Here is a 46,599-nt window from a genome sequence, read left to right as displayed (position 1 = left end):
TACTGCACTCGAAGGGGTGTGGGAGAGTAGGTCGCCGCCGGAATTATCTTGAGTGAAAGGCCCCCGTCCTTATGGACGGGGGCCTTTTGCGTTTCTGGAAGTATTCCTATGCCTGGGGAAAAACGTACGCCGTCAATATGTTTTGATTTTCTTGCTCAATTTGATTTTCTTGCTCAACTGGCTCAACTGGCCTTTCGGCGGCTCACCCGCGCCCACACGCTCTTTTGGATCAGTAGAGTCAGCACTCCGGCCACCACGATCGCGGCGAGGTTCAGCACCAGTTGCACCAGGGAACCCGCGGCCTTGTCCAGGTCGCCGTATCCGATCGCCACCGCGGCATTGGCGGCGGCCGGCACCGTTGTCACCGAGATGAGTACGCCGATCAGCGCGCCCGACTTGGATGAGGTCAGTGACAGGATTCCGGCGACCCCGGCGAGGAACGCTACCCAGAAGGACATCCAGTCGGGCTGGTAGATGAACGACGTCAGTGGCCGGTCGGCTTCGAGCATCGCCTTGTCGAACAGGCCGAGGACGCTCATCAGTGCGCTGAAGCCCATGGTGAGCACCATTGCGACCGGGAATCCGACCAGGAGCGCCAGCGCGGACCGCACGGCCAGCCGGGGGTGCCGTTCCACCGTCGCCACGCACAAGCCGGCCAGCGGACCGAACTCGGGGCCGACCACCATCGAGCCGACGATGAGGATCGGGTTGTCGAGCATGACGCCGCAGGCGGCGATCATCGTGGCGATGGTCAGGAACGCCAGGAAGGTCACCGAGAGGGTCGACTCCTCGCTGGTCACCTCCGTGATCTGCTCCCACACGACGGCGTCCTGGCCGTCGCCGGGCGCGTCCCGTTCGGCCTTCTCCGCCGATTTGGACAGGGCGACGTCCACCGTTTCCAGGGCGATCGATCCGTCCTGGTCGATGCCGAGGTCGCGCAGTGCGTCGAGCACCTGGCTGGTGGCCTCGCGGGCGATGTCGCACGCGATGACGTCCCCGGCGGGGTCGACGGCGGCGCCGGGCCAGACCACCAGGTGGGTCGCGCCGGGCTCGGCGATCAGTAGTTTTTGTACGACGTCGGACCGGTCGGGAGGCACGATGGCCCGCAAGTGCAGCATGGGAGTGAAGTTAACCCGGACCAGGTGACCTGGCGACGGAGCGGGGTGGTCGTGGCGCGGGCGGAGCGGACATGTGGGGATGCTGATCTGCATAACTATGCATAGACATCCTGTGAATGCTATAAATATACAGTCGTCACTCTATCGGGTAGCGACGCAGTAGCGCGTGGCCCACCGATCCGGGCCCACGCCGTAGGCAAGGACCACAGAACCGCTATGCACGAAGGTCAGGGGCCGTCCGGCCCGTCGATGGGCTCCCGGATCCTCGCCACGAAGTCCATCGAGGCGATGGCCGCGCAGGCGGGCACGGGCACCGGTGGCAGCCTGAAGCGCACGATGGGGCTGTGGCAGCTGACCGCGTTCGGTCTCGCTGCGATCATCGGCACGGGCATCTTCGTGGGCCTGAGCGACAGCGTCGCCGACGCGGGGCCCGCTGTGATCGTGTCCTACATCCTGGCCGGTGTGGTCTCCCTGATCGGCGCGTTGGCGTATGCGGAACTGTCCGGTGCGATCCCGGCCTCCGGCAGCGCCTACTCGTACACCTACGCCACCCTCGGTCAGGGTGCGGCGTTCCTGATCGGGTGGTGCCTGTTCGCCGAGTACGGCATCTCGGTGTCCACGGTCGCCGTCGGCTGGGGTGAGTATCTGAACAAACTGCTCGACTCCGTGGTCGGCTGGCAGATCCCCCAGAGGTTTTCCGCGCCGCCCGGCGCTGACGGAGGCGTCGTCAACATCCCGGCGTTCCTCATCGTGTTGTTCGCCGCGGTGCTGCTGGTCCGCGGTATCCGGGAGAGCGCCCGGGTCAACGCGATCGTCGTGGCCGTCAAGATCGGCGTGCTGGTCCTGTTCATCGCCGTCGCGGCGACCGCGTTCGACGCGGGCAACCTGACACCGTTCACTCCGCACGGCTGGGGTGGCGTCGCCACCGCGACCACCGCCGCTTTCTTTGCCTTCATCGGCTTCGACGCCGTCTCCACAGCGAGCGAAGAGGTCAAGGACCCACAGCGGAACCTGCCGCGGGCGATCTTCATCTGCATGGGTGTCACCGCACTTCTCTACGTGCTGGTCGCGTTGGTGGCCATCGGCGCCATGGACTCGACCGCGCTCGGCGCGGCGAAGGCACCCCTGGCTGAGGTCATCGACCAGGTGGTCGGCGGGCACTGGGGCGGTGGCCTGATCGCCTTCGGCGCGGTCGTCGCGATCGCGAGTGTGGTGTTCGCGGTGCTGTACGGCCAGACCCGGATCTTCATGTCGATGTCCCGTGACCGGCTGCTGCCCGGTGTGTTCGCCAAGGTGTCGCCCAGGACACACACCCCCGTGGTGAACACCTGGATCACCGCGCTGGTCCTGGGCGCGGTGGCGGCCGTGGTGCCGTTGGAGAAAGTCATGGACCTCACCACCATCGGCACGTTCGCGATCCTGGCCGTGATCAACATTGCCGTCCTGGTCTTCCGGCACAAGCAGCCGGGGGCGGCCCGGGGCTTCAAGGTGCCGTTCTACCCGGTTACTCCGATTCTCGGCGTGGCCGCGTCGCTCTACCTGATGTGGCAGCACGACCGGGAGATCTGGTGGATCTTCGGCGGCTGGCTGCTCGCCGGTGCCGCGGTCTATTACTTCTACGTGCTGCGGAGGAAGCCCACCGACCCGGCCGGGGACGGGGCTCCCGGGCTGGTCGGCGCGGAGAACTGAGCTTCGGCCGCGGTCCGCGCGTCGACGGCGGTGAAGTCGGGCGCGCGGCGCTCCGCGAAGGCGGTCAGTGCCTCGCGGTTGGCGGGGCCGCCGAGGAGGACGCGGAAGGCGTCGTTCTCCCGGGCGCGGGCGTCGGTGAGCTGAGTGCCGAGCGCGTCGAGCAGGACGCGCTTGGACTCGACGAGCGAGGCGACGGACTTGGCCGCGAGGATCTTCGCGTGCCGCAGTGTCTGCGGCAGGAGGTCCGCGGGGGCGAAGGCCTTGAACGCCAGGCCGAGCTCGACGCACTCCTCGGCGTGGATCCACTCGGAACTGAGCAGCACCCAGGCCGCGCGTTGGCGGCCGATCAACTGTGGGAAGGTCACGCTGCTGGCCGCTTCGGGGGCGACGCCGAGCGAGGTGAACGGGCATTTGATCTTCGCGTCAGTGGACATGAAGACCAGGTCGGCGAAGCCGATCATCGTCGCGCCGATGCCCAGACCCAGTCCGTTGACCGCGAGGATCAGCGGCTTGGGGAAGGACTGGAGCTGGTCGACCATGCCGGGGAACCCGTGCTTGCCGTCGGTGAAGGACCCGGAGTTGCGCTGGGCCATCTCGATCAGGTCGGTGCCGGCGGAGAACGCGCGTCCGGAACCGGTGATCACCACGACGGCGACGGCGGGGTCCGCGGCCGCGTCGATCAGGGCCTCGCAGGTGGCGTCGTACAGGGCCTCGTTGAAGGCGTTGAGGGCCTCGGGGCGGTCCAGGGTCAGGACCCGGACGCGGTCGGTGTCCTCGATGCGGATCACGGAGGCCTTCTTTCCAGAGAGCTGACGGATTTTCAGATCGTGTCGGTAGACAGGAAACCTGACTTACTTGGCCGAGTCAAGCAATGGCGTCGGTCCGGGAGCGGGTAGCGGCCGGGAAGCAGTGAAACCTCCGGGCGGCGAGCCGAACCCCACAAAGCCGTCTTCGTTTACCCTCCGAGGATGCCGGTGGGCCCCGTTAGGCTCAGAGCGTGGCCAGTACCCCGACTCATGACGACATCCTCGACCGCTTCGCCGAGTGGCTGGACCGGCATCCCGGACCCGCCGACGCCCCGGCGTCGGTCGCGGTCGGTGACATCGATGTCCTCCTCGAGTTCCGTGAGCTCTACCTGGACGAACCGGACCCCACCCTGTGGAACCGGAGCACCCTCGGCTCGCTGCTGACCGAGCTGCTGCCGGCCCGGTACAGCGCGTTCCAGCCCGACGAGTTCGGCACGATGGTCCCCAGCCTGCGCCGCTTCCTGGAGTTCCTGGCCGGTCAGGGCCTGCTGAACCGGCGCAGCGAGGGACTGCGGCCGCTGACCGGCGAACTCGACCGGCTGGCGGACGGCTACGACGAGGCGATGGCCGACCCGGCCGCCTGGGGCATGGCGAAGCGGCTGTTCGCCGCCGCCGACTCAGAAGGGGTCGACCTGACCGACGCCCGTGCCGCGCAGGAGTGGATGGACGAGGTCAACCAGCGCCCGCACGACCAGCGCGCGGCCCTTACCGCACACAGTGGACCGGTCGGGATCCTGCCGGTCGATCCGCTGTCGGGCGCTGACATCAGCGAGCCGCCGCCGGGGCCGCTCGGCAGCGCTCCGCCGGTCTATCTGCCCGACCGCCGTGAACTGGCCGAAGCGGCGGCCAGGGCCCCGCTGTTCGCTGCGGCGGTACGCCTGGCGGCGTGGGTCGGCAGGCGTCGGCAGGTCACTTCCACCGGTGTGCTGCGGCTCGCACCGGCCCGCGACGCGATCCGCGACCTGGGCCCGGCCGCCGGGTGGCCGGCCGAGGGCCACCTTGAGTGGCTGGTCACCGCCCGGGACTTCGGGCCGCTGCACGAAGCCTGGCTGGTGGCGGAGCACACCGGGCTGATCGAGGTCGGCCGTACGGTGGCACGAGCCACCGACGACCTGGAGCTGGTCCTGGCCGGGGACACCGACGCGGTCCTGGCGGCGTGGGAAGCGCCGTGGGAGGCGGTCACCGAGGGAATCCTGGAGGACCGCGACCCGGAGCCGGTCGAGCAACTGGTGCTGCGCGACGGCAATCTGGTCCGGTCGTTGCTGCGGGAGCTGTACGAGCACGCTGACAGTTTCGTCCCGGTGGGTCTCGCGTTGGGGAAGCTGTTCCAGCCGGTGGACGGCACCGTCCAGCCGTTGCAGATGCACGCGCTGGCCCGGCTGGCGCCCGCGTACACCCAGCCGATCCTCGACGACCTTGAGGCGTACGGTCTGCTCGAACAGAACTTCCCCGACCCCCGGGAGCACCGCCCCGGGCACCGGCGGCGGCCCGTCACCGACGAGGCGGCCGACTGGCCGACCGTAGATTCCGGCGAGGTCCGGCTGACGGCGCTCGGGCTCTACGCGGTGCGGCGCAAACTGCGGGAGCACGGGGTGCTGGCACCGCTGGCGGCCGACCCGCAGGAGGCCGACCGGGCACGTGCCGACCTGACCCGCCGGGCGATCGAGGACGTGGCGGGCAGGGGTTCCTTCCCGCCGCTGCAACTGCCGCCGGAGAACGAGGCGGCGGACGCCGTACGGCGCTCTCCGCTGCTGGCCCAGACCGCGGCCCTGGCCATGTACGTCGCGCAGCACCCGGGCCTGAAGACCACGTCCAGTGAGGTGCTGACGCCCGCCGCGGCCCGCCAGGTCGTCGACGCGCTCGCGGTCCCTGAGGTCGCGGCGCGCCGGGGCGGGCGGATCAGGTCCGCTCGTGACGTCCACGCGCTGCACCGGCGCTGGACGCTCGCGCTCGGCACGGGGATGCTCTCCCTGACGTCAGGTCAGGTGGTCGCCGGGCCGGGTCTGCACACGTGGACAGCGGGCGACGACCAGTCCGTACTCGCCCTGGCCTACCGGGCGTTCGAGGTCCTGATGGAGGACGAGTCGACAGTCGGGGAGGAACACGGGGACCCCGAGGGCGGTGAAGAGTTCAGTGGCATGCTCATCGCCGCGCTCATCCAGGAGAGCGGGGTCGTCCCGCTCCCGGGGCTCGTCGCGGCGGTGCTGGGTGAGGACGTCGACGAGGTCGAGCAGATCCGGCCCCGGCCGCGGGAGCTGGGTGTGGCCGAGTTCCTGGACGCGCCCGACCTGGCGGAGGAGCGGCGCACGTTGTACGAACCGGGCTGGGCGGCCCGGTCGCTCGGCTCCACCGACGACGTGATGCTGCCGTTCCGGATCGCCGAGACCCAGGCCGCGTTGCTGTTCATCGCCGACCGCTTCGCCGCGCTCGGCGCGGTGCGCCGGACCGGTGAACTCCTCGAACTGACCGACCTGGGGATGTTCCTGGTGCACCGGTTCTACCAGGAGCTCGGCCTGCCGGTGCGGACGAGTGCGGAGATCGCCCGGGGGCCGGCGGCCGAGGTGCTGGCCGGGGCGGTCTACTGGCCGGAGGACACGGCACTGCGGGAGCTGGCCGCCTGGACGCTCGGCCGTCCGGTGTCCGAGGCGCTGGGCGACCTGCTCGGCGCGGCAGCTGCGGCCGGACCGCTCGAACGGATAACGCTGTTCGGCCTGCTGGACCGCTTCGGGCCGCCGGAGGGCGACATCGACCGGGCGCTCCAGACGGCATCGGCCGACCCGACGCTCGCCCCGCACATCTGGCACCGGCGGGCCGGGCGCGGCCAGGACGTCGGTCCACCGTCCTCACGGACGCTCGTGTGGCTAGCCGCCGAGGAGGCCGGGGCCGCGCTCGAGTACGACGGCGAAGAGGGGGTGCTTGAGGTATTCGGGCCGCTGGGCGAGGAGGACGGTCCGGAGGCCGAAGTGGTCCTCGACGAACTGGCGGTCAGCGGGCACCCGGTGGCCGAGGAGTTGCTGACCGTGGTCGCCCAGGCGCATCCCGTCGCAGCGGTCGCGGCGCGGGCGGCGCGGGCGCTGGCGAAACTACGGGCCGCCCACGCGGCCGACGACCAGTCGCATCCCGGCCGTGGACCTGGCGGCCGGAAGCGGAAACGCAAACGGTGAGAGACGTCCGGCGTACGGGTGAACCCGTACGCCGGACGTCTCTTGACGGTGTGTCGGAAGTCAATCGCGGCTCACCGGGCGGTGGCCTCAGCTGACGTTGACGTTGTCCACCGCCCAGAACCAGTTGTTGTCACCGGTCAGCCGGAACCGCACCTGCGCGGTTGTGGCGCCGGCCGGGACCTTAAGCTGCAACGACTCGACGGTGCTGGGCTGTCCGGCCGTGTAGGTCTTGAGGGTCTGTGGCGCTCCGCCGTCGAAGCTCACCGAGACCTCGCCGCGCTGTGCGCCGTGCTGCCGGTAGTAGGACGAGAAACTCAGCCTGGCACCTGCGGACACCGGGAACTTCGGGCTGACCAGGGTCGAGTCGAAGAGCCCGGAGGCGGGCTTGTCGAGCCACTCGTCCGGGTCGGCCACCGCGATCACGTTGCGTCCGGCGAGGAAGTTCTCCCGGCCCTGGTCCGGCTCGGCGCGCGCCCAGAACTCATCGGTCGTGAACGACCAGCCGCGCCATTCGGCGACTCCGCCGGTGCCCGTCGCGGAGTTGTCGACCGTCCAGCCGACGGGGGCGGTGTGGGTGAAGCCCTTCACCGAATCGGGCGTGCCCGTCTCGTCCATGGCGCTGCCGAGGACCGTGCGCAGCGAGTCGAACGCGTCCGGCTTGACGTCCTGGACCGGCTTGCCGTCCAGGGACGGGTCCGGGGTCACGCCGACCTGGGCGAGGGCTGTCGCTGCGATGTCGACCATCCGCAGGTCGTTGCGGGTCGAACCGGGCTCGATGCCCGCGCCGTTGGCGATGATGAACGTCTGCCGCTCCTCCGGGGTGGAGCCGCCGTGGCCGCCGCTGGGCTTGTGCCCGTGGTCGGCGGTCACCATGACCAGCCAGTTCTCCGCGTTGTAGGTGGTACGGCCGCGGATGGCGTCGAGCATCTGCCCGACGTAGCCGTCGACTTCGGCGATCGCGGCGAGGTACTGCGGGGAGGCGGAGCCGTTCGCGTGACCGGCGTGGTCGACGTTGTCCTCCTGGACGAACGTCGCGTCCGCCGCGTCGTTCTTCAGGTGCGCGGCGACCTGGGCGGCGGTGTTCTGGTCGTTGGCCCCGACCACCCGCTTGTCCACCGTGGGGGAGATGATGCCGCCGTTTCCGGTCTCCGAGGTGATCTGTCCCCAGGTCGCGGCACCGTACGTGTCCAACTGCGGCTTGGCGTTGTTGATCCGGGTCAGGAAGTCGGGGTAGGTGGTGTAGTTCTTGCCGGTGAAGCTGTTGTTCACCACGCCGTGCTTGGCGGGCCACACGCCGGTGAGGATCGTCGACCAGCCCGGTCCTGACGAGGTCTCCGAGACCGGGTTGCTGTAGAGGGTGCTCTGCGCGGACAGGCCGCCCATGATGAGTCTGTGCAGGTTGGGGGCCTGCGCCTGCTTGATCTTCTCCAGCATGGCCCCGTCCAGGCCGATGACCAGGACCTTGTTGGTCTTCTCAGCGGTGGCGGCACCTGCGGACGGGACGGCCAGTGCGGCCCCCGTCACCGACAGGGCGAGTATCGCGCCGGTGGCCGCGAGGGCGGCGAGGCGGCGGCGGGGACGTACGACTGCGGAAGTGCCGGTGGACAGCGGTGCCTTCACGGCGTGTCCTTTCCTTCAGACGTGGGGCCGCCGGGGAAGTCTCGGCCCGAGGTGTCGGATGTCGTGCGGTGACGCGGCACACTCTGTGGGGCCGAAGTGACCAGTGGTGTGCGGTGTCCTTACGCATCGATGAAGGACAGGACACAATTGGACCAGACCGGTTATGTATCTGTAACTGATCGGCATGAGACGTCGGCGCAGGCCGTTGATGCAGGCCGTTGATGCAGGCCGTAGACAGCAGGTCGACGATTCGCGTTCCGGAAGTGGGCGCGGGTGTGCTCCGGAGGCCTCGGCCACCGGTCTCCACGCGCCAGTGGATCTCAGCCGATCGCGGTGAACACCTTCTGCTGAACCAGGAGTTCACCGTCGTAGCGCAGCCCGGGGCTGACCACGAACCGCACCGACAGGTCGTCAGCGCACCCGGCCCACAGCGTCTGGACCGACGTGTCGATCCTTCCCTGCTGCACTCCGTACTCCCACTCGACACGTCCGCGCACGCTGTCCCGCAGCGCTGAGACCTGCCCGATGAGGCGGTCCGCCAGCATGGCGACCTCCTCCGTCGGGGCGAGCTGACACAGCGTCAGGAGTGCGTCGAGCGGCGGGACTCCGCCCGCGTCGAGCAGCATCGCGCAGGCCTGCACGGCGCAGCGGGCCTGCGCCTCGACCCGGACGGGGTGGGGAGCCCCGACTCCGGGACAGGCGGCCCAGGCGAACGCGGGCAGTAGTTGCTCGGCCAGGTCGCGGTACAGATCGGCGCACCGCGCGCGGGCGAAGGCCGGATCCTGCGGATCCGGGGCCGCGGCCGGGGGTGACGTGGGCACCGGGTAGGGCTGTCGCGCCACCCTGGGAACCCCCTGACCTGTGGTCAGTTCGTCGAGCCGGCGCTCCAGTTCGGCGATCCGTGCTTCGGCGGTGGCGAGCCGGGCGGCCGTGTCGGGGGCGTCGGCCCGCTGGGCGGGCGGGACCGTCGGAGGTGCCGGGGTCGCCGGGGGCGGCGGGAGCGTGGGACGCGGCGGCGGGGAACTGGGGCGCTGCGGGACCGTCACAGCGGGCTCGTCTTCGACTCCAACGCCTTCAACGCCTTCAACGACTTCAACGACTTCAACGACTTCAACGACTTCAACGACTTCAACGACGTCGAGGTCGGCAGTGGGTTCGAGGACTGTCACCAGGTTGACGGGTGCGACGGTGGCGGCGGTGCCTGCGTCAAAAGCCTCGCCGATCAGCGGGGGCCGCTGCGCCCGGTCCGGCTGTCCCTGGTCCGGTTCCGGATCGGTGTCGGCCGCGTCCCCGGCCCGCGGAAACCTGCTGTGCACAAATCCCATCGGCTTGACCGCTTCCCCGTTTGTCCAGCTGTCCGCGTGTTCCGGACACCTTCTCCGCCTGTCACAACCCGAAGGGTCGGAAAGCGAAGACTACTTCGAGTCCCGGTGACCCCGACAGGCGCATGGGGGACGGGCGGCGGCGGGAGGCGAATCCCGGCGATCGTGGACTCACCCGGACAGTCGGGTCGATCACGGCGTACGCTCCGGTGAGGACCCGCGTGAGATCGCGCCCCCGGATGAAGGAGGTGGCCGGATCGTGAGTGTCCCGGAGACTGGAGCCGGCCACGAAGGGCCGGGCTGTGCAGAGCTGCCGCACGGCCGCGTTTCGCGCGGTATCAAGAGCATCGAGGCGGCCCTGCCGCCCGGTCAGCGCCAGCGGTTCAACGACGAGGTCGCGGCGGCCGGCGACCTGGCCGAGCTGGCCCGGCTGATGGACGTGTGGCAACTGCGCGCCGAGTCCTGGACGCGGGAGAGATCCGCCCGGCACCCGGTCAAGGAACCGCCGGAGGGGCCCGCGGGGGGCGACTACGACGATGACCGTCAGTGGACTGACGCTGAGGACTTCCTGGCCGCGCTCCGGGCCGGACAGGACGGGTGAGCCGGCATGGCGGGAAGCCTCCGTACCGTGTCGTCGTCAATGCGGATCTGGCCTGGATCGCCGAACAGGGCCTCCCCGGCGAGGTCGTCGACGACCTGGAGAAAGTGCTGTTACGCCTGGCGTACGACCCTTACAACACGGCCACCGTGGTCCGTGAGCCCGGTGGGCCGCACCGGGTGCGGATCGCCGCGTACAGCCGCGGCTTCGTGCTCTACCGGGTTGACCCGGAGCAGGGCGTGGTGGCTGTTTACGACGTGGTCTACCGGCAGTGAGGCGCACCGCCGTCGGGTGCGCGTCAGGGCACAGGTGGCAGCGGAACGACCAGGACAATGCCGGGTGTACGGGAGATCCCGTACACCCGGCATTGTCGTCGACCTGGTGAACTGATGCGGAATCAGCCGCTGGTGACCGCGTTCAGGAACCGGTTCACCTGCTCGGCCGGAAGTGCCTTCGACAGGTTGGCGGCGGTGACGATTCCCACCAGTCTGCCCTCGTGCATCACCGGGAGCCGGCGGATGCGGTGTCGGGTCATCGAGTCGACGGCGACCACGGCGTCCGACTCGGCGTGCACAGTGTGCAGCTTGCCGAACGGCAGTTCACCGACGGTGACTCTGGCCGCGTCGTGGCCCTCGGCGATCGCCTTCACCACGATGTCGCGGTCGGTGACCATGCCGATGAGCTCACCGTCGGAGCTGATGACGGGGAGCGCGCCGGTGTCGTGGTCGCGCATCAGCTGCGCGGCGCGGTCGAGGGTCTCGTGCGCGGGGACGGTCTGGACGTCGGCGTTCATGATGTCGCGTACAAACGGCATGGGCACTCTCTCCATACGGGACTAACCGGACACGTGTCCTGGTCATCCTGCAACGGCGGGGAGTTGGCCGCGACCGGAGTGGGTGGCGCCTCCGGCGAGAGGGCGAGAGGGCGAGAGGGCGCGGATCGTGGTCGGCCGCGGACGGGTCCAGCAGGTGATACCGGGCGGGGGCGCGGGCTTCCGCGTGTGATGTTCGATACAAGGGCAAGGGCAGGCGGGCGGAATTCGCCCCCTGGGTGCCGCCTGCTGACGTACGGTGGCGTACCGTCATTCAGATTCTGTGGGAAAAACGTTCCCGCGCCATTGGGGCCGCGGTTGGCTGGGGGGCTGCCGCCGAGGTTTAAGTTACTGGTTGGTCACTTCTGTGGAAAGCCGGTCGGAGCGTCGATCGTGGTGTCGGAACAATATCCTCCAACGAGGAAATCGGTTATCCGATCCGCAAGTTTTTGTATTAATTGATTCGGCTCGGGGGAAACCGGAAATGGGAATCAAGGTCAGTGTAGTGATCCCGGTGTTCAACACCGGAGACCCGATCTTGAAGAATCTGGCCTCGCTGGTCGGGCAGAGCCTTCCGCCCTCGGAATTCGAAGTCCTGTACGTCGACGACGGTTCGACCGACGGCACAGCGGACCTGCTCGAGCACCGGATCGCCAAGCACTCGAACATCAGGCTGATCCGGATACCCGCCTCCGGCTGGCCGTCGCGGCCCCGGAACACCGGGATCCAGCTGGCCGCGGGCGAGTTCGTCTTCCTCGCGGACTCCGACGACTGGCTCGAACCCGAAGCCCTTGAGCGGATGTACGCCAAAGCGTTGTCGAGCGGTGCCGACATCGTCTACCCGATCATGATCGGGCACGGCCGCAACGCGCCCCGTGAGCCCACGGCACTGCCCCTCGAAGGGGCGCACCTGTTCACCCACCCCGTGCTCCTGCGGTCGATGACAGCGCTGAAGCTCTTCCGGCGCGCCATGCTCCTGGAAAACAACGTCTGGTTCCCGGACGGCAAGGTCTACCTCGAAGACCACAACTTCACGCTGCAGGCGCACTTTGCCGCGCGGTCGGTCGCGGTGCTGCACGACTACCCGGCCTACAACTGGCTCCGCGACGAGACCACTAACAACATCTCGCAGTACCGCATGGACCCGCACGAGTTCTACCCGGGCGTCCGCCGCATCCTCGATATCATCGAGTCGCGCACCACCCCCGGACCGCTGCGTGACCGGCTGTTCGCCCGCTGGTACCAGGTGAAGATGCTCGACCAGTTCGCGGAGAAGACCCTGCGCCGCAGGAACGACCACTACCTCGAGGTGTACGAGGTGGTTCACCGGCTGACAGCGGAACGCATCCCGCTGTCGGTCGACGAGTACCTGCCGGTCAACGACCGGGTGCGGTCCACGCTGATGCGGGCCGGCCGTCCCGATCTGCTGCGCGCGCTGGCCGCCCACGAGGCCGGCACCACTCACCAGCCCCGGCTCGAGCAAGTCTCCTGGGAGCAGGGAGCGTTCACCGCACGGATCGTCACCGACCTGGTCCGGGTAGACAAAGGCGACAATTCACAGCAGCCCGTCCGCTTCGTCCAGGACGGGGACCGGGTCCGCTGGGACCTGCCCCTGGAGATCCGGCGGGTCCCCGGCGTCGAGGCGGCGTCCGACGCCACCCGGGCACTGGAGGAAGCCTCGCTGCGGGTGTTCCTGCGCAACCGGAAGAAGGGTGGCGACCTGTACGCCCCGACCTGGCAGCAGTCCGAGCGCATCCCCCTGGGCCGCAACGTCGAAGGGCACGAGGTCTTCGCGCTGCGGGTGCGGTCGGTTTCCCGGATCGACCCGGAGACGCTGAACCACGGCGTCCCGGTGACCGGCACGCTCGACCCCTCGGTGCTCCTTGAGGTGTGCGGCTGGGGGAAGTCCAAGCGGCTGGGCTCCGGACGTGACCCGGTGACGGAGCACCAGCTGTGGCCCGCCCTCCTGGGACCGGCGGGCACGCTGGTCAATCCGTACTGGACGAAACCGCACGGCAACCTCAGCTTCACCGTCGGCGGCAGGGCGAATCCGGTCCTGGAGGCGATGACCGAACCCGAACGGATCCAGGTCCGGTCCGACGGCAGCACCGTCTTCGTGCGCATCCCGCTGGCACTGGGCCACGTCGAGGGACAGGTTCCTTACACCGTCCACCTGACCGCCGAAGTCACCGGGCCGAGGCATGTCGAAGGCATCGTCAGGCAGGGGCCGGCCCCCGGCACCGCGGTCCTCGACTTCGCCGTACCGATCGCCACGCTGGCCCCCGGCACCATCAACTGGGGCCCGTGGCGGATCTCCGTGGAGCGCCTGGGCACATCGCACTATCTCGGCCGCGTCCTGGCCATCGACCCGCAGCGCGGTCAATGGAGCTGCGTGCCGTCCCCGTGAGACGCACATCCGCAAGCTCGCCCGTACGCGATGTTCCGGTCCCGCCGACCAGGCCGGGGCCCCGCCCTACCCGGCGCCCGCTGAACCATGACGAGGAGCCCCGGCCCTGTGACCGCCCCCCTGGAACCAGACACGCTGACACCCGACGCCGAGCCCGTTCCCCCCGGCGGCCGACGCAGCCGGCGGGCCGGCGCCAAACCCCGCAGGCGCTGGAAGAAGCCACTGCTCATCATGCTGGCCCTGTTCGTCCTCCTGATAGGCGGGACGGCCGGCTACGCGTGGTGGCTCGTCAGTTCCCTGGACTCCAACATCACCCGCGAGAAGGACGTCTTCGCCCGGGACGGTCTTCCCGGCGCCGACCCCCGCCCCGAGAAGGACCCGGCGGCCGGCAAGGCGATGAACATCCTGCTCGTCGGCTCGGACTCGCGGGGCCCGGCGTCCACCGGCACCGAAGCCGACGTTGACTTCAACAAGCAGCGCGGCAACCGCACCGACACGATGATGCTGCTGCACATCCCGTCCGACCGCAGCAAGGTGCAGGCGGTCTCACTGCCCCGCGACTCCTGGGTGAACATCCCCGGCAAGGGCGGGGCGAAGCTCAACGCCGCGTACTCCTGGGGCGGTCCGGCACTGCTCACCGCCACGATCGAGGACCTGACCGGCATCCGAGTCGACCACTACATGGCGGTGGACTTCAACGGGTTCAAGAGCATGGTCGACGCGCTGGGCGGGGTCGACATCGACCTCAAGGAGGCCACCCACGACCCGTCCCAGATGGTCGACTTCGTCGCGGGCACCAACCACCTCACCGGAGAGCAGTCGCTCAAGTTCGTCCGGCAGCGGCACGGCCTGCCACGCGGCGACCTGGACCGGGTGGTCCGCCAGCAGAAGCTGCTCGGCGCCATCGCCGGGAAGGTCACCAAGGACGGCGTGCTCGGACATCCGCTGCGGACCAAGGCGCTGATGGAAAGCATGACCAAGTCGATGACCGTCGATGACGGGATGTCGTTCAGCGACCTGACCGGCCTGGCTGAGAGCCTGAAGGGCGTGTCGGACGGGGACATCGAGTTCCGCACCGTCCCGGTCACCGGCACCGGCTGGCGCGGTCAGCAGAGCGTGGTCGAACTTGACCGGGCCCGGGCGGCGGAACTCTTCGACGCCATCCGCAGGGGTGCCGCCTGGCCGGCCGCCCGCAAGGGGGAGACCGCCAAGCCGTAGTCGACGAGATAGCCCTGACGGGCCGTCAAGTGACAATGAAACTCCCGCTTCATCTGATGGGCTGTCAAGTGACAGTCGGTTTCCTGCCGAAACAGACCTCAAGGGCTGTCGCCCCGTCGGGTCAGGCCATCAACTCGTACGTGTCAACCAGCGACCCGGCCGCTCCGCCGGCCGCTACGCCCCCAGCGATCATCGAGGTCTCCGCGTGCCCACGACACAGCCCACCGAGCCCCTGCGCACCGTCGCCGTCATCCTCGCCGGAGGAACCGGACAGCGCATCGGGCTGCCCATCCCCAAGCAGTTCGTCAAAGTCGCGGGCAAGACCCTGCTCCAGCACACCCTGGAGGTCTTCGACTCGTCCCCCCAGGTGGACGAAATCCTGGTCATGATGGTTGCGGGCCACGCCGAAGCGACCCAGGCGATCATCGACCAGGCCGGGCTCGGCAAGGTCACCGGCATCCTCGAAGGTGGCGTGACCCGCAACGAGACCACCCGCAACGCCCTGGCCGCCATCGGCGACCGGGAGTGCAACGTCCTGTTCCACGACGCGGTCCGGCCCTTCGTCACCCACCGCATCATCGCCGACTGCGTCGACCTCCTGAGCCGGTACGAAGCCGTGGACGTGGTCATCCCGTCCGCGGACACAGTCATCGCCACGGACGGCGAAGTGCTCATCGGCATCCCCGAGCGCGCGAAGCTGCGCCGGGGCCAGACCCCGCAGGGCTTCCGTCTTTCCGTCATCCGCGAGGCCTACGAAATAGGCTCGGCCGACCCGGACTTCACCGCCACCGACGACTGTGGTGTGGTACTCCGCTACCTTCCGAATGTTCCCATAGCCCTGGTACCGGGACATGAATCGAACATGAAGGTTACGGAACCAGTGGACATCTTCATCGCCGACAAGCTCTTCCAGCTGTTCGCCCACGAGGCCCCCCGGCACGCCGACGACGACGCGTACGCCGAGGCGTTCACCGGCCGCACCATGGTGGTCTTCGGCGGCAGCTACGGCATCGGCGCCGACGTCGCCGCGATGGCCGCGCGCCACGGTGCGGACGTCCACTGCTTCAGCCGCAGCACCACCGGCACCCACGTCGAGCACGCCGACGAGGTCCGGGCGGCGCTCGGCAAAGTGCACGCCGAGACCGGCCGGATCGACTACGTGGTCAACACCGCGGGCATCCTGCACAAGGGCAGCCTGGCCGACGCCCCCGACCGGGTGATCGAAGAGGCCCTGCGGGTCAACTACCTGGCCCCCGTGCACATCGCCAGGGCCGCCCTGCCCTACCTGGCCGAAACCCGCGGGCAACTGCTGCTCTACACCTCCAGCTCGTACACCCGCGGCCGGGGCGACTACAGCCTCTACTCCTCGGCGAAGGCCGCGGTCGTCAACCTCACCCAGGCGCTGGCCGAGGAATGGTCCGACCTCGGCGTACGGATCAACTGCGTCAACCCGGAGCGCACCGGGACACCGATGCGGACCCGGGCCTTCGGCGACGAGCCGGTCGGCAGCCTGCTGGCCTCCAGCGAGGTGGCGCAGGTGTCCATCGATGTACTGATCTCCACGATGACCGGTCACATCGTCGACGTGCGCCGGGACATGACCCGGACCAGGCCGATGAAGCCGGTCCCGGACGCGGCACCGGACAGCGGGCTGATCCCCGCCCAGCTGGGCCGGCTCCTGGCCGACGACCTGACGCAGGTAGGAAGATGAAACGTCTCGCGAGGCTGCTGCTCCTGGACCGGCCGGTGGACGTCCTCCTGGTCGTGGCCTTCCTGGTGTCGTTCGCCGCGCTTCCGGTCACGGCGCTGCTGCCCTCCCTCTGGGGGTTCACTGCGGCAGTCGTCGTCAGCTACATCGCCGACGAGGCGCTGCACAGGCGCGCGCCGGAATTCGTCAAGACGCTCGCCTCGGTACGGCTCAACCGGGTGGTGCGCTTCCTGCTCCGGCAGGCTCTGGCGATCGTGCTCGCCGACCGCCTCGACGCCCCCACCTCCCTGGTGATCGCGGCGCTCTGCGCGTCCATCGGCCTGTTCTGCGTCCTGATGCTCTACACGGTCGCGCACCGTACCCTGCGTGTGCGGCGGACCCTGCCGATCGTCGTGCGCAACATCGACCTCAGCGTGCTGCGCATACCCGACACCCCGCCGTCGTTCCTGTACGACCGGTACCTGCGCAAGTTCCTCCACCTCGACCTGCCGCTCCTCGGCGGGCTCCTGGCGAGCCTGGCCACGCACCGGCGGATCGTGGCGGTGGGCGGCTACGCGGTGTCCCTGACCGCCGCGGCCCTGATGTTGGCCGTCCTGCTCCGGCAACTCCGCAACAACCGCCGGGCGCCGACCCGCCAGCGCATCCTCAACGCGGTGAACTGGCAGCTGACCGAGTACCGGCCGCAGGTGGCGCTGTACTTCACCTTCGCCGCGGTGTCGCAGGACTTCATGTACCAGGTCAACATGTGGCTGGAGACGCTGGAGAGCCTCGACCGGCGGCCGCTCATCATCCTGCGCGAACGGGCCACCTTCAGATTCCTCAGCCGCACCCGCATCCCGGTGGTGTGCGTGCCCAAGGCCGACGACCTCGCCGAGCTGGACCTGAACAGCCTGCAGGTGGTCCTGTATCCGGGCAACGCCGGGAAGAACGTGCACATGCTCCGGGTCGCCGAGGCCAAGCACGTCTTCATCGGCCACGGTGACAGCGACAAGCTCGCCAGCAGCAACCGGGTGAGCAAGATCTACGACGAGATCTGGGTGGCGGGCAAAGCCGGCCGGGACCGCTACCAGCGGATCAAGTACGCGGTCCGCGACGAGGCGATCGTCGAGGTGGGACGCCCCCAGCTGGCCGACATCAAGTCGGTCGCCGAGCACGTCCCGGGCCCGCAGCCGGTGATCCTGTACGCGCCGACGTGGGAGGGCTGGAGCGACGACGACTGCCACACCTCGGTGATCCCGATGGGTGAGCGGATCATCGAAACGCTCCTCGCGCAGAACCCACCGGTCCGCGTCATCTACAAACCGCACCCGCTGAACGGCAAGCGTTCGGCTGAGGCCGCCCGGATCAACGACCGCATCATCTCCCTGCTGCGCGAGGACAACCAGCGGCGGGACGCCAAGCGGACCGCTGTGAAGGTGGCCGAGGCCAACGTCCGGCTCCAGGAGATCAACAGCCGGCTCGACGACCTGGTGGGCCGTCAGGTCCGCGGTGACGACGCGGAGCAGAGCCGTGACGCGGGCCTGAACGCCGCCGGTCCTGGCGGCAACGATGAGTGGCTCGCGCTGCGGGACGAGTGGCACGAGTTGTTCTGGGCGAGCCGTGGCCCCGTCCGGCACAACGTGATCCTCAAGCAGTTGCCCCACTTGTACGAATGCTTCAACCAGGCCGACATACTGATCAGCGATGTATCCAGTGTGGTGGCGGACTTCGTGGCCAGCCTGAAGCCGTACGTCCTGACGAACGCCGCCGGGCTGACCGACGACGATTTCCGCGCAGCCTTCACCACCGCGGGCGGCGCGTACATCCTCGACGTGGAGTGCACGCGGCTGCCCGGCATCCTCGACTCGGTCCGCCCGCCATGGCGGGACCCGATGGTGGACGACCGCCGGGTCCTGAAGGACTACGTCCTCGGCCCGGACAAGCCCACCTCGATGGAGAGGTTCAACGAGGCGGTCAACACACTCGCCATGCGGGCCGAACGGCACGAGATGGAAAGGCTGCTGACCGAGCTCGACCCCACGCTCGGCGGGATGCCCGAGCCGCCCTCCGGCCAGGCTTCCTGGTTCCGCGATTCAAAGTGAGAGGTTGGACAACGTGAGCCAGGCCCCCGCCGACCGGCCTTCCCCGCAGGCGGGTGCCGAGCGCCCGTCCCCGGCGGACGCCGGGCCGCTTCCCCGGGCGGGCGCCAGCCGGGTCACCCGGCGCGGCCTCGTGAAACTGGCCGCGGGCCTCGGCGTCGCGACCGCCGCCGGGCTCATCGTCGCCCGTCGCACCGGGTCGTCGGACCACGGGCCTGCCGATCCCGGGCCGTCCGACGGCGCGTCAGCGAAGCCGGACACCGGGCCGCGGTTCGCCCTTGACGGTCCGTCGGCGCTACTCCTCGACCGGGTCGAGCTGGGTGGGACGGGCACAGTCATGCAGTCCTTCGCCTTCGACAGTGCCAACCGGTGGATCTTCACCGCACAGGTGAAGGACCGCAGCGCGGGGGATCTGCGGATCACCAGGCTCAGCCTCGACGGCAGGCAGCGCGGCCAGATGATCCTGACGGGGTTCGGCCACGGTGGGCAGATCGGCGTCGAACCGGTCGGCAGCGGAAGCCGGCTGTGGCTGGAAGGGGACTCCCTGCAGGAGGGTGACACCGGGTGGGGGACCCGGGTGGCGGCCGTCCCGTTCACCGACGGCACGACGGTCGACTACGGCGACCGGCAGGTCCAGGGATTCGCCCTGGTCTCCGGTGCGCGCCGGGTCACGTGCGCGCTGGATCCGCTCTTCGGTCAACTGGCCGTGCGCTACACGAAGAAGGGCCAGGTTCGGGTCCGCGTCCACCCGCTCCAGAGTGTGCTGCGCAAGGACCGTACCCCGCGCTATGACATCCCCGCGCCGCCGATGAACGTGTCCCGGGGGAACCCTAAGCCCAGCGCGCAGGGGATGGCCCTGCTCGGCCGCTACCTCTACACCCTGGAAGGCAACGCCTACGGAGCGCCCGGATCCGCCGAGGGCGTCGGCAACACCTATCTGACCTGCACGGACGTCGCAGTGCCCGGTGGGCAGCAGATGGAGCGCCGACTCCTCGGCGAGGGTGTGGACCTGCCGTTCCGCGAACCGGAGGGGGTGGCCGTGCACTTCCCCGACCCGCAGCGCCCGGACCGGGCCAGGCTCGCGATCGGTTTCGCGTCGAGCGCCGGAGCGGACGCGGAGCGCAGGCTGGCCAGCATTTTCGTCAAGGATCTGCCGACGGCCTGATCCCCTGCCGCGCCGATCATGTGTCGCAACGACTCCCAGAACCCGAGGGCTCGGAATTCCAGGGGTTCGATATACCGGGAAGCTTGATAAATCAGATGGAAGCGACCAGTACACCAGTTTGGGCCGGCGGGAGCTGACGAAAGTGCGGGTCCACCTCTGGCCATCGCGCGGCGGATGCCGCAATATCCATGATGGAATCAAGTATTGTTCCCGGCGATCCGGAGGTCCGGACGCCTGGAGCGCCGCAAAGCGCCCAGGACTCCCGGGAACTGCGAGGGGACTGCGCCATGACCAACCAGACCGGACCGCTGACGGCCGCGGATGAGGGTTTCACCCACCAGGTCGCCGAGACGTTCGCGTCCGTCGCCAGCACCGACCCGTCCTGGACGGAGAAGGTGTGCGCGATGGCGGCGGCCCGCGACGGCAGCCTCCAGATCGGCTTCGGCCTGGGGAAGTACACCAACCGCAACGTGATGGACGGCTACGCGGGCGTCTCGCGCGGCGTCGAGCAGTTGACCGTACGGGCGTCGCGCCGCCTGTCGTCGGCGCCGGGCCTGACCGCGACGGGGCCGATCCGGTACGAGGTCGTCGAACCGCTCAAGCTGGTCCGATTCGTCCTCGAGCCCAACGAAGTCCAGCCGGTCTCCTTCGACTTCACCTTCGAGGCCGCCGTACCGGCGTCCCTTGAGGAGCGCACCCACAACCGTCGCGGCTACCGGACCACGGCCGACCTGGTGCGCTACCACCAGACAGGGGTCGCCTCCGGCTGGGTCGAAATCGACGGCGAGCGTACGGAGGTGGACCCCGGCACGTGGGTGGCCACCAGGGACCACTCCTGGGGCACCCGCTACGACGTCGGCGCGCCGGCGGCCGACCTCGAACCGGCCGGGTCGCACCCGGCTGCGTCCTTCCGCATGATGTGGTCACCAGTCCTGATGGAACGTCAGGACGGCAGCCGCTACGCACTGTTCCTGCACTACCAGATCATCAGCGCGCCAGGCTTCGCGCAGAAGAAGGTGACCGGCGGCGTCGAGCACCCCGACGGTCGTGTCGAAGAGTGGGCGGATCTCGTACCCGACCTGTCCTTCGACCCGGTCAACCGGCGACTCCTCGGCGGCAAGGTGCACGCCACCATGGCTGACGGTTCGTCAAGACCTTTGCGGATCGAGGTCGTCAGCGACACCGGATTCCACCTCGGCGCCGGTCTCTACTTCGGCTTCGACGGCCGCCACCACGGCGAATGGCGTGGCGAGCTGAACGTCGAAGGTGAGCGCATCGAGGACTGCTCGACACCCGGACAGGCCCGCCGGCTGCACCAGATCCGCGACACCGTCATCCGCGTCACCGACCCGGTCGGCGGGGGAGTGGGCTGGGGCAACTGCCAGCCGATCATCACCGGCGCGGACGAGGGCCTGGGGCTGACCGCGGAGTCGTCCTTCATGTGATCAGCCGTCAGGGGAGCGTCCGGGCCGGACGCTCCCCTGAGCGTGTGTCCGGCCCGCGGAGTCAGACGCTCTCGCCCGTGAGCGGCTCAGGCCGGACGCCACCCGTACGGACGGCGTCGAACAGCTCGCGGCCGCGCGCCGCGTCGAGCCGGACGGCGTCCGGCGAGCGCTTCCCGGTCGGCGGGTGGGGCTTGTAGACCACCCGTACCCGCTGCGGTCCGGCGGCCATCGGAAAGAGCCGGCCCCCGCGGACTGCGGGGACCGGCTCTTCGCGACAGACACTCAACCGGGCGGAACGCCCGGCCTCAGCAGGATCAGACGGCCGGCACCGAAGCCACACCCGGCTCCAGGAAACGCTTGCCGCTGACCGCCTCGGACACACCGGCCCGGTCGAGGTAGGGGGTGATCCCGCCCAGGTGGAACGGCCAGCCGGCACCCGTGATCATGCACAGGTCGATGTCCTGCGCGGCCTGCACGACACCCTCGTCGAGCATGAGGCGGATCTCCTCGGCCAGCGCCTTGAGCGCGCGCTCGCGGACCTGCTCCTGCGTGGACGGCTTGTCACCGACCACCAGGAGCGCGGTGACCTCGGGGTCGACGACCGGCGCCCCTGTGTCCCACTTGTAGACCGCGCGCTTGCCGCCCTTGACGATGCGGGCCAGGTTCGAGGACACCCCGAACCGATCCGGGAACGCCGCGTTCAGCGTCTCCGCGACGTGCAGCGCGATGGCCGGACCGACCAGTTCGAGCAGCGTCAGAGGCGACATCGGCAGACCCAGCGGGGCCAGCGCGTTGTCCGCGACCTCGAACGGGGTCCCCTCGTCCACCGACGCGAGCACCTCACCCAGGAAGCGGGTCAGGACCCGGTTGACCACGAACGCCGGAGCATCCTTGACCAGCACCGACGTCTTCTTCAGCGTCTTCGACACCGCGAAGGCCGTGGCCAGGGTCGCGTCGTCGGTCTGCTCGGCGCGCACGATCTCAAGCAGCGGCAGGATCGCCACCGGATTGAAGAAGTGGAAGCCGACGACCCGCTCCGGGTGCTGGAGCTTCGACGCCATCTCGGTGATCGACAGCGACGAGGTGTTCGTCGCCAGGATGCAGGTGTCGGAGACGACCGCTTCCAGCTCGGCGAACACCTGCTGCTTGACGCCCATCTCCTCGAACACGGCCTCGATCACGAAGTCCGCGTCCGCGAAGGCGGTCGCCTTGTCCAGCGCGCCGGAGATCAGGCCCTTGAGCTTGTTCGCAGAATCCTGCGACGTACGGCCGCGCAGCAGCAGCTTGTCGATCTCGTCGTGGCAGTACGCCACGCCCTTGTCGATGCGCGCCTGGTCGATGTCGGTCAGCACGACCGGCACCTGGAGGCGACGCGCGAACAGGAGCGCCAGCTGCGAGGCCATCAGGCCCGCGCCGACCACACCCACCTTGGTGACCGGGCGCGCGAGCTTGCGGTCGGGGGCACCGGCCGGACGCTTGGCGCGCTTCTGCACCAGGTTGAACGAGTACAGGCCGCTGCGCAGCTCATCGCCCATGATGAGGTCCGCGAGAGCCTCGTCCTCGGCGGCGAAACCGGCTTCGAGGTCACCGTTGCGGGCCGCGTCGATGATGTCCAGGGCGCGGTACGGGGCCGGGGAGGCACCGTGCACCTTGGAGTCGGCGATGGCCCGGCCCTTGGCGACCGCGGCGTCCCACTCGGTGTCGGAGAAGGACTTGCGCTCGACCGTCACGTCACCGTTGACGACCCGCGCGGTCCAGCGCAGCGACTCGGCCAGGAAGTCGGCCGAGTCGAGCAGCACGTCGGCGATGCCGAGCTTGAACGCCCGGGGGCCGGACAACTGCTTGTTCTGGTTCAGCGAGTTCTCGATGATCACCGAGACGGCGTTGTCCGGGCCGATCAGGTTCGGCAGCAGGACGCAGCCGCCCCAGCCGGGGACCAGGCCGAGGAAGCACTCCGGCAGCGAGAACGCCGGGACCGCGGTGGAGATCGTGCGGTACGTGCAGTGCAGGCCGATCTCGACGCCGCCGCCCATCGCCGCGCCGTTGTAGAACGCGAACGTCGGGACGGGCAGGGCCGACAGACGCTTGAACGCGTCGTGCCCGGCCCGGCCGATGGCGAGCGCGTGCTCGCGCACCTTGATCGCTTCGATGCCCTTGAGGTCGGCGCCGACCGCGAAGATGAACGGCTTGCCGGTCACACCGGCGGCGACGATCTCACCGTCGACGGCCAGCGACTGCACCTTGTCGATGGCCGCGCCGAGCTCGGCCAGACCGCCCGGGCCGAACGTGCTCGGCTTCGTGTGGTCGAGGCCGTTGTCCATGCTGATGAGGGCGAACTTGCCCGCACCGTAGGGCAGATCGAGGACACGCACCGGGAAGTGCGTCACGACCTCGTCCGGGAAGATCTCCGCCGCGAGGGTCTGAAGGTCCGTCATGATTACTTGTTCCCCTCAGTGCCGTACGCAACATGGTTCGGGTTCTCCCAGACGACCGTGCCGCCCATGCCCAGACCGATGCACATGGTGGTCAGGCCGTAGCGCACCTCGGGGTGCTCCTCGAACTGCCGGGCCAGCTGGTTCATCAGCCGCACACCGGACGAGGCCAGCGGGTGGCCGAAGGCGATCGCGCCGCCGTACTTGTTCACCCGTACGTCGTCATCGGCGATGCCGTAGTTGTCGAGGAAGGCCAGCACCTGCACGGCGAAGGCTTCGTTGACCTCGAACAGGCCGATGTCGTCGATGGACAGGCCGGCCTGGGCCAGCGCCTTGTCCGTCGCCGGGACCGGACCGATGCCCATGACCTCGGGCTCGACGCCCGCGAAGGCGTACGACACCATGCGCATCTTGACCGGCAGACCCAGCTCGCGCGCCACGTCCTCGGCGGCGATCAGCGAGGCGGTCGCGCCGTCGGTCAGACCCGACGAGTTGCCCGCGGTCACGTTGCCGCGCACCCGGAACGGCGTCTTCAGCCCGGCCAGGGCCTCCAGCGACGTGCCCGGACGCATCAGCTCGTCCTGCGTGGCCAGACCCCAGCCCTGCTCGACGCTGCGCGTGGCGACCGGGACCATGTCCAGCTGGATCTTGCCGTCGGCGTACGCCTTGGCGGCCTTCTCCTGGCTGCGCACCGCGTACTCGTCGGCGCGCTGCTTGGTGATGTGCGGGAACCGGTCGTGCAGGTTCTCCGCGGTGTTGCCCATGCTCAGCGCGGACGGGTCGACGATCCGCTCGGAGAGGATCCGCGGGTTCGGGTCCATGCCCTCGCCCATCGGGTGGCGGCCCATGTGCTCGAGACCGCCGGCGACGGCGATGTCGAGCGAGCCGAAGGCGATACCGCCGGCGACCGAGGTCACCGAGGTCATCGCGCCGGCGCACATGCGGTCGATCGAGTAGCCGGGGACCGACTTGGGGAGGCCTGAGAGCAGGGCCGCGACACGGCCGATGGTCAGACCCTGGTCGCCGATCTGCGTGGTGGCGGCGAGGGCCACCTCGTCGATCCGCTCCGCGGGCAGCGACGGGTTGCGCCGCATCAGCTCGCGGATGCAGGCGATCACCAGGTCATCGCTACGGGTCTCGTGGTAGATGCCCTTGGCACCCGCCTTGCCGAAGGGGGTGCGGACGCCGTCGACGAAGACGACGTTCCTGACGTTTTGAGGCACGGGAGCATTCCTCCTGCGGTGGACTGCGCGCTGCACCGGTGAAGGGTCCTGCCGGACAGCTCTTTGGACCCATGCTACTCATGAGTAACCAATTCGCGAAGGGGGGCTCTCCGGTGCGCTGGATCACGTCGTGCGCGAAAGCACTCCGCGGCGCCGGAACTCAAGCCGCAGGTGGGCCCGCCCCGGTATGTGACTGTTCCCGCAGTCCTGTCACAATGCCGCTGAGGTATGGCTAACTTAGCTATGCCTAACCTTGCTTGATCTGATCTCTGCCGCCGCTTCCGTCCCCGGGGCGGGCTGAACCGTACTTGGAGTGTTGAATGTCCGCCGTCCGCCGTTCCCTCGCCACCGCCGCCGTCCTCGGCCTCGGGTTCCCCCTGCTCGCCGCCTGCGGAGGCGACTCAGGGAGCTCCGACGCGGTTAAGATCACCGCCTCCGACAAGAAGTGCGAGCTGAGCAGCAAGGACTGGAAGACCGGCAAGAACACGCTCAAGGTCGCCAACAAGGGCAGCCAGGTCACCGAGCTGTACGTGTACGCCGCCGGCGACCGCATCGTGACCGAGCGCGAGAACATCGGCCCCGGCACGTCGGTGGACATCAACTTCGAGATCAAGCCCGGCAAGTACCAGGTCGCCTGCAAACCCGGCATGAAGGGCGACGGCATCCGCCAGGACGTCACCGTCGCCGGCGCCGTCACTGAGAAGCAGATCGACCCGCGCCTGGCCAAGGCCGTCGTGGACTACCGGTCCTTCGTCCAGAAGACCGTCGACGACTCCGAGCCGCTCGTGCAGTCGTTCACCGACGCGGTCAAAGCCGGCGACGTCGCCAAGGCCAAGGACCTGTACGCCAAGTCCCGCCTCGGCTGGGAGACCATCGAGCCGGTCGCCGAGGCGTTCGGCGACCTCGACCCGAAGATGGACATCCGCGAGGCCGACCTCGAAGCGGGCCAGGAGTTCACCGGCTGGCACCGCCTTGAGAAGACCCTGTGGACCACGGGGCAGATCACCGGGGACGACAAGAAGTACGCCACCGCGCTGATGGCGGACTTCAAGGACCTCCAGGCCAAGGTCGGCGGTGCGGAAGTCACGCCCACCTCGATGGCCAACGGTGCCAAGGAACTGCTCGACGAGGTCGCCACCGGCAAGGTCACCGGCGAGGAAGAGGCGTTCAGCCACACCGACCTGGTCGACTTCGCGGGCAACGTCGACGGGGCGAAGAAGGCGTACGAGCTGCTCAAGCCGTACGTGGCGGAGAAGGACGCGGCCCTGGCCGGCACCCTGGACGCGGAGTTCACCAAGATCCAGGGCCTGCTCGCCAAGTACAAGCAGGGCGACACCTACGTCTCGTACGAGACCGTGGACGCGGCCAAGCGCAAGGAACTGTCGGACTCGGTCAACGCGCTCGCCGAGCCGCTGTCCAAGCTCGCCGGCGCCGTCTCCCAGTAAGCAGAGCCGAGTAAGCAGCCCCACCCGCTGGAACCTGGCAAAGGAGAGGCCGTCGATGACGGAAGAACACGACAACACCGCGCCGGCGGCCGTTCCTGATGGTCCGTCGGGAACCGTCTCCCGGCGGGCCCTGCTCGGCTGGACCGGCGGCGCCCTCGCCGTGGGAGCCGTCGGCGCCGGCTCGGTCACCGCCGTGGTCGCGCACGCGTCCGAAGCGGAGACGGACGACTCGCCCACCCACGCCGTCCCGTTCCACGGCGCGCACCAGGCCGGTATCACCACACCCGTACAGGACCGTCTGCACTTCGTCTCGTTCGACGTCGTCACCGACGACCGGGCGAAACTCGTGCGGATGCTCCAGGACTGGACGGCCGCCGCGACCGCCATGACCGCGGGTAGGGACGTCGGCCGCGGCGCCGTCGGCGGCATCCCCGAGTCCCCGCCGGACGACACCGGCGAGGCCCTCGGCCTGCCCGCGAACAACCTGACGCTGACGATCGGCTTCGGCCCGTCCCTGTTCCTCAAGGACGGCAAGGACCGCTTCGGCATCAACGGGAAGAAGCCCGAGGCGCTCGCCGACCTCCCGGCGTTCCCCGCGGACAAGCTCGACCCCGCCCGCTCGGGCGGCGACATCTGCGTCCAGGCCTGCGCCGACGACCCGCAGATCGCCGTGCACGCCATCCGCAACCTCGCCCGCCTGGGGTTCGGCACGGTCGCGGTCCGCTGGTCGCAGCTCGGCTTCGGCAAGACCTCCTCCACGACACCGAACGCGTTGACTCCGCGCAACATGTTCGGTTTCAAGGACGGCACCCGCAACATCGCCTCCGACGAGACCGCCCGGCATCGCGAGTTCGTGTGGACCAGCGAAGGACCGCAGTGGATGCGCGGTGGCTCCTACCTGGTGGCCCGCCGGATCCGGATGCACATCGAGACCTGGGACCGTACGCCGCTCCAGGAGCAGGAGGACATCTTCGGCCGGACGAAGGGCGAAGGCGCGCCGTACGGAGCGGTCAAGGAACACGACCCGGTGCCGCTGAAAGCCCTCCCCGTGGACTCGCACGTCCGGCTGTCCCACCCCGATTCGAACAACGGCGCGACCATCCTGCGCCGCGGCTACTCGTTCGTCGACGGCTCCGACGGCCTGGGCCGCCTGGAGGCGGGCCTGTTCTTCCTCGCCTACCAACGTGACCCGCGTACGGGGTTCATCCCCGTCCAGAAGCAACTGGCGGCGAAGGACAAGATGAACGAGTACGTCCAGCACGTCGGCAGCGCACTGTTCGCGTGCCCGCCCGGGGTCACCGGCCCGGACGACTACTGGGGCAAGGCGCTCTTCGCCTGACTGAGCTGCGTCGGCATGGACGGAAGTCCCCTCTGAAGATCTTTCAGAGGGGACTTCCGCACAAGATCGACGCGCCTCCGGCGCGGCGGCGGATCAGGCTGCGGTGACCGGCTCGCGCTGCGCCGCCGGGGACTTCTCCACCCTCGGCTTGTGGAAGCAGAACACCAACATCACCGGCACCAGGTAGGCCGCCCACACGCACACCTGGAACACCGTCGGGTCGGGCTGGAAGTTGAAGATGCCCTTGAGCAGCGTGCCGTACCAGCTGTCCGGCGGGATCGTGTCGGAGACGTCGAAGGCCTTGTTGTTCAGGCCGGGCAGGAAGTCCGCCTCCTGCAGGTCGTGGACTCCGTACGCGAGGACTCCCGCCGCCACGACGATCAGCGCGCCGCCGGTCCAGGTGAAGAACTTCGCCAGGTTGATCCGCACCGCGCCCCGGTAGAACAGGTAGCCGAGCACGATCGCGCTGGCCAGGCCGAGGACCACGCCGACCAGCGGGTCGGTGCTGTCACCGGTGGCCCGGACCGCCGTCCAGACGAACAGGGACGTCTCCAGGCCCTCGCGGCCCACCGCCAGGAAGGCGGTCAGCACCAGCGCGCCGGTGCCCATGGCGACGGCGGCGTCGAGCTTGCCGTGCAACTCGGTCTTCATGGAGCGCGCGGTGCGGCGCATCCAGAAGACCATCCAGGTGACCAGGACGACGGCGGCGACCGACAGGCTGCCGCCGAACAGCTCCTGCTGCTCGAACGTCATCTCCGCGGAGGTGTACGTCAGGACGGCGGCGAAGCCGAGGCTGAGGGCCACCGCCGCGCCGATGCCGGTCCAGACCGGCGGCAGCTTTTCCTTGCGGCCGGTCTTGACCAGGTACGCCACCAGAATGCTGACGACCAGGGACGCCTCCAGGCCCTCCCGCAGTCCGATCAAATAGTTGGCGAACACCGGCCCTACCTCTCACGATTATGTGTATTAGGTAAGGCTTACCAATATTTTGGGTGAAGTGTCCAGACCGCGCCCCGCGGGCTGTGCCACTGGACAGGACCAGCCCCGGGTGCCCGGAGCGCGCGAACGCGTCTCCGGTACACCCTGGACGGTGGTTCCGCGAGGTCAGACGGTGTCCGCGGGCACCGCTGGTTCTTCCGTACGGTGGGCCTCGATGCGCAGGAACGCACCCGCCAGGACCGGCGCGGTCAAGGTCACCTGCCACTCGCGGGCGCCGTACGCACGCAGCCGGGCGGAGACCGCGTCCTGCGCCGGGACCGCGGGCGGGTCCCAGGCCAGGCGACGCACGGAGTCCGGCGCGAGCAGGTTCTCAGTCGGCAGCCCGTGCTCGTCGGCGATCGCCGCGACCGCAGTCTTAGCGGCGACGAGCCGCTCGGCGGCCACCGGGTCCTTGTCCGTCCAGGCGCGGGCCGGCGGCGGGCCGTCCGGCGCGAGGGTGTTGGGCGGCAGCTCCGAGTTGGGCAGCCCCCGGGCGAGCTCGATCGCGGCCAGCCACGTCCTGGACTCACGGCGCGAATCACGCCCGGTGAAGCCCGGCAGCGCCATCAGCGCACCGACCGACGGCGGCAGCGCGAGCGCGGCCTCGACGATCGCGGCGTCCGGGATCACCTTGCCCGGTGTCACGTCCTTGGCCTGCGCGATCTCGTCACGGGCTTCCCACATCGCGCGGACCACGGCGAGCTGCCGGGGCCTGCGGACGCGGTGCATGCCCGACGTGCGCCGCCACGGGTCCACCCGGGGAGCCGAGGGCCCGGCCGCGACGATCGCGGCGAACTCCTCCAGCGCCCAGGCGAGCTTGCCCTGCTCACGCAGGGTCTCCTCGATGGCATCGCGCAGTTCCACCAGGACTTCGACGTCAAGCGCCGCGTAACGCAGCCAGGGCTCGGGCAGCGGACGGGTCGACCAGTCGACGGCCGAGTGGCCCTTCTCCAACTGGAAGCCGAGCACCGACTCGACCATCGCGCCCAGGCCGACCCGGGGGAAGGACGCCAGCCGCCCGGCCAGTTCGGTGTCGAAGATGCGCTGCGGGACCATACCGACCTCACGCAGGCACGGCAGGTCCTGGGTGGCTGCGTGCAGGACCCACTCGGCGTCGGCGATGGCCGAGTTCAGGGAGGTCAGATCAGGGAGTGCGGCAGGGTCTACGAGCGCGGTCCCCGCGCCGGCGCGGCGCAGCTGGATCAGATAGGCGCGCTGTCCGTAGCGGTACCCGGAGGCCCGCTCGGCGTCCACGGCCACCGGGCCGTGCCCGCCGGCGAACGCCTCGACGGTACGTGCCAGCGCGGCCGGATCGGCCACGACGGGGGGCACGCCCTCACGTGGGGCCAGCAAAGGAACCGGCGCCGGAGCTTCGGATGTGGATTCGAGAGAGGCGTCGGTCACCGGTTAAACATAACGCGGATCCCCGACCGGTGGGTTCGCCACCCGTCGGGGATCCGCGTCTCGCTTGCGCTTGTATGAAGCGCGGGGTTCCTGTGGTGAGGGGATCCCACAGGATGATCGTGTTGCTGGCAACCGTCGTTCAGCTGTTCCCGGCAGTCTGCCCGGGACGGCTTCCGGTCAGCTGATGATGCCCGCGCGCAGCGCGAGTGCCACCATGCCGGCCCGGTCCCCGGTGCCCATCTTGCGGGCGATCCGGGCCAGGTGGCTCTTGACCGTCAGCGCGGACAGGCCCATGGCCTGGCCGATCGCCTTGTTGGAACGGCCTTCGGCAACCAGGCGCAGGACCTCGATCTCACGGGCCGACAACTCTCGGACTCCGGAAGATGGGTCGGCTCCGTGTTCCGGCCGGAGCCGTGGAGCGTGTGACATGCCAACCATGCCGGCTTGCCTGTGCTGTCCAGGATTCGTTCCCGCCCGCGCACCCGTCACGACATAGCCCCGTACACCCGCGGCGAGCGCGGAACGTACAGCACCGATGTCGTCGGCTGCGGAGAGTGCCAGCCCGTTCGGCCAACCGGAAGCGCGCATCTCCTGGAGGAGAGCGAGCCCGGAGCCGTCAGGCAGATGCACGTCGGCGACACAGAGGTCGCGCGGCGTGCCGGCACGGGAGCGAGCCTCGGCGATGGTGGACGCCCCGACGACGTCACGCACACCGAGGGCCCACAGATGACGGATGACCGCGTCGCGGACCCGGGGGTCTGCGACGACAACCATCGCCGTGGGCTTGGAAGGACGGTAGGCAAGCAGGTTTGCTGGGTGGTCGAGAAGTACCGACACCGGGCCTCCTGCGCAGTGATCGCGATTCCCGGGAAGTTGGGGTGAACTACTCCCCGGGGTGGTCACATGATGCTTCGGCAGCTTTCCCGTCCGGCTTTAGAAGAAGATCCAGATCCGTTATGTGCCGTTGATATGGATAAGCGTGGATGCGGCTACTTTTCCGGGCCGTCCACAGCACCCCGGGGCCGGTGCGGTTCAGGGCGAGCGGCGCTGCGGGAGCTGGACGACATCCCGGTGCGTCTCCACTGGCGGCAGCCCCGCGCACGTGCACAACATCTCCGTCCACGCCCGGACATGCGCGCCGAAATCTTCACCCACCGGAGTCCACGACGCGCGGATCTCAATCTCCGTACGGGCGGACCGGCCCGCCAGCGAGCCGAAACTCTGCGACGTCGTACGGCTGACAGTGCCGCTCGGCGCGGTGAACAGCGCGCGCTGCGACTCCAGCGCCTCGGTCAGCCACGACCAGCCCACCTCGGGCAGCAGCGGGTCGATGGCCATCTCCGGTTCCAGCTCCGCCCGGGAGAACGTAACGATCCGGAACGGCCCTTCCCAGCCCTCCTGCCCGTCCGGGTCGTGCAGCAGCACAAGCCGGCCCGCGGCCGGTTCATCGTCCTCGCCCAGCACCACCTCGGCCACGAACGCCGCTGAGAACGGCGCCAGCTTCCGCGGACCCGCCATCTCATTGATCTCGATCTCCGGCCGCACTGCGGCACCACGCATCCCGGCTACCGCGCGGCGGAACGCCTCAGGCTCCCCGGCCCCCGCTGAACCGCCGCTCCCGGCCTCGCCCACTCCTGCCATGCGGTGAGCGTAGGGTCACCTCTCCGGTCCGCCCGGGAGGCGCGCTGTCCTGTCCCCGCGGCGGATCGAAACGTGACTTCCGGAGCGAAGCGGAGGAAGTCACGCTCCGATCCGTGACCTGGGTGTCCCCGCACTTCGCTCCAACGCCGGGCCGTGCTGCGACAGGGGTTTTTCGGCGTACCCAGGTACTCCCGACCGGGGCTCAGCGGTCGGAGACGGGGCATGAGTGCGAAGATGGCTCCGTGACTGCTTTGACTTCTTCGTCCGGCACCGCCCCCTCCACCGCTCCTGCCGCCGCGCGGGACTCCGCCTTCCTGAAGGCCTGCCGCCGGGAGGCGGTGCCGCACACACCGGTGTGGTTCATGCGCCAAGCCGGCCGATCGCTTCCCGAATACCGCAAGGTCCGTGAGGGCGTCGCCATGCTCGACTCGTGCATGCGCCCCGATCTGGTCACCGAGATCACGCTGCAGCCGGTCCGCCGGCACAACGTGGACGCGGCCGTCTTCTTCAGCGACATCGTGGTGCCGCTCAAGGCCATCGGCATCGACCTCGACATCAAGCCGGGCGTCGGCCCGGTCGTCGAGAACCCCATCACCACCCGGGCCGACCTCGCGCAGCTGCGCGACCTGACGCCCGACGACGTCCCGTACATCACCGAAGCGGTGAAGCAACTGGTCGGCGAGCTGGGAGCGACCCCGCTCATCGGCTTCGCGGGCGCTCCGTTCACCCTCGCCAGCTACCTCGTCGAGGGCGGGCCCTCGAAGAACCACGAGCGCACCAAAGCGATGATGTACGGCGACCCGCAGCTGTGGCGCGACCTCGTGGACCGGCTCGCGGTCATCACCGGGGCGTTCCTCAAGGTGCAGATCGAAGCGGGCGCCTCCGCCGTCCAGCTGTTCGACTCCTGGGCGGGCGCGCTGTCCGCGCAGGACTACCGCGACCTGGTCCTCCCGGCCAGCCGCAAGGTCCTCGCGGAAGTCGCCCCGTACGGCGTCCCGCGTATCCACTTCGGCGTCGGCACCGGCGAGATCCTCGGCGCGATGGGCGACGCCGGGGCTGAGGTCGTCGGCGTCGACTGGCGCATCCCGCTGTCCGAGGCCGCAGGCCGGGTCGGCCCCGGCAAGGCCCTGCAGGGCAACCTCGACTCGGCCGTACTGTTCGCCGGGTGGGACGCCGTCAAACAGAAGACCGACGAGGTGCTCGACAGCGCCAAGGGCCTCGAAGGCCACATCTTCAACCTCGGCCACGGCGTCCTGCCGGACACCGACCCGGAGATGCTGACCCGGCTGACCGAGTACGTCCACGAGCAGACCGCAGTGTGACCTGAGCTGAGAAGTGTGGGGCCGACCGCAGTAGTCGCGGTCGGCCCCACTTTTTCCGTCAGCTGCCCGCCGGGGGATTCTCCGGCGGCGCGGGCGGGGGCGGCGTGTGCGGGCGGTCCGCGTACGCCTGCCACTGGCCGGCCGGGGTGGGCTGCCGGCGCTGCTCCCGGCGTTGCCTCCACGCGGCGGCCCACCGCTGCGCCGGTCGCCCCGTGAACCGGTTGACCAGCCAGACCAGTACGGCGATCACCAGGAACGGCAGCAGCGTCAGCAGCACGATCAGGATCACCGACACCACGTCGACCAGCGCGTCCCAGCCGGTGCGCAGGGCGTCGCCGAGCCGGTCGGTGAATCCGTCGTCGTCCTTCTTTTTCTCCTTCTCCGCTACGGGCGGCGGGTTCGTGCCGGACACCGCGAGGGTGATCGTCGCCATGTCGGCCTGTGCAGTCAGCGACTGCTGACGCTTCAACAGTGCGTCCAAGTCCGCTTCGCGGCGCGTCAGTTCGCTCTCCAATGAGACGATGTCGGCGATCGACACCGCCTTCTCCATCAGCTGCCGTACCCGGGCCACGCTCGCCCGCTGACTGTCGATCCGCGAACTGACGTCCACCACCTCGTCGGTGACGTCCTTCGCGTTGCGCTGCCGGTTCAGGATCTCGCCGAGACGGCTGAGGTCGTCCAGCGTCTTGTCGAAGGCAGCCGGCGGCACCTTGAGCGTCAGCGTGCTGTCCTGCCGACCACTGTCCCGCCGGGTCTGCTCGTCGGCGACCAGGCCGCCCGCCCCGCGGATCAGGCTCTGCGCCTGTGCCACGGCCTCCTGCACGTCCTTGGCCCGGATTCGCACCTCGGCGGTCAGGACCACCTTGCGCTGCCCGGCCGCGGGGTCCGTCTTCCCGTTCGTCTGACCAGTCGGGGCCACGGCCTTCCCCGGTGCCGGCGCACCGGCCGGCGTGGGCGCCTGGGGTGCCGCCGCACCTGTTCCGGGCCGGTTGTCCGACGTGTTCTTGTCCCCCGGTGAATCACTGCTGCACCCGGTCAGCAGCAGTCCCGCCCCGAGCACTGTCGCGACTGCGACTCTGACTCGCTTCATCCGCATGTTTACCCCCCGATTGCAGCCATGGTGTGCCGCTGTGACGGGCCTGGTCCCTGTTAGGTTCCGGACGTTGTGAAACAGTGACCACATGCGATCAGCGGGCACCCAGGCCATCTCGGAAACCAGGCACATCGCCGTGGTCGGCGGTGGGATCTCCGGCCTGGCCGCCGCCTGGCACCTGCTGCGGAACACCGGGCCCGGCGTACGGGTGACCATCCTCGAAGGTGCCGCACGGATCGGGGGGAAACTCACGTCAGCCGAAGTCGGCGGCATCACCGTGGACGTCGGCGCGGAGTCGATGCTTGCCCGCCGCCCTGAAGCGGTCGCTCTCGCCCACGAGGTCGGACTCGCCGACCTGACGACCCCCCCTGAGCCGGTCGGCGCGTCGGTCTGGACCCGCGGCGCGCTGCGCCCCATGCCGCGCGGCCACGTCATGGGAGTGCCCGGCGACCTCGGCCCGATCACCGCCAGCGGAGTGTTGTCCCCGGCAGGTCTCGCCCGCCTTGCCGAGGACCGGACGCTGCCGGTCCGTCCGTACGACGGCGATGTGACCGTCGGGGACTATGTGGCCTCCCGCCTCGGCCGCGAGGTGGTCGACCGGCTGGTCGAACCGCTGCTCGGCGGCGTCTACGCGGGAGACGCGTACAAGATCTCCCTGGCCGCCGCGGTGCCGCAACTGCTGCCTACGGTCCGGAGTGGCGGTTCGCTGCTCGACGGCGTCCAGGCGCTGCTCGCCAAGGCCCCGCCGGACACCACGCCGGTCTTCCAGGGCATCCGCGGCGGCGTCGGCACCCTGCCGACCGCGGTCGCGGACGCCGTCCGGGCGACAGGACGTGGCACAGTGCGGACGGACACGACGGTGCGGGTCCTCGACCGCACCCCGACGGGGTGGCGCCTGACGCTCGGCCCCGCTCATGCGACAGAGACCCGTACGCCCGAATTCTTCGAAGCCGACGCTGTGGTCCTCGCGCTTCCGGCGGCACCCGCGGCGCGGCTCCTGCGCCCGCACGTGCCCGCCGCCGCCGATGTGCTCGCCGGAATCGAGTACGCGAGCATGGCGATCACGACGTTCGCGTTCCGCCGTACGGACGTCTCCCTGGCCGGCAGCGGCTTCCTCGTCCCGGCGGTCGACGGGCGGAGGATCAAAGCCAGCACCTTCTCCAGCAACAAGTGGGCCTGGGTCGCCGCAGCCGACCCGGACACCTTCATCCTGCGCACCTCGGCGGGCCGCGCCGGGGACGTCACCGCACTCCAGCGGGACGACGCCGACCTGATCGACGACGCCCGCGCCGAACTGGGCGAAGCCGTCGGTCTCGACGCGAAGCCGCTCGACGCGGTGGTCACCCGCTGGGGCGGCGGCCTCCCGCAGTACGCCGTCGGCCACGTCGACCGCGTCGCGGGCGTCAGGGCGGCGGTGGCCGGGCTGCGGGGCCTCGCGGTCTGCGGCGCCGCGTACGACGGTGTGGGCATCCCCGCCTGTATCGCCGGTGCCCGGCGTGCGGCGGACGGGCTGCTCGCCGGTCTGCCGGTGCCCCCCGGGCTGAAAACCGCCACCGACCGTGGACAATCGGACGTATGAGTGAGCCCACCACCACCGCAGCGTCCGACGCCGAGCAGATCCGTGAGCTGGAGGTGGTCATCGACGGGGAAGCCGCACCCGACGAGGACATCCCCGCCGCGGAGGGGCGGCCCGACCGGTCGAAGATGAAGGCCCGCGACCTCAACGAGGTCGTCCGCTACACGATGTGGTCGGTGTTCCGGCTGCGCGAGCCGTTGCCCGGCAACCGGGCCGGCATGGCCGCCGAGGTCGAGGAGCTGTTCGAGCAGTTGCTCGACAAGGACGTGGTGGTCCGCGGGACCTACGACGTGTCCGGGCTCCGCGCCGACGCCGACCTCATGGTCTGGTGGCACGCGGAGAGCTCCGACGAACTCCAGGAGGCGTACAACCGCTTCCGCCGTACGGGCCTGGGCCGGCTCCTGGAGCCGGTGTGGTCGAACATGGCGCTGCACAGGCCCGCCGAGTTCAACAAGAGCCACATCCCGGCGTTCCTGTCCGACGAGGAGGCACGCGACTACGTGTGCGTCTACCCGTTCGTCCGGTCGTACGACTGGTACCTGCTGCCGGACGCCGAGCGCCGCACGATGCTCGCCGAGCACGGCAAGCTCGCCCGCGGCTTCCCGGACGTACGCGCCAATACGGTCGCGTCGTTCGCCCTCGGCGACTACGAGTGGCTTCTCGCCTTCGAGGCGAACGACCTGTACCGCATCGTCGACCTGATGCGTGAGCTGCGCGCCTCCGACACCCGGCTGCACGTGCGCGAGGAGGTGCCGTTCTTCACCGGGCGCCGCCGCCCGGTGTTCGAGCTGCTGGCCGGGCTCGCGTAGTAGACCCGGACACGACGGAGGGCCCGTGGGAGATTTTTCCTGCGGGCCCTTTTGCTGTGGGTGGTGACTGTGTGGGTGGTGACTGTGCGAGTAGTGGCTGGGCGCGGTGGCTGGGCGCGGTGGCCGGGCGTTGGAACTGTGCGTCGGGACTTTGTACGGGTGAACTGACCGGTGGGGTCGTCGCCGTCGGTCAGTCGCCGCCGCAACCGCCGCCACCCCCGCAGGAACTGGAACCGCAGGAACCGGAACTGCACGACGAGGACGAACAGGAGGAAGAGGAGTCGCCGCCGCCGCCGGAGTGCCACCAACCGTCGCTACTACCGCTGCTACCGCCACCGCCACCGGCACCGCCTCGTTTTATCGCGATGACGGCGCCCACCACGATGACTATCGGGATGATGCCGAAGAGGATGAATCCGAAGTTGCTCATGTTCGTCGCCTCCATCGTGTGGTTCTGCCAGCCGGGAAGTGGATCAGGTACTCGACGAGCAACTGCTGCTGGACGAGGAGCAGGAAGAACTGCTGCTACAGGAGGAACTGCTGCACGATGAGGACGAGGAGCAGGACGACCCCGACGAACTGCACGAGCTGTGCTGGTGCCGGTGGTGGTCCGGTGAGGATCCGGAACAGGACGACGGCGGGGGCGAGGAGTGCGGATTCCCGGGAGTCCCGGGAGTCGCCCACCACGCCAGGTCACTCGGGGAGCCGCCGCCCGGACCGTACCCGCCGCGCGGGATGGGGGGCCGGGACATCCCGTTGCGGGCCCGGCGCACGGCCCGTCTGACCAGGAAGACGACAAACACCACGGGGAGGACCATGAACAACAGGAGCACGACAATGGGAGTCATGACTGCGGTGTCACCTTTCGAACGGCCGGCTAATCGGAACTGACCGGATCTGACGGTCTTCCCTCGATGTTCTTCCTTGCCGGGCAAGCCTGGTGACGGTCTCTCAGCTGCCGCAGCCCCCGCCACCGCAGCCGTTCCCGCAGCTTCCACCGTGTCCGCCACCGTCACTGCCCCCGCCGCAGCCGATGGCTGATCCACCGTCCGCGGCGGTGGCCGGCGCGTTCAGGACCGGATACAACGGATCGTCGGATATGGCGCTGAGCCCGACCAGGGCCACCGCCCCGGCCACGAGTACGGGCGTCGCCCCCAGCCGACCGGGCACCTGCGGCCGGGCCCGCACCAGTGCGTCGACGCGCCGCTTGCCCACCGGCGTCACCCGGTTCACCGAAACGAGGTAGACCAGCACGCCGATCATGCCCAGGCAGACGGCCAGGAGCCCAAGCACCAGCACCGTGGAGCCGAACGCCGCGTACGGGACGGGTGTCGTCGCACTGCCGGCCACCAGGACCAGCAGGGCCAGCCCGGCACTCGCCTTCATCGGCCCGTACGACCGGGGAAGGATCAGCCCGTCCACCGCCAGCCGGTCGCCGATGCCGCGCACGGCTTCGGATTTCACCAGGCCTGAGGGCAGGGCCAGGTCCTTCACCGTGTTCAGCCGCGTGTGTCGGGCGGCGGCCAGGACCGCGCGCTCGACGGTGTCTGACGCGGCATCGCCGGCCGGGACGGTGAGCCTGCCGTCCTCGGACCCGATGTGCAGGCGCCCCTCCCGCTGAAGCTTGACCAGTGCGGTGTCCACCACCCGCCGGGGACCGCCCGTGAGGTAGGCCGTTTCGTACACGTCGAGGTCACGCGCGGGGTCGCCGCCCGGCTGCGGACCCGGGCCGCGTACGGCGATCGGGGCCAGTGCCAGGGAGGTGATGACCGCAAGGCCGACGACGATGAACCACAGGACGGCTGCGGCCATGGTGTTGTTTCCCCGTTCGCTGCTCGGTGTTCGGTGTTCGGTGTTCGGTGTTCAGCGGGTTCTGCGGGGGATGAGGCCGCTCACGTGGTCGGCCAGCCGGCGCAGCCGGCCCGGCCGTGGCGGCAGCATCCCACGGGCCAGCCGGCGGCCGATGTGCCGCTCCGCGGCCAGCCAGTAGACGAACCCCAGCGCGTCGGCCCGCGAGCCCGCCACCGGCTTGGGGCGGCCGTCGGCGAAGGCGGAGAACAGCGGCGCGAAGCGGTCACCCAGCGCGTCGAGGAGCTGCGCCGGGACGATCCTGGCGGTACTGTCCCGGCGCTTGGCGATGAGCGCCCGGCACTGGGCCTTGATCCGGGCCGGGTCAAAACCCTCTGGTACGGGCCCACCCGCGACCAGGGCGGCCAGGAGCTCCTCCTGGCGGAGTGCCAGGCGTTCGCGGGCGGTCATGCGCGGCTCCGGTGACGGTCCGTCACCGCGCGGATCGCGTTCAGCTCCGCGGCCAGCGCGTCGGCGGCGGGGAAGTTGTCGTCGCGTTCGAGCAGTACCCGGGGCGGGGCGTGCCGCGCGCACAGCATGTCGAGGACTTCGAGCACCGGCTCGGCGAGCGGGTGCGCGTGGGTGTCGTGCCACAGGCCGTCGCGCAGGAGCCCGCCGGCGACGTGGACGTACGCGACCGCCTCCAGGGGCAGTTCGTCCAGTTCGGCCGCCGGGTCCAGGTTGTGGTTCACCCGCTCGGTGTGCAGGTTCGCAACGTCGATGAGCAACCGTACGCCGGTCATCTCCACCAGCTCCGCCAGGAACTGGCCTTCGGTCAGTTCGTTGTCCGGCCAACTGAAGAGGGTCGCCGGGTTCTCCAGCGCGAGCGGGACGGGCAGGGAGTCCTGGGCGCTCCTGATGTTCTCGGCGACGACGGCGAGTGAGTCGCGGGTGCGGGGGACCGGCAGCAGGTGCCCGGCTTCCAGGCCGCCGGCCCGGACGAAGGCCAGGTGCTCGCTGACCAGTGGGGCGTCCAGCGCGACCGCGAGGGCGGCGAGCCGTTCCAGACGGGCCGGGCCGGGCCGCTCGGCACCGCCGATGCCCAGGGAGACGCCGTGCGGGATGACCTGCGTGCCGCGCTCAAGGAGGCGGCGCAGTGAGCCGGGGAGGTGCCCGGGGCAGATGTTCTCGGCGACGACCTCGACGAAGTCGACGTGGGGGAGCCGTTCCACGGCCAGGTCGATCTCCGGCCGCCAGCCGATGCCTACTCCGGTCACCGCACACCTCCTGAGGTTGTCCCTGAGGCGATGATCCCGGTTGGAACGTCTGTTCAACTACGCGGAAGTCCCTACAGATCGGGTGGACCGACGTGGAGGAGACCCGGACCCGGCCGCAGCCGCCCGGGTCCGGGTCTCCTCAGCGAACCGGAGGGCTGTCAGCCCGCGTCCGGCTCCAGTTTCAGCGACACGGAGTTGATGCAGTAGCGCTGGTCGGTCGGGTTGCCGTAGTCCTCGCCCTCGAAGACGTGCCCGAGGTGGCCGCCGCAGTTCGCGCAGCGCACCTCCGTACGCACGGTGCCCATGCTGCGGTCCTCGATGTACTCCACCCGGTCCTCGGCCAGCGGCGCGAAGAACGACGGCCAGCCACAGTGGCTGTCGAACTTGGTGTCCGAGCGGAAGAGCTCGGCATCGCACGCGCGGCAGCGGTAGACGCCGGTGGTCTTCGTGTCGGTGTACTCACCGGTGAAGGGACGCTCCGTACCGGCCTTGCGCAGGACCTGGAACTCCGCGGGGCTGAGCTGGGCCTGCCACTCTTCGTCTGTCTTTTCGACTTTGTACGCCATGGAGCCATCAAAACACGTGCTTGTTGCCGGATGTCCGGCGGCTGCTGATCGTCACCGGCACGTAAGGACCCGCGCGCAGCTTCCCGGGACTGAACGCGCCGGAGCCGCAGTGCCGTCCAGCACACTCCGACGCCGGCGTGTCTTCAGCTTCAGCGCTGTTCGATCGCCGCCAGGATCTCCGGACCGAGCAGCGTCACGTCGCCCGCGCCCATGGTGAGCACCAGGTCGCCGGGGCGGGCGATCCGCGCGACGACGGCCGGGACGTCGGCGAGCCCGTGCTGCATCCGGACCAGTCCGCCGGCCTCAAGCGCCGCGTGCGCGACGATGTGGCTGGTGATGCCGGGAACCGGGTCCTCGCGCGCCGGGTAGATGTCCATGACGATCCCGATGTCCGCGGCGGCCAGCGCCCGGCCCATCTCGACCCCCAGTTCCTGCGTACGGGAGAACAGGTGCGGCTGGTACACGGCGATGACCCGGCCGTTGCCCGAAGCCTGCTGGGCGGTCTCCAGGTCGGCCGCGATCTCCGTCGGGTGGTGGGCGTACGAGTCGACCACCCGGACGCCGTTCACCTCGCCCTTGAGCTGGAAGCGGCGCCGTACGCCCCGGTAGTTGCCCAGGCCTTCGGCCATCCTCCCGGTGTCGATGCCCAGCGCGCGCCCGGCGGCCAGAGCCATCACGGCGTTGGAGGCGTTGTGTCGCCCCGGCACCGCGATCTCGAACGTCTGCTCGATTGTTTCGGATGTCCCAGGCTCAGCCTTGGTCCTTACGGTGATCTTCGCGGCCAGGCCGTGCGGCTCGTACCCGACCAACTGCAGGTCAGCGCCGTCGGACTCGCCGACCGTGACGGTCCTGAGCCCGGGGAGCGACACCGCGACCCGCTTGTGCAGCGCCTTCGCGCCCTTGTCGTCCGCCGACAGGATCAGCGTGCCGCCCGGCGTGATCCGGTGCGCGAAGATCTCGAACGATTCGTACACCGCGTCGAGGTCGGCGTAGTTCGCGTGGTGGTCCAGTTCCACGTTCAGCACGATCGCCACTTCGGGCGCGTACTTGTGGAAGCTGCGGTCCGACTCGTCGGCCTCCGCCACGAAGATGTCGCCCACACCGTGGTGCGCGTTCGACCCGGCCTCGTTGAGGTCCGCGCCGATCGCGAACGACGGGTCCAGGTTCAACGACGTCAGACTGACCGCCAGCATGCTGGTGGTGGTGGTCTTCCCGTGGGTGCCGGCGACGGCGACCGAGCGGCGGCCGTCCATCAGCCGGGCCAGCGCGTCGGCCCGGTGGACCACCGGCACACCGCGCTCCCGCGCGGCGACGAGCTCGGGGTTGTCGGCCCGGATGGCGCTGGACACGACGACGGCCGTGGTCCCTGCGGGCACGTTCGCCGCGGCGTGGCCGACATACACGTCACAGCCGAGCTGACGAAGCGACAGCATCAGCGTCGAGTCCTTGGCGTCGCTGCCCGACACCTTCGCGCCGCGCAGCGCCAGGATCTTGGCCAGACCCGACATCCCCGCACCGCCGATACCGATGAAGTGCGGGCTGCCCAGGTCGGCCTGGGGCGCGTCCGCGGGCGCGGTGGCAGAGGACATGCGGGGTTCCTTCCGGCTGAGGGATGACAGGGACGATTCTGCCGTATCCCGGACCTGTGCCGTTTCCGGACTTGAGCTGCCAGAAGGCCGGAGTCACCCGCCGGGCGGAACCAGGGGCGCTCCGGAACCGACGGGTCCGCACCCGGTACGGCGTCGGCTCCGGGGCGTGGTCAGGCGCTGTGCGCGTACAGCTTCAGGACCGGGACCCCCACCTGGTGCCGGGCCCGGGAGGCCCAGTCGCGGTGGAAGAACTCTTCGATCAGGTGCGGATCAGTGAGGACGATCACCTCGTCGGCGTTGTGCTTGTCGACGGCTTCCTTGAGGTAGTCGAGCGGGTCCTCCCCCGGGGCGGTGTCACCGGCGGCGTCGGCACCCGCGTCGCGCAGCGCCTGCACACTGGCCTGCAACGTCAGTTCCGACGGCTCTTTCGCGTCCACTTCGTCGGGGGAGACGGTCAGATCCTCGGCGGCCCGCTCGCCGTGCCCGAGAGCCGCGTCGTCCAGGGCCTTGAGCAGCCTGCGGTGGTCGGCCCGGCCCGGCATCAGCACCACGAACCTGGTCTCGACGCCCTCATGCAGGTTCGTGACCAGCTCGACATCGGTGGGGTTCAGGAACTTCTCAGTCAGCAGGACGATCGTGTACACGCGACTTCTCCACTTCCAGGCATGACATTGAATCCGTCGGTTCGGCGGATGGACTGCGCCCCCACGCTGTCCCCTCAGGCTGTTTCCCCAGGATGGGTGGAATACGCGGTGCCGTGTGTCACGTAGCCCATCGGTGACCGGATTTGTCACTGCAACGGGTGGTTCCCGGCCATCCGGCTTTACGTACGGACGTACCGCCCGAACAGGAACCCGTCGTCCTCCAGGAGCGACCCCAGGGCGAACCGCTGCGGGGTCTCCAAGAGCGGCCCGGACAGCATGCGGGTGGCATCCCCAGCGGTCAGCAGGGGGCCGAGGGCCAGACACAGCTCGTCGACCCGCCCTGCGGTGACCAGCCCGGCCAACAGGTGGGGTCCGCCCTCAGTGAGCATCCGGGTCCAGCCGCGCTCGGCGAGGGCATCCACCGCCTGACCGAGGTCCACCTGTTCTTGACCGGCCACGATCACATCGCAGACCTCGGCAGCGCGCCCCGCGGCCTCCCGGTCGGCCGCCTCACACGTGATGACGACCGGGGGCGCGACCGCCCCCGTGAACAACGGCGCGGAGAAATCCAGCGCCAGACTCCGGGTGACGATCGCGATCACCGGCACCGGCAGCCGCCCGGCGGCCTGCCGCACCGGGGCGTACCCGGCCTGCGGCTGCGGCGGCCGGTATCCCTCCACCCGCACGGTCGACGCCCCCACCAGGACCACATCGGCCAGCCCGCGCAGCGCGCCGAAGATCTTCCTGTCCGCGGGGGAGGACAGTGCGCCGGACAACCCGTCCGGCCCCTGCGCGGCCCCGTCCAGACTCGACACCATGTTCGCCCGCAGCCACCTGCCACCCCGGTCCACCAGGTCCGGATAGGCGTACACGGCATCGATGTCGACCGGTGCGTCGGGCTGCTGGGAGGCGGGGATCAGGCTGCGCATGTGATCGAGTGTGGCAGTTCTGATGCCGGCTCCAAGCGCGGACGTGATCCTCTCTGATGCCGGCTCCAAGCGCGGACGTGATCCTCTCTGATGCCGGCTCCAAGCGCGGACGTGATCCTCTCTGATGCCGGCTCCAAGCGCGGACGTGATCCTCACGTCCCCGTCGCTGCGCTCCGGGGCCGTTCGGCGTCCGCGCGTCGCCGGAAGAGACTGCGTCCGCCGCCGAGCTGCGCCGGCTCCTTCGACGCGCTCCTTCGCTTCGCTCAGTCGCTCTTCGGCGTCCGCGCGTCGCTGGGTCAGGCCGCGTCCGCCGCCGAGCTGCGCCGGCTCCTTCGACGCGCTCCTTCGCTTCGCTCAGTCGCCTCAGGGTGGTGTGGCTGGGAGGCCGCGCGCCCATCGGGGTGCCGGTGCCGCGAGCAGGGCGGAAACCGGAGGGTACGCTGGTTGATCGTGTCCACAGTGTCCCTAGCCATGCGCCGTCCGGTCGTCCCCGCCGACCGTCTGGTAGCCGAGATGGTCCCGCCGCCGCGCTTCGCCGCCGCGCGCTTCAGCACCTACATACCCGACGCCGCGCAGCAGAGCCAGACAGCGGCCGTCCGCCGTCTGGAACAGTTCGCCGCGGCACTCAACGCCGGTGACGGAGCGGGGAAGAAGCGCTGGTTCAAGAAGGCGTCCGAGCCCGGCCCCACCGGTATCTACCTCGACGGCGGCTACGGCGTCGGCAAGACCCACCTGCTGACCTCCCTGTGGCACGCGGCCCCGGGCCCGAAGTCGGTGTGCACCTTCGTCGAACTGACGAACCTGGTCGGCGCGCTCGGCTTCCAGCAGACCGTGCAGGCCCTCTCCGGGCACCGGCTCCTGTGCATCGACGAATTCGAACTCGACGACCCGGGCGACACCGTGCTGGTGTCCAGCCTCCTGGGCAAGCTGGCCGACGCGGGCGTGAAACTCGCCGCCACGTCGAACACCCTCCCGGACAAGCTCGGTGAGGGCCGCTTCGCGGCCCAGGACTTCATGCGCGAGATCCAGGGCCTGTCCGCCCGGTTCGAATCCCTGCGCATCGACGGCCAGGACTACCGCCACCGCGGCCTGCCCGGCGCCCCGGCGCCGCTCGACGACGACCAGGTCACCGCGGTGGCACAGCGCACCGCGAACGCGGCCCTCGACGACTTCGTGCCGCTGCTCCAGCACCTGTCCGAAGTCCACCCCAGCCGCTACGGCGCGATGCTCGACGGCGTCGAAGGCGTGTACTGGCGGGGCGTGTGCACCGTGCCGGACCAGGCCACCGCGCTGCGCCTCGTGGTGCTCGCCGACCGGATGTACGACCGGGAGCTGCCGGTCCTCGCCTCGGGTGTGCCGTTCGACAAACTCTTCACGGACGAGATGCTCAAGGGCGGCTACAAGAAGAAGTACCTGCGGGCGATATCCCGGCTGGTCGCGATGGCCCGCGAGGGCGCGGGCAAGGTGCCGACGGCCTGACGGCCTGGGTGGTTGACCGCTTGACGGCCTGACTGCTTGACGGCTTGACGGCCTGACGGCCTGGGCGTCTGGGCGTCTGGGCGGCGGCCGGAGTGCTCCGAACGGCCCTGCCCGGCCTGCGGTAGCCCTTCTCGTACGCGATGATCACTGGAACTGTGTCCTGGGGAACAGGGCTGATCCGGCGAGTGCGGCGGAGGGTGACGGGCGATGGCGGACAAGAAGTCGGCGAAGAAGAAGGACACCGTGGGCGGCGAAGCCGTGGTCCAGCTCGCAGACAAGCGCGAGTCCGGCAAGCGCGACTCCGACAAACACAAGCCCGACCGCCACAAAGGCGGTGGGCACAAGCAAAGCGCCACCCAGGGCAAGTCGAAGAAGTCCGCCGACGAGATCAAGAGCAAAAAGAAGGGCAACGTCGTACGGCCGCTCCTCACCGTCGTGCGCGAGATCGTCCAGGTCGAACCCCTGCCCCTCGGGTCCGTGCGGGACGCGCTGCGGGTGCCTCACGGGCCCGTCGACCTGGCTGACTACGACACCCGCGCCACCCCCGTCTTCCCCGGCGGCAAGGAGGAGGCCGCGCGCGACATCGCCGCGATGGCCCCGGTCCTGGCCGAACTCCAGGAACGCCTGTACGCCCAGGCCACCGGCGGCTCACCGCGCCGCGTCCTCCTGGTCGTCCAGGGCATGGACACCTCCGGCAAGGGCGGCGTGGTCAAGCACGTCATCGGCCAGTTCAACCCCTCCGGCTGCCACATCACCGCGTTCAAGGCGCCGACCAAGGAAGAGCGCGACAACCCCTTCCTGTGGCGCATCCGCAACGCGGTCCCCAAGCCCGGGGTGATCGGCGTGTTCGACCGCTCGCACTACGAGGACGTCCTCATCGCCCGGGTGCGCAACCTCGTGCCGCGCACCGTCTGGTCGCGGCGCTACGCCACCATCAACCGCTTCGAGCAGGTCCTCGCCCAGGAGGGTGTCCGGGTCGTCAAGGTGTTCACCCACATCAGCGCGGACGAGCAGAAGGAACGCCTGACGGAACGCCTCGAACGCCCGGACAAGTACTGGAAGTTCAACCCGGGCGACATCGACGAGCGCGCACTGTGGCCCGCCTACCAGGAGGCCTACGGCGTCGCCCTGGAGAAGTGCAGCACGGACGCCGCGCCCTGGTACGTCGTCCCGTCGGGGCGCAAGTGGTACCGCGACTGGGCGGTCAGCCGGCTGCTCCTGGAGACGCTCACCGAGCTCGACCCGCAGTATCCGCCGGCCGGCTTCGACGTCGAGCACGAGCGGGCCCGCCTGCTGGCGACGTGACGGCCGCCGGTTCCTGACCGGGTGCCGGATCATCTCGGCTGACCGTGATGATCCGTCACCCGGTCAGGAAGGCAGCAGCCGGACCACCGCCGCCGACCGGCCCGGCAGCTCCAGCATCGTCCCCACCAGGCCCTCGCGGATCGACGCCCCCGGGTCCCAGGCCGCCTCGATCCGCGCCCTGCCCACCCCCATCGGCACGTTGACCGGCCGCTCGGCCAGGTTCACCGCCGTCCGGAACGCGCCGCGGTGCAGCGTGAACCAGCCGACCGAGTCGTTGTGTGAGACCTCGACCCGGTGCAGCGCCGGATCGGACAGGTCAGCGTACGAACGGCGCAGCGCGATCAGCGTCCGGTACCAGTCGAGGAGCCGGGCGTGCTCCGGTTGCTTGGGCTCGTCCCAGTCAAGACGTGAATCGCGTACGGTCTGCGCGCTCTGCGGGTCCGGGATCTGGTTCTCGTCCCAGCCGTGCTCCGCGAACTCCCGCCGCCTGCCCTGCCGTACGGCTTCGGCGAGGTCCTCCTCCTGATGGTCCGTGAAGTACTGCCACGGCGTGGTGGCGCCCCACTCCTCGCCCATGAACAGCATCGGTGTGAACGGTGAGGTGAGGACCA

Annotated in this window: 38 protein-coding genes and 1 pseudogene (1 of these 39 cut by a window edge); 18 read left to right on the top strand and 21 right to left on the bottom strand. The window is 69.6% G+C overall.

Features of this window, described 5'->3' with window-relative positions; all coding sequences use genetic code 11:
• Positions 1 to 182: 182 nt before the first annotated feature.
• On the bottom strand, positions 183 to 1,118 hold the full coding sequence (locus AC0Z36_RS11460; protein WP_485462678.1) for a DUF389 domain-containing protein: 936 nt from the start codon (positions 1,116 to 1,118) through the stop codon (positions 183 to 185).
• A 216-nt stretch (positions 1,119 to 1,334) separates the two neighbouring features.
• Between AC0Z36_RS11460 and AC0Z36_RS11455 the strand changes: the two genes are divergently transcribed.
• Positions 1,335 to 2,807 carry an amino acid permease gene (locus AC0Z36_RS11455; protein ID WP_485462677.1) on the top strand — a complete coding sequence of 491 codons (1,473 nt, stop codon included), beginning with the start codon at positions 1,335 to 1,337 and terminating at the stop codon, positions 2,805 to 2,807.
• Here AC0Z36_RS11455 and AC0Z36_RS11450 read toward each other — a convergent pair.
• Positions 2,735 to 3,595, bottom strand: a complete 861-nt coding sequence (locus tag AC0Z36_RS11450) for an enoyl-CoA hydratase/isomerase family protein (protein WP_485462676.1) — start codon at positions 3,593 to 3,595, stop codon at positions 2,735 to 2,737. The two genes, AC0Z36_RS11455 and AC0Z36_RS11450, sit on opposite strands and share 73 nt — an antisense overlap.
• 209 nt (positions 3,596 to 3,804) lie before the next feature.
• On the opposite strand from AC0Z36_RS11450, the gene AC0Z36_RS11445 reads away from it, so the two are divergent.
• Complete coding sequence (locus AC0Z36_RS11445; protein ID WP_485462675.1) at positions 3,805 to 6,777, top strand: hypothetical protein; 2,973 nt, start codon at positions 3,805 to 3,807, stop codon at positions 6,775 to 6,777.
• 87 nt (positions 6,778 to 6,864) lie between these two features.
• Here AC0Z36_RS11445 and AC0Z36_RS11440 read toward each other — a convergent pair whose 3' ends face one another.
• Entirely contained in the window at positions 6,865 to 8,397 is a 1,533-nt protein-coding gene (locus tag AC0Z36_RS11440; RefSeq protein WP_485462674.1) for an alkaline phosphatase family protein, read from the bottom strand.
• A gap of 320 nt (positions 8,398 to 8,717) precedes the next feature.
• Positions 8,718 to 9,722, bottom strand: coding sequence for a hypothetical protein (locus AC0Z36_RS11435; RefSeq protein ID WP_485462673.1), 1,005 nt, complete (start codon positions 9,720 to 9,722; stop codon positions 8,718 to 8,720).
• A gap of 256 nt (positions 9,723 to 9,978) precedes the next feature.
• On the opposite strand from AC0Z36_RS11435, the gene AC0Z36_RS11430 reads away from it, so the two are divergent.
• Positions 9,979 to 10,320: a hypothetical protein gene (locus AC0Z36_RS11430; protein ID WP_485462672.1), complete on the top strand. Its 342-nt coding sequence runs from the start codon at positions 9,979 to 9,981 to the stop codon at positions 10,318 to 10,320.
• Complete coding sequence (locus AC0Z36_RS11425) at positions 10,317 to 10,592, top strand: hypothetical protein (protein ID WP_485462671.1); 276 nt, start codon at positions 10,317 to 10,319, stop codon at positions 10,590 to 10,592. The genes AC0Z36_RS11430 and AC0Z36_RS11425 overlap by 4 nt, the downstream gene beginning before the upstream one ends.
• Positions 10,593 to 10,714: 122 nt before the next feature.
• Here the strand turns inward: AC0Z36_RS11425 and AC0Z36_RS11420 are convergent, their stop codons facing one another.
• The gene (locus AC0Z36_RS11420) at positions 10,715 to 11,131 is read right to left on the bottom strand and encodes a CBS domain-containing protein (protein WP_485462670.1); all 417 of its coding nucleotides are present in this window, start codon (positions 11,129 to 11,131) and stop codon (positions 10,715 to 10,717) included.
• 481 nt (positions 11,132 to 11,612) lie between these two features.
• Between AC0Z36_RS11420 and AC0Z36_RS11415 the strand changes: the two genes are divergently transcribed.
• The 6 genes from AC0Z36_RS11415 to AC0Z36_RS11390 all read left to right on the top strand — a co-directional run bounded on the left by AC0Z36_RS11415 (position 11,613) and on the right by AC0Z36_RS11390 (position 21,149).
• The gene (locus AC0Z36_RS11415) at positions 11,613 to 13,535 is read left to right on the top strand and encodes a glycosyltransferase family 2 protein (RefSeq protein WP_485462669.1); all 1,923 of its coding nucleotides are present in this window, start codon (positions 11,613 to 11,615) and stop codon (positions 13,533 to 13,535) included.
• A 108-nt stretch (positions 13,536 to 13,643) separates the two neighbouring features.
• A complete protein-coding gene (locus AC0Z36_RS11410; RefSeq protein WP_485462668.1) occupies positions 13,644 to 14,753 on the top strand; it encodes an LCP family protein in 1,110 nt (369 codons plus the stop codon).
• A 205-nt stretch (positions 14,754 to 14,958) separates the two neighbouring features.
• Entirely contained in the window at positions 14,959 to 16,464 is a 1,506-nt protein-coding gene (locus tag AC0Z36_RS11405; RefSeq protein WP_485462667.1) for an SDR family NAD(P)-dependent oxidoreductase, read from the top strand.
• Positions 16,461 to 18,542 (top strand): hypothetical protein, encoded by a 2,082-nt coding sequence (locus AC0Z36_RS11400; protein ID WP_485462666.1) that lies wholly within the window; start codon positions 16,461 to 16,463, stop codon positions 18,540 to 18,542. The genes AC0Z36_RS11405 and AC0Z36_RS11400 overlap by 4 nt, the downstream gene beginning before the upstream one ends.
• 13 nt (positions 18,543 to 18,555) lie before the next feature.
• Positions 18,556 to 19,704 carry a phage baseplate protein gene (locus tag AC0Z36_RS11395; protein ID WP_485462665.1) on the top strand — a complete coding sequence of 383 codons (1,149 nt, stop codon included), beginning with the start codon at positions 18,556 to 18,558 and terminating at the stop codon, positions 19,702 to 19,704.
• Between the two features lie 287 nt (positions 19,705 to 19,991).
• Complete coding sequence (locus tag AC0Z36_RS11390) at positions 19,992 to 21,149, top strand: Rv3169 family protein (protein WP_485462664.1); 1,158 nt, start codon at positions 19,992 to 19,994, stop codon at positions 21,147 to 21,149.
• A gap of 61 nt (positions 21,150 to 21,210) precedes the next feature.
• On the opposite strand, the gene AC0Z36_RS11385 is transcribed toward AC0Z36_RS11390, so the two are convergent.
• From AC0Z36_RS11385 to AC0Z36_RS11375, 3 genes are all read right to left on the bottom strand, one after another.
• Positions 21,211 to 21,378 (bottom strand): hypothetical protein, encoded by a 168-nt coding sequence (locus AC0Z36_RS11385; protein ID WP_485462663.1) that lies wholly within the window; start codon positions 21,376 to 21,378, stop codon positions 21,211 to 21,213.
• Between the two features lie 85 nt (positions 21,379 to 21,463).
• Entirely contained in the window at positions 21,464 to 23,584 is a 2,121-nt protein-coding gene (locus AC0Z36_RS11380; RefSeq protein WP_485462662.1) for a 3-hydroxyacyl-CoA dehydrogenase NAD-binding domain-containing protein, read from the bottom strand.
• Positions 23,585 to 23,586: 2 nt separating this feature from the next.
• Positions 23,587 to 24,804, bottom strand: coding sequence for a thiolase family protein (locus AC0Z36_RS11375; protein ID WP_485462661.1), 1,218 nt, complete (start codon positions 24,802 to 24,804; stop codon positions 23,587 to 23,589).
• 320 nt (positions 24,805 to 25,124) lie between these two features.
• Here AC0Z36_RS11375 and efeO point away from each other — a divergent pair, with 320 nt between their 5' ends.
• Positions 25,125 to 26,249, top strand: coding sequence for an iron uptake system protein EfeO (gene efeO, locus AC0Z36_RS11370; RefSeq protein WP_485462660.1), 1,125 nt, complete (start codon positions 25,125 to 25,127; stop codon positions 26,247 to 26,249).
• Positions 26,250 to 26,304: 55 nt separating this feature from the next.
• Positions 26,305 to 27,588: an iron uptake transporter deferrochelatase/peroxidase subunit gene (gene efeB, locus AC0Z36_RS11365; RefSeq protein WP_485462659.1), complete on the top strand. Its 1,284-nt coding sequence runs from the start codon at positions 26,305 to 26,307 to the stop codon at positions 27,586 to 27,588.
• A gap of 93 nt (positions 27,589 to 27,681) precedes the next feature.
• Here the strand turns inward: efeB and efeU are convergent, their stop codons facing one another.
• From efeU to AC0Z36_RS11345, 4 genes are all read right to left on the bottom strand, one after another.
• Positions 27,682 to 28,527 carry an iron uptake transporter permease EfeU gene (gene efeU / locus AC0Z36_RS11360; RefSeq protein WP_485462658.1) on the bottom strand — a complete coding sequence of 282 codons (846 nt, stop codon included), beginning with the start codon at positions 28,525 to 28,527 and terminating at the stop codon, positions 27,682 to 27,684.
• 165 nt (positions 28,528 to 28,692) lie between these two features.
• Positions 28,693 to 29,970: an HRDC domain-containing protein gene (locus AC0Z36_RS11355; RefSeq protein WP_485462657.1), complete on the bottom strand. Its 1,278-nt coding sequence runs from the start codon at positions 29,968 to 29,970 to the stop codon at positions 28,693 to 28,695.
• Positions 29,971 to 30,147: 177 nt separating this feature from the next.
• Positions 30,148 to 30,807 (bottom strand): LuxR C-terminal-related transcriptional regulator, encoded by a 660-nt coding sequence (locus tag AC0Z36_RS11350; protein WP_485462656.1) that lies wholly within the window; start codon positions 30,805 to 30,807, stop codon positions 30,148 to 30,150.
• A gap of 195 nt (positions 30,808 to 31,002) precedes the next feature.
• Positions 31,003 to 31,611, bottom strand: coding sequence for a DUF3000 domain-containing protein (locus AC0Z36_RS11345; RefSeq protein ID WP_485462655.1), 609 nt, complete (start codon positions 31,609 to 31,611; stop codon positions 31,003 to 31,005).
• 242 nt (positions 31,612 to 31,853) lie between these two features.
• On the opposite strand from AC0Z36_RS11345, the gene hemE reads away from it, so the two are divergent.
• A complete protein-coding gene (hemE, locus tag AC0Z36_RS11340) occupies positions 31,854 to 32,933 on the top strand; it encodes a uroporphyrinogen decarboxylase (RefSeq protein WP_485462654.1) in 1,080 nt (359 codons plus the stop codon).
• Between the two features lie 58 nt (positions 32,934 to 32,991).
• Here the strand turns inward: hemE and AC0Z36_RS11335 are convergent, their stop codons facing one another.
• On the bottom strand, positions 32,992 to 34,029 hold the full coding sequence (locus tag AC0Z36_RS11335) for a DUF4349 domain-containing protein (protein WP_485462653.1): 1,038 nt from the start codon (positions 34,027 to 34,029) through the stop codon (positions 32,992 to 32,994).
• 85 nt (positions 34,030 to 34,114) lie between these two features.
• Between AC0Z36_RS11335 and hemG the strand changes: the two genes are divergently transcribed.
• Both hemG and hemQ read left to right on the top strand, forming a co-directional pair.
• Entirely contained in the window at positions 34,115 to 35,605 is a 1,491-nt protein-coding gene (hemG, locus tag AC0Z36_RS11330) for a protoporphyrinogen oxidase (RefSeq protein ID WP_485462652.1), read from the top strand.
• A 125-nt stretch (positions 35,606 to 35,730) separates the two neighbouring features.
• Positions 35,731 to 36,411, top strand: a complete 681-nt coding sequence (gene hemQ, locus AC0Z36_RS11325) for a hydrogen peroxide-dependent heme synthase (protein WP_485462684.1) — start codon at positions 35,731 to 35,733, stop codon at positions 36,409 to 36,411.
• Between the two features lie 190 nt (positions 36,412 to 36,601).
• Here the strand turns inward: hemQ and AC0Z36_RS11320 are convergent, their stop codons facing one another.
• The gene (locus tag AC0Z36_RS11320) at positions 36,602 to 36,841 is read right to left on the bottom strand and encodes a hypothetical protein (protein ID WP_485462651.1); all 240 of its coding nucleotides are present in this window, start codon (positions 36,839 to 36,841) and stop codon (positions 36,602 to 36,604) included.
• A gap of 38 nt (positions 36,842 to 36,879) precedes the next feature.
• Here AC0Z36_RS11320 and AC0Z36_RS11315 point away from each other — a divergent pair, with 38 nt between their 5' ends.
• A complete protein-coding gene (locus tag AC0Z36_RS11315; RefSeq protein ID WP_485462650.1) occupies positions 36,880 to 37,302 on the top strand; it encodes a hypothetical protein in 423 nt (140 codons plus the stop codon).
• A 60-nt stretch (positions 37,303 to 37,362) separates the two neighbouring features.
• On the opposite strand, the gene AC0Z36_RS11310 is transcribed toward AC0Z36_RS11315, so the two are convergent.
• The 6 genes and pseudogenes from AC0Z36_RS11310 to AC0Z36_RS11285 all read right to left on the bottom strand — a co-directional run bounded on the left by AC0Z36_RS11310 (position 37,363) and on the right by AC0Z36_RS11285 (position 43,204).
• On the bottom strand, positions 37,363 to 38,223 hold the full coding sequence (locus AC0Z36_RS11310) for a TIGR04222 domain-containing membrane protein (protein WP_485462649.1): 861 nt from the start codon (positions 38,221 to 38,223) through the stop codon (positions 37,363 to 37,365).
• A 51-nt stretch (positions 38,224 to 38,274) separates the two neighbouring features.
• Positions 38,275 to 39,476 (bottom strand): annotated as a pseudogene (locus AC0Z36_RS11305) (MbnB/TglH/ChrH family RiPP precursor modification enzyme).
• Positions 39,477 to 39,634: 158 nt separating this feature from the next.
• The gene (msrB, locus tag AC0Z36_RS11300) at positions 39,635 to 40,042 is read right to left on the bottom strand and encodes a peptide-methionine (R)-S-oxide reductase MsrB (RefSeq protein WP_485462648.1); all 408 of its coding nucleotides are present in this window, start codon (positions 40,040 to 40,042) and stop codon (positions 39,635 to 39,637) included.
• 149 nt (positions 40,043 to 40,191) lie between these two features.
• Entirely contained in the window at positions 40,192 to 41,631 is a 1,440-nt protein-coding gene (gene murC / locus AC0Z36_RS11295; RefSeq protein ID WP_485462647.1) for a UDP-N-acetylmuramate--L-alanine ligase, read from the bottom strand.
• Between the two features lie 170 nt (positions 41,632 to 41,801).
• The gene (locus tag AC0Z36_RS11290; protein ID WP_485462646.1) at positions 41,802 to 42,275 is read right to left on the bottom strand and encodes an indole-3-glycerol phosphate synthase; all 474 of its coding nucleotides are present in this window, start codon (positions 42,273 to 42,275) and stop codon (positions 41,802 to 41,804) included.
• Positions 42,276 to 42,454: 179 nt separating this feature from the next.
• On the bottom strand, positions 42,455 to 43,204 hold the full coding sequence (locus AC0Z36_RS11285; protein ID WP_485462645.1) for a pyrimidine reductase family protein: 750 nt from the start codon (positions 43,202 to 43,204) through the stop codon (positions 42,455 to 42,457).
• A gap of 471 nt (positions 43,205 to 43,675) precedes the next feature.
• Here AC0Z36_RS11285 and zapE point away from each other — a divergent pair, with 471 nt between their 5' ends.
• Both zapE and AC0Z36_RS11275 read left to right on the top strand, forming a co-directional pair.
• Complete coding sequence (zapE, locus tag AC0Z36_RS11280; RefSeq protein ID WP_485462683.1) at positions 43,676 to 44,683, top strand: cell division protein ZapE; 1,008 nt, start codon at positions 43,676 to 43,678, stop codon at positions 44,681 to 44,683.
• Between the two features lie 435 nt (positions 44,684 to 45,118).
• The gene (locus tag AC0Z36_RS11275; protein ID WP_485462682.1) at positions 45,119 to 45,988 is read left to right on the top strand and encodes a PPK2 family polyphosphate kinase; all 870 of its coding nucleotides are present in this window, start codon (positions 45,119 to 45,121) and stop codon (positions 45,986 to 45,988) included.
• Positions 45,989 to 46,051: 63 nt separating this feature from the next.
• Here AC0Z36_RS11275 and treZ read toward each other — a convergent pair whose 3' ends face one another.
• Positions 46,052 to 46,599: the 3' portion of a malto-oligosyltrehalose trehalohydrolase gene (treZ, locus tag AC0Z36_RS11270; protein WP_485462644.1), read on the bottom strand. 1,213 nt of this gene lie beyond the right edge of the window; 548 of the gene's 1,761 nt are visible here — the last part of the coding sequence; its start codon lies off the right edge, out of view — the gene reads right to left on this strand; its stop codon occupies positions 46,052 to 46,054.

The organism is Kitasatospora sp. UYEF31, from assembly GCF_057291755.1.
Note: the sequence above shows the minus strand (reverse complement) of the source record. Positions and strands in the feature narration are given on the sequence as shown.

Excerpts from the sequence above, each read along its gene's own strand:
- AC0Z36_RS11460 (WP_485462678.1), bottom strand. The coding sequence starts at position 1,118 with ATGCTGCACTTGCGGGCCATCGTGCCTCCCGACCGGTCCGACGTCGTA.
- AC0Z36_RS11455 (WP_485462677.1), top strand. The coding sequence starts at position 1,335 with ATGCACGAAGGTCAGGGGCCGTCCGGCCCGTCGATGGGCTCCCGGATC.
- AC0Z36_RS11435 (WP_485462673.1), bottom strand. The coding sequence starts at position 9,722 with ATGGGATTTGTGCACAGCAGGTTTCCGCGGGCCGGGGACGCGGCCGAC.
- AC0Z36_RS11420 (WP_485462670.1), bottom strand. The coding sequence starts at position 11,131 with ATGCCGTTTGTACGCGACATCATGAACGCCGACGTCCAGACCGTCCCC.
- AC0Z36_RS11415 (WP_485462669.1), top strand. The coding sequence starts at position 11,613 with ATGGGAATCAAGGTCAGTGTAGTGATCCCGGTGTTCAACACCGGAGAC.
- AC0Z36_RS11400 (WP_485462666.1), top strand. The coding sequence starts at position 16,461 with ATGAAACGTCTCGCGAGGCTGCTGCTCCTGGACCGGCCGGTGGACGTC.
- AC0Z36_RS11390 (WP_485462664.1), top strand. The coding sequence starts at position 19,992 with ATGACCAACCAGACCGGACCGCTGACGGCCGCGGATGAGGGTTTCACC.
- AC0Z36_RS11385 (WP_485462663.1), bottom strand. The coding sequence starts at position 21,378 with ATGGCCGCCGGACCGCAGCGGGTACGGGTGGTCTACAAGCCCCACCCG.
- AC0Z36_RS11380 (WP_485462662.1), bottom strand. The coding sequence starts at position 23,584 with ATGACGGACCTTCAGACCCTCGCGGCGGAGATCTTCCCGGACGAGGTC.
- efeO (WP_485462660.1), top strand. The coding sequence starts at position 25,125 with ATGTCCGCCGTCCGCCGTTCCCTCGCCACCGCCGCCGTCCTCGGCCTC.
- efeB (WP_485462659.1), top strand. The coding sequence starts at position 26,305 with ATGACGGAAGAACACGACAACACCGCGCCGGCGGCCGTTCCTGATGGT.
- AC0Z36_RS11345 (WP_485462655.1), bottom strand. The coding sequence starts at position 31,611 with ATGGCAGGAGTGGGCGAGGCCGGGAGCGGCGGTTCAGCGGGGGCCGGG.
- AC0Z36_RS11335 (WP_485462653.1), bottom strand. The coding sequence starts at position 34,029 with ATGCGGATGAAGCGAGTCAGAGTCGCAGTCGCGACAGTGCTCGGGGCG.
- hemG (WP_485462652.1), top strand. The coding sequence starts at position 34,115 with ATGCGATCAGCGGGCACCCAGGCCATCTCGGAAACCAGGCACATCGCC.
- hemQ (WP_485462684.1), top strand. The coding sequence starts at position 35,731 with ATGAAGGCCCGCGACCTCAACGAGGTCGTCCGCTACACGATGTGGTCG.
- AC0Z36_RS11320 (WP_485462651.1), bottom strand. The coding sequence starts at position 36,841 with ATGAGCAACTTCGGATTCATCCTCTTCGGCATCATCCCGATAGTCATC.
- AC0Z36_RS11310 (WP_485462649.1), bottom strand. The coding sequence starts at position 38,223 with ATGGCCGCAGCCGTCCTGTGGTTCATCGTCGTCGGCCTTGCGGTCATC.
- msrB (WP_485462648.1), bottom strand. The coding sequence starts at position 40,042 with ATGGCGTACAAAGTCGAAAAGACAGACGAAGAGTGGCAGGCCCAGCTC.
- murC (WP_485462647.1), bottom strand. The coding sequence starts at position 41,631 with ATGTCCTCTGCCACCGCGCCCGCGGACGCGCCCCAGGCCGACCTGGGC.
- AC0Z36_RS11285 (WP_485462645.1), bottom strand. The coding sequence starts at position 43,204 with ATGCGCAGCCTGATCCCCGCCTCCCAGCAGCCCGACGCACCGGTCGAC.
- zapE (WP_485462683.1), top strand. The coding sequence starts at position 43,676 with ATGCGCCGTCCGGTCGTCCCCGCCGACCGTCTGGTAGCCGAGATGGTC.